Source organism: Enterovirga rhinocerotis, from assembly GCF_004363955.1.
Lineage (GTDB): Bacteria > Pseudomonadota > Alphaproteobacteria > Rhizobiales > Beijerinckiaceae > Enterovirga > Enterovirga rhinocerotis.
Map to the genome: position 1 here is coordinate 113716 of NZ_SNZR01000017.1, position 57671 is coordinate 171386.

A 57671-nucleotide genomic window follows, 5' to 3' on the forward strand; every position below is an offset into this window, starting at 1 on the left:
TGCCGGGCCGCGTGATGACGAGGACGCCGAGGAAGCCGATCACGATCGCCACCAGCCTCCGCGGCCCCACCCATTCGCCGAGCAGCGGCCCCGCCAGCAGGGCCACCAGGAGCGGCATCGCGAACTGGATCGAGATCGCCTGGGTGAGCTGCAGATATTGCAGGGCGAAGAAATTCAGGATCGTCGAGCCGAACAGCAGCAGCGAGCGGACCACTTGGAGCGTCAAGCGGTTGGTGTGCATGATGCGGGGGCGCGTCCAGCCGTTGAGGAAGACCGACAGGAAGACGACGCTGACGGCGTAGCGGAACCAGGTCGTCACCACGGGATCGACATGGCGCGTCGCCCATTTGCCGCAGGCGTCGAGGCAGGCGAAGCAGAAGACCGCCGCGCACATCAGCGCGATCGCGGAGAGCCTCCCTCCCCCGCGATCGGAGGCCTGCCCGTCGCGCGCAGGCACCGCCTCCGGTTGGTCCGGGTCTCGACCCTGCCGCGTCATTCTGTCATGAATCCCGCCACCGCTCGCAAGGCTAAAGGCTCTTGCGAAGCTCGAATAGCGTTTAGCCGCGCCAATCGGTTAACGTCGGGATAACCATTCGCGGCAACGTTCCGATGACCGCGGGAATCACCTCGCGGATACGAAAAGGGGGCTCCGGAGCGTGAGAGGACAGTCGAAGGAGGCTGACGGCGTCGCCGCGCGCGGACGGCGTGCGATCGCATGCCTCTCGGCCGCTCTCGCGTTTCTTGTCGCAGGCACGGCCGGCCTCCAGGATGCCAATGCGAATGGCGACACCCGCACGCTGCACCTGATCCACGAACATACCAAGGAAACCGCCTCGATCACGTTCCGGCGCAACGGCGCCTATTCGAGCGAGGGGCTGCGGCAGTTGAACTGGTTCCTGCGGGACTGGCGGGTCGACGAGCAGGTCCAGATGGACCCGAAGCTCTTCGACATCGTCTGGGAGGTCTATCGCGAGGTCCGCGGGCGCCAGGGCATCCATGTGGCCTCCGCCTATCGCTCGCCGCAGACGAACGCGGCCCTCCGCCGTCGCTCGCGCGGGGTGGCGCAGTTCAGCCAGCACATGCGCGGCAAGGCGATGGACTTCTTCGTGCCGGGCGCGAACATGGCCCGCGTCCGCGAGATCGGAATCCGCATGCAGCGCGGAGGCGTCGGGTTCTACCCGCATTCGCGCCACCAGTTCGTCCATCTCGATGCGGGCGGCGTCCGATCCTGGCCACGCCTGCCGGATGCGCATCTCGCCCGCCTCTTCCCGGACGGCCGGACCGTCCATATCCCGCGCAGCGGCAAACCCTTGCGCGGCTACGAGGAAGCCAAGGCGTCGATCCTGGCGCGCGGCGGCGACGTCGCCGGCTATTCCACCTATGCCGCGACCGAGGGCGGTCCACGCAAGAGTCTGTGGGCGTCGCTCTTCGGCGGGGGCGGCGACGACGACGATTCGGAGTTCTTCGCCTCCACCGCGTCCAGCCGCACAGCCCCGGCACGCGTGGCCGCCGTCAACACGTCCGCGGCCAACTCCTCCGATGGCGGGGCTCGCGGCTTCTTCTCGTCCATCTTCCAGCCCCAGCAGCAACCTCCGCCGCAGCAGGCGGTCGCCCCGCCCCCCGAACCGCTTCCCGTCGCGGGGGCGGCCGGCCCAGGCCCGGTCCCCGTGCCGCCGCCGGTCGAGGCCGCCTCCATCGCCATGCCGCTGCCGCCGCGACGGCCCAACGAACTCGTCCCGCCGACGCCGCCCGGAGAAGCCGCGCCGGCCCGCTTGGCGCAGCCCGTGCCGCAACCGACCCGCGTCGCATCGGCCTCACCGGACGTTCCCGTCCCCGTGCCGCCACGGATTCCGGAGCGGCGGAGCGAGGCGCGGTCGCCATCCCGCACGGCCGGTCCCGGGATCGGGACGGACGAACGGGCCGCCCTCAGATCGCTGTTCGACGCGGCCGCCATGAGCACGCCCTCCCGCACAGGCGCCATCGCCCGCGCGGGGGCCGGATCGGGAAGCACCGGAGCGCGCGATCGAGGCGAGAGAGGCCGCTCCGGTTTCTCCTCCGCGGCCCCGGACGGCCCGCGCGCCGGCTCCTTCAGCGGTTCGGCCGTCGCAACCCTTCCGCCGCGCCGCTGACATCCCTGTGTCATAGGACTCGACGAAGGCCCCGTCCGGCAGTCTATTGCCGCACAAAACAGCAATCGCGCTCGGCAACAGAGAGGCCGTGATGGATAACGATCCTGGCTCCAGCGGATCGGACGCGGCGAATGCCGGCACCGACGCGGCGATGGCCGACCGGTTCCGGGAGGCGCTCTTCGCTCGGGTGCCCGCCGAGGATCTCGCGGCCGTCGGCACGGCGGCCCAATCGTCCGCGGCGGCATCCGCCTTCGTCAGGCTCGAAGCGCCGCGCCGCGCGGGCCAGCCCGCCATCACGCTGTCGCATCTGACGGTCGAGGAAGACGGCAGGCCGCGCGAGCTGACGGTTCTCGATGCCGTCAACGACGACATGCCCTTCCTGCTCGATTCGACGCTCGCCGTCCTGGTCCTGCGCGGATACGAGCCGCGGCTCGTCGCGCATCCGATCCTGGCCGTCGAGCGCGACGGCGAGGGGCGCCTGACCGCCCTCAAGGGAGAGGCGACGGCCGCCACGCGCGACGAGGGGACGACGCGCGAAAGCTTCATCCACGTCCATCTCGACCGGATCGACGACGAGACGGCGCGGAGCGAGGTGATCGAGGCCCTGTCGGAAGCCTATGCCGATGTCGCCGCGGTCGCGCGGGACCGGGTCGCGATGCGCAGCCAGATCGAGGGCCTGGCGAGCGAGTACCGCACCAATTCACCCCAGCTTCCCGAAGGCGAGCGCGAGGAGGCCCTCGCCTTCCTCAACTGGCTGACCGACGAACACTTCATCCTTCTGGGCATGCGGGCCTCGCGCATCCCCGATGGCGAGGGCATCCCGCAGCCGCTCGACGGCTCGGGCCTCGGGCTCCTGAGCGATCCCTCCGTCCACGTCCTGAAGCGCGGCGGGCAGATGGTGTCGATCACGCCCGAGATCAGGGCCTTCATGGACCGCCCGCAGGCGCTGATCGTGACGAAGGCGAGCGTGCGCTCGCGCGTCCTGCGGCCCTCCTACATGGATTACATCGGGGCGAAGCTGTTCTCGCCCTCGGGCAAGCTCTGGGGCGAGCTCGCGATCGTCGGCCTGTTCACGGCCTCCGCCTATTCGAGCCCCGCGACCGCGACGCCGTATCTGCGCCGCAAGGTCGACGGCGTCGTCCGGCGGGCCGGGTTCGATCCGGCGAGCTTCGCCGGCCGGACCCTCGTCGAGACGCTGGAGGCCTTCCCGCGCGACGAGCTGTTCCAGATCGACGAGGAGACGCTCGAGACCTTCGCGATCGAGGTGCTGCGCCTGCGCGAGCATCCGCGGATCCGGGCGCTGGTGCGGGTCGACCGGTTCGACCGCTTCGTGTCCATCATGGTCTACCTGCCGAAGGACCGCGACGATGCGGGCACGCGGGCACGGATCGGCGCCTATCTCGCGAAGACCTACGAAGGCCGGGTCTCGGCCAATTATCCCGCCTTCCTGCCCGGCGTCCTGACCCGGACCCACTACATCATCGGACGCGACGGCAGCGCGACGCCGCAGATCGACCGCGAGACGCTCGAAGCGGGGATCGCGGCGATCGCGCGGACCTGGGGCGACCGTCTCGGCGAGGCCCTGGGCCGGACCATCGGCGGGGCGCGGGCACGTGAACTCGGCCCGCGCTACGGAGCCGCCTTCGGCGCGGCCTATCGCGAGGCCTTCGACCCAGAAGCCGCGCTCGGCGACATCGAGCGGATCGAGCAGCTTTCGGAGAACCGTCCGCGCGGCCTCGACCTCTATCGCCGCCCCGAGGACGAAGGCGCGAGGGTGAGCCTGAAGCTGTTCTCGCGGGGGCAGAGCCTCGCGCTGTCCGAGCGGGTGCCGTTGCTCGAGCGGATGGGCTTTCGGGTTCTCAACGAGCGGACCTATCGCGTCGCCGCACCGGGCACGCCGAAGGCGGAGACCGTCTGGCTGCACGACATGGCGCTGGAGCGCGCGACGGGTGGGCCCATCGATATCGAGGCGCTCGACCTCAGGATGGAAGCGGCTCTGCTCGCGGTCTTCCGCGGCGTCGCCGAATCCGACGCCTACAACAAGCTCGTGCTCGAGGCCGATCTCGGCTGGCGCGACACCGCGCTGCTGCGGAGCTACGGCCGCTACCTGCAGCAACTGACGATCCCCTACAGCCAGGCCTACATCGCCGACGTGCTGGCCCGGCACGGACGGCTCGCGCGCTCCCTCGTGGCGCTCGCCTATGCCCGCTTCGACCCCTCCCTCGCGGGCGAGGATTCCGAGGCGCGGGCGAGCGAGGCGCGCACGGCGATCGAGGCCTATCTCGCGGATGTGACGAGCCTTGACGAGGACCGCATCCTGCGCCGCTTCCACAACCTCGTCGAAGCGACCTTGCGGACGAACTTCTTCCAGCTCGGGCGCGACGGGCTGCCGGCGAACATCATCGCCTTCAAGTTCGATTGCGCGAAGGTCGAGGGCATGCCGAAGCCCCGGCCGCTCTTCGAGATCTTCGTCACCTCGCCGCGCGTGGAGGGCGTGCATCTGCGCTTCGGCAAGGTCGCGCGGGGCGGCCTGCGCTGGACCGACCGGCCGCAGGATTTCCGCACCGAGGTCCTCGGCCTCGTCAAGGCGCAGCAGGTCAAGAACGCCGTCATCGTCCCGGTCGGCGCGAAGGGTGGCTTCTTCCCGAAGCAGCTGCCGCCCGCGAGTGACCGCGCCGCCTGGATGGCCGAGGGCACCGAGGCCTATCGCCTCTTCATCCGCACCCTGCTGGACCTCACCGACAACATCGACGGCGACACGATCGTCGCGCCGCCCGAGACGGTGCGGCACGATGCGGACGACCCCTATCTCGTCGTCGCCGCCGACAAGGGCACCGCGACCTTCTCCGACGTCGCCAACGCCATCTCGGTCGAGCGCGGCCATTGGCTCGGCGACGCCTTCGCCTCCGGCGGCTCGAACGGCTACGACCACAAGGCCATGGGCATCACGGCGCGCGGCGCCTGGGAGGCCGTCAAGCGCCATTTCCGCGAGATCGACATCGACATCCAGGCGCAGCCCGTCACGGTCGCCGGCGTCGGCGACATGTCGGGCGACGTCTTCGGCAACGGCATGCTGCTGTCGAAGGAACTGAAGGTCGTCGCGGCCTTCGACCATCGCGACATCTTCATCGACCCGACGCCCGACCCGGCCTCCTCCTGGGCCGAGCGCAAGCGGCTCTTCGACCTGCCGCGCTCGAGCTGGCAGGATTACGACACGGCGCTCATCTCGGCCGGTGGCGGGGTGTTCCCGCGCAGCCTCAAGTCGATCGCGCTCTCGCCCGAGGCGCGGGCGGCCATCGGGCTCGACCAGGAGCACGCGACGCCGACCGAGGTCATGACCGCGATCCTGAAGGCGCCGGTCGACCTGCTCTGGTTCGGCGGCATCGGCACCTATATCCGCGCCGCGGCCGAGACCAATGCCGAGGCCGGGGACCGCGCCAACGATCCGATCCGCGTCACCGGCGCGGAGCTTCGGGCCAAGGTCGTCGGCGAGGGCGCCAATCTCGGCATGACGCAGCGCGGCCGCATCGAGGCGGCGCGGCGCGGCATCCGCCTCAACACCGACGCGATCGACAATTCGGCCGGCGTGAACACCTCGGACGTCGAGGTGAACATCAAGATCGCGCTCACGATCCCCGAGCGGGACGGGCGGCTCGACGCGGAGGCCCGCAACGCCCTCCTGCGGCAGATGACCGACGAGGTCGCCGCGCTCGTCCTGCGCAACAACTACCTGCAGACGCTCGCCCTCTCCCTCGGCCAGCGTCGCGGCGTGGGCGATCTCGGCTTCCAGGCCCGGCTGATGCAGCGGCTCGAAGCCTCCGGCAGCCTCGACCGGTCGATCGAGTTCCTGCCGGACGAGGCGGCCCTGGCGGAGCGCCGCCATGCCGGCGAGGGCCTGACGCGGCCCGAGCTCGCGGTGCTGCTCGCCTATGCCAAGCTCGCCCTGCACGACGAGCTCCTCTCCTCCTCGGTGCCGGACGATCCGTTCCTGTCGCGCGAGCTCGAACGCTACTTCCCGGCCGAGTTGCGCGAGGCCTATCCCGACGCCGTCTCCAACCACCGCCTGCGCCGGGAGATCATCGCGACCCAGCTCTCGAACGCTATCATCAACCGGGGCGGCCCCGCCGTCGTCACGCGGCTCGTCGACGATACCGGTGCGGATGCCGTCACCATCGCGGCCGCCTATGCCGCGACCCGCGACGTCTTCGGCCTGACCGACCTCTACAACGCGATCGACGCCCTCGACGGCCGGATCGGGGGCGAGCGGCAGCTCGACCTCTATTGCACCGTCCAGGACGTGATGTTCTCGCGGATCGTCTGGTTCATCCGCAACGTCGACTTCAAGAGCCGGACCCTGGACGACGTCGTCGGCCAGTATCGCGACGGCGCGGCCGGGGTCGCGGATTCGCTGGAGCAGACCCTTCCCCAGGCCTCGCTCGAGGCCTGGGCGGCGCGGCGGGAGGCGATGGAGGCCGACGGCGTGCCGGCCGATCTCGCACGCCGTCTCGCGGCCCTGCCGGAGATGATCGACGCGCCCGACATCGTGCTCGTCTCGCGCCGCTCGGAGGTTCCGGTCACGCAGGTCGCCGCGACCCATTTCGCGCTCGACGGCATCTTCGGCCTCGGCGCGCTGGTGGAAGCCGGAGCCGCGATCCCGGTCGCCGACCATTTCGACCGGCTCGCCCGGGACCGGGCCATCGACGCGGTCTCCCTCGCCCATCGGCGCCTGACCTCCGAGGTCGTCGCCCGGGGCGGGGACGTCGAGGCCTGGCACGCCTCCCGCGACGGCGAGATCGACCGCATCAGGGCGGCGGTCGCGGCCATCGTCGCCTCCGACCTCACGGTCTCGAAACTCACCGTCGCCGCGAGCCTCATCGGCGACCTCGCCAAGGAATGACCCACGGCATGCGAACGGGACCGAACCCTTGACCGATCCGCTGATCCTGACGCTCGACGAGGTCCGCGGCCTCGCCGAGCGGGTGCTTCGCCGACACGGCTTCGGCGAGGCCCATGCGGGCGCCATCGCGCGCACGCTGACGGCCGCCGAGCGCGACGAATGCCATCACCATGGCCTCTTCCGCCTGCCCTTCTACGTCGCGGCGCTGAAGAGCGGGCAGGCCTCGGGCGATGCGGAGCCGGTCGTCGACGATCTGGCGCCGGGCGCCCTGCGGATCGACGCGCGGCTCGGCTTCGCCCCGCTGGCGCTGGAGCGCGGCGAGGAGGCGCTCGCCGCCCGTGCCGCATCCCAGGGCATCGCGGCGCTGGCGATCAACAACGCGAACAATGTCGGCCCCCTCTGGCCGGAGGTCGAGGCGCTCGCCTCGCGCGGCCTCGTCGCCTTCGCCTTCACCTCCGCCATCCCCTATGTCGCGCCGGCCGGGGGCACGAAGCCCCTCTTCGGGACCAACCCGATGGCCTTCGGCTGGCCGCGTCCGGACGGCCCGCCCCTCGTCTTCGACCAGGCCTCGAGCGCGAGCGCACGCGGCGAGATCCAGATCCGCCTGCGCGACGGCAAGACGCTGCCGGAGGGCTGGGCGATCGGTCCCGACGGAGAACCGACCACCGATCCCAAAGAGGCGCTGGCCGGCGCGCAGCTTCCCTTCGGCGGGGCGAAGGGCTCCTCGATCGCGCTGATGATCGAACTCCTCGCCGGCCCCCTGATCGGCGACGTGCTGAGCTTCGAGGCCGGCGAGCGCGACAAGGCCGGGACGGGCTCCCCCTGCGGCGGCGAACTGATCCTCGCCATGGACCCCGCACGCCTCAGCGCGGGAGGCGACCGCGCGGCGCAGCTCGCCCATGGCGAGCGGCTGTTCCGCCGCATCCTCGACCAGGACGGCACCCGGCTGCCCTCGGAGCGGCGCTACGCCGCACGGCTGCGGACGGCCCGCGAAGGCGTCCGCATCGCCCCCGCCCTTCGGCAGACGCTCGCTTCGCTCGGCGAGGAGATCTGACGCGGTCCTGGCTGGAACGGGTCCAGAACATGGGGCTTGGCGCCACCCGCCCGGCCATGCGAAAAGACGCATCATGGTGCCGATCCGACTCGCCCTCGCCGCCCTCGCCTTCGCCGCCCTGTCGGGCTGCATGACCGCGCAGGACATCCGGCTCGCGGACGATCACCGCTGCCGCGGCTATGGCTTTCGGCCAGGCAGCGACGCCTTCTCGAAATGCCTCCAGGATATCGACCTCGACCGTTCGGCCGACCGGCGCGCCTTCCTGTATGGCGGCGCCGGACCGGGCTTCGGCATGGGCTTCGGCTACGGCTACGGCTTCCGCCGCTGGTGACGGGGCGGGCATGAGAGCCGCCAGGCTGATCGCCGCCTTGGGTCTTCTCGCCGCTCTCTCCGCCTGCGCCGGCATGCCCTCGGACAACGGCAAGCGCTTCACAGGGGTCTATGGCGGCTTCCAGGGCGGCACCGCCACGGGGCGCTGACATGCCTTCGCGACCCCGAGCCGCCTTGACGGCGCATCCGCGCGTTGCGACCAAGCCCTCATGACGCTTCCCAGCGCGCCGCGGCCACCCGCCTGGCGCATCCTCATCGTCGGCGGCGGCATCGCGAGCCTCGCCCTCGCCCTCGCGCTTCGGCACGGAGCCGGCGAGGCGGTCGAGGTGACGATCGCCGATCCGGCCCCCGAGACGGCGGCCGGCGGCGGGCGGGCCTATGCCCTCTCCATGGCCTCGGTCGCGATGCTGGACGTCCTCGGCATCTGGCGGACGCTCGAACCCGGCGCACAGCGTATCGCCGGGATGCGGATCACCGACAGCCGCCTCGCGGACGCGGTGCGGCCTGACTATCTCCATTTCGGCGGGCGTCTCGACGAGCCGCTGGGCTACCTCCTCGAAGCGGCGCCGATCGCGACAGCATTGTCGGATGCCTGCGCGGCTGCGGGCGTGACCTGTCTGCGAAGCCCGGCCGGCTCGATGCGGACCGAGGGCGCCGGCATCGTCGTCGAACTGGGCGGCGACGAGCATCGCGCCGCCCTCCTCGTCGCGGCCGACGGTGCCCGCTCGCGCCTCCGGGAGGCTGCGGGGCTCCGCTGGATCGGCGAGCGCTATCCGCAGATGGGCCTCGTCGCGACCATCGCCCATGAACGCGATCACGGCGGCATCGCCGTGCAGCATTTCCTGCCGGCCGGCCCCTTCGCCATCCTGCCGCTCGCTGGGCCCGGCCGGGCCCTCCCCCACCGCTCCTCCATCGTCTGGACGGAGCGGGCGGACCGCGCGCGAGAGCTCCTCGGCGCTCCGGACGAGGCGGTCGCGCAAGCGCTCGCCGAACGGTTCGGCCCGGATCTCGGGACGATCGAGCGCGAGACGCCGCTCGCCGGTTTCCCGCTCGGCGTGGGGCTCGCCCGGAGCTTCGTCGCCGAGCGCATGGCGCTCCTCGGCGACGCGGCCCATCTCGTCCATCCGCTCGCCGGACAGGGCCTCAATCTCGGCCTCGGCGATGCCGCAGCCCTCGCCGAGCGCATCGTCGACGCGGTGAGGCTCGGGCTCGATCCCGGCGGCCCCGACGTGCTCGCCGCCTACCAGCGCGATCGCCGCCTCGACGCCGTCGCGATGGCGACGCTGACAGATGGGCTGAACCGCCTGTTCTCGAACGACAGCCTCGCCCTGCGCGCGCTCCGCGATCTCGGCCTCGGCCTCGTCGACCGCTCTCCGGCGAAGCGCCTGTTCGCGGCCCATGCCGCCGGAACAACGGCCCGCGCCCCGCGTCTCATGCGGGGCGAGGCGCTGTAGCGGGGACTACGCGGTCTCCTTCGCCCGGTTCTGACGATTGGCGATGAGATCGTCGACGACCGCCGGCTCCGCGAGGGTCGAGGTGTCGCCGAGACTGCCGAACTCGTCCTCGGCGATCTTGCGCAGGATGCGGCGCATGATCTTGCCCGACCGGGTCTTCGGCAGGCCCGGAGCGAACTGGATCAGGTCCGGCGAGGCGATGGGCCCGATCTCCTTGCGCACCCAGGTGACGAGCTCCTTGCGCAGATCGTCGGTGAAGACCTCGCCCGACATCAGCGTGACATAGGCGTAGATGCCCTGGCCCTTGATGTCGTGCGGATAGCCGACGACGGCCGCCTCGGACACCTTCGGATGAGCGACGAGGGCGGATTCGACCTCGGCCGTGCCCATGCGGTGGCCCGAGACGTTGATGACGTCGTCGACGCGGCCGGTGATCCAGTAATAGCCGTCCTCGTCGCGCCGGCAGCCGTCGCCCGTGAAGTACTTGCCCGGATAGGCCGAGAAATAGGTCTCGATGAAGCGCTGATGGTCGCCGAAGACCGTCCGCATCTGGCCGGGCCAGCTCTCCGCGATGACGAGGTTCCCCTCGCAGGCTCCCTCCAGGACCTTGCCCTCGGCGTCGACCACCTGGGGCACGACGCCGAAGAACGGGCGCGTCGCCGAGCCGGGCTTCTGCGCGATGGCGCCCGGCAGTGGCGTGATCATGATGCCGCCGGTCTCGGTCTGCCACCAGGTGTCGACGATCGGGCAGCGGCCGTCGCCGACGACCCGGTGATACCATTCCCAGGCCTCGGGATTGATCGGCTCGCCGACCGAGCCGAGGAGACGCAGCGACCGGCGCGAGGTCTTCTTCACCGCCTCCTCGCCGGCCCCCATCAGCGCCCGGATGGCGGTGGGCGCGGTGTAGAAGATGTTGACCTGGTGCTTGTCGACGACCTCCCAGAAACGGGAGACGGAGGGATAGGTCGGCACGCCCTCGAACATCAGCGTCGTGGCGCCGTTCGCGAGCGGCCCATAGACGATGTAGCTGTGGCCCGTGACCCAGCCGACATCCGCCGTGCACCAGTAGACGTCCCCGTCATGGTAGTCGAAGACGTATTCGTGCGTCATCGAGGCATGGACGAGATAGCCGCCGGTCGTGTGCAGCACGCCCTTCGGCTTCCCCGTCGAGCCGGAGGTGAAGAGGATGAAGAGCGGGTCCTCCGCGTTCATCTTCTCGCAGGGGCATTCGGTCGTGACCTGCTCGGCGGCGTCATGCAGATAGACGTCCCGGGCCGGCTCCATCTCGACGGGACTGCCGGTGCGCCGCACGACGACGACGTGATCGACGCCGCCGATCTTCGCGATCGCCGCGTCCACATTGGCCTTGAGCGGGACCGTGCGCCCGCCCCGGAGGCCCTCGTCGGCGGTGATGATCATCTTCGAGCCGCAGCCCGAGATGCGGTCGGCGAGGCTGTCGGGCGAGAACCCCCCGAAGACGACCGAATGGATCGCCCCGAGCCGCGCACAGGCCAGCATGGCGTAGGCGGCCTCGGGGATCATCGGCATGTAGATCGTGACCGTGTCGCCCTTGCCGACCCCCCGGTTGCGCAGGACGTTCGCCATCCGGGCGACCTCGTCGTGCAGCTCGCGATAGGTGATCGACTTCGACTCGCTCGGATCGTCGCCTTCCCAGATGATCGCGACCTGGTCGCCGCGCGTCGCCAGATGCCGGTCGATGCAATTATAGGCGACATTGGTGACGCCATCCTCGAACCAGCGGATCGAGACCTCGCCGGGCGAACCCGGACCGCCGAAGCTCGTGTTCTTGACCTGCGAATAGGTGGTGAACCAGTCGATCCGATTGCCGTGCTCGAACCAGAACCCCTCGGGATCCTTCACCGAGCGCTCGTACATGAGCTGGTACTTGGCCTCGTCCACATGCGCGCGGCGAGCCCAATCCTGGGACACTGGGTACAACTTGGCATCCATCGCGCGCTCCCTCACACCGGCCGCAACACTCTCCGGCGGCCGATCGTTGAGCCCATTTAGCTCGCGCCCGAACCGCTCGCCAAGTCGGGGCGAATGCGACTCTCGCCGCAAGGGCGGCCATCTGGACCCTTGCCCTGTCGCGCAGGACGGCGTCATCCTGCCGGCTGAACGGAGGCGCACCCTTCCACCATGGCCACGATCGATCCGGACCGCGTCCTCGCGGACCTGCGCGAACTCGCCCGCTTCGGCGCCTACGAGACCGGCGTGCACCGCCCGACCTTCTCGCCAGACGACGTCGCCGCGCGCCACTGGTTCGTCGGCAAGCTCGAGGAAGCCGGGCTCGAAGGCGTGATCGACGGAATCGGCAGCGTCTTCGGCCTGTCGCGCGGCGATGGCCCAAAGGTGCTGACCGGCTCCCACCTCGAAAGCCAGAACCATGCGGGCTGGCTCGATGGCGCCCTCGGCATGGTCTACGGGCTCGAAGCCGCCCGGGCGATCGGGCGCGGCGTGGACGTCGCCGGCTTCTGCGACGAGGAGGGCCATTTCGGATCCTTCATCGGCAGCCGCTCCTTCACCGGGCTCCTGGAGGAGGAGGAGATCGACGGCCTCCGCAACCGCTACGACGGCAGGCCCCTGCGCGACGCCCTCGCCGCCGCCGGCCTCGCCGGGCGTCCGCGCATGCGCGTCGAGCCGGGACGCTATCGAGGGTTCGTCGAGGCGCATATCGAGCAGGGCGACACGCTCGAGAGCGAGGCCCTTGGGATCGGCGTCGTCAGCGCCATCGTCGCCATCTGGCAGTATCGCATCGTCGCCGAAGGCGAGCAGAACCATGCCGGCACGACCTCGATGGCGCGCCGGCGGGATGCGGGCCTCGCCATCACCCGCCTTCTCGGCGAGATCGACCGCCGCTTCCCCGAATTCGCCGGCCCCCGCACCGTCTGGACCTGCGGGCGCGTGACCTTCGAGCCCGGAGCCCCCTCGATCATCCCGGGCCGCGCGGAGGCCCTGTTCCAGTTCCGCGACACCGATCCCGCCGTGCTCGATAGGCTCGACGGCGAGTTGCGCCGGCTCGTCGAGGAGGCCAATCGCGGCCATTGCCCGGTGACGCTCGACATGATCGGCCAGAGCCGGCCCGCGAAGATGAACGATCGGCTGTGCGGTCTCGTCGCCGAGGCGGCGGAGGCCCACGCGCCGGGCGGCTGGACCCGGATGCCGAGCGGGGCGGGACACGATGCCCAGTATCTCGCGCGCGTCATGCCGGCGGCGATGCTGTTCGTGCCCTCCATCGGCGGCATCAGCCACCATTGGACGGAGAACACCTCGGACGAGGACATCGTCCTCGGCGCCCGGGTCTATTGCGACGCGATCGAGCGCATCCTCGACGAGGATGCGGGCGAGCCGTGACCGCCCGGCCCGGCGGGACGGACGATGCCGTGATCCTCTATGACGGGGTCTGCGTCCTGTGTTCGGGCCTCCTGCGCTTCGTGGCGCGGCGGGATGCGGCCCGGCTCTTCCGCTTCACCTCGATCCAGTCGCCCTATGGCCGCGCCCTCGCGCAGTCTCTCGGCATCGATCCCGACGAGCCCGACACCAATGCCCTCGTGCTCGGCGCCCGGGCCTACCGGAGGTCCGATGCCGCGATCGAGGTGCTGTCGCACCTGCCGCATTGGGGCTGGGTGCGGATGCTGCGGGTGGTGCCGCGCCCGATCCGGGACGCCGCCTACGGCGTCGTCGCGCGCAACCGCTACCGCCTCTTCGGCCGTCACCAGACCTGCGATCTCGGCGGCGCCGAGCTTCAGGATCGGATTCTGTCCTAGTTCAGCCCGCCGCCTGGCCGCGGAGCGCCGGCGCCGGTGCCGGCACCGCCTGCATCCGCAGGAGATCGACGAGCAGCCGCGAGGTCGGGGCGAGATCCCGATAGCTGCGCAGGCAGATGGTGAGATCGCGCACCGCCCAGGAATCGGTGAGGGTGACGACGCGGATATCGGAGGATTTCTGCGCGAGCCGGGCGGTCGTCTCGGGCACGATGCCGATCCCCACCCCGGCCTCGACCATGCGGCAGACGGCGTCGAAGCTGCGGAGCTGGACGCGCAGCCGCAGCGGGCGGCCCGCCCGCGCGGCCTTGACGGCGAGGAAGCGCTGGAGCGCGCTGGCCCGGTCGAGCCCGACGAAATCCATCCCCATCACCTCCGAGAAGGCGACCGAACGGCGCGCGGCAAGGGAATGGCCCGAGGCGACGACGACGACGAACCGGTCGGACCGGAACGGATAGGTCTCGAGCCCCGCCGTCTCGACCGTCCCCGCGACGACGCCGATCTCGGCGACTCCCTCCGCGACGAGGCCGACGATCTCGTCCGACAGCCGCTCTTCGAGATCGACCGAGATGTTGGGATGGCGCGTCAGGAAGGTCCCGAGCACGTCCGGCAGGAAGCCCGTCAGGGCGTTCGTGTTCGACAGGATCTTGATCTCGCCGGCGAGGCCGCCGGCGAAGGCGCCGAGATCCTCGCGCAGCTTCTCGGCCTGGCCGAGCATGGTCCGCGCATGGGTGAGAAGCGTGCGGCCGGCGGCCGTGGGCGTGACCCCGAGCCGGCTCCGGATCAGGAGCTTGGCTCCGATCCCGTCCTCCATCGAACGGATGCGGGTCGATGCCGCCGCCAGCGCCAGATGGGCCCGCTCGGCCCCGCGCGTGATCGATCCCGCCTCGACGACGTGACGGAACAGGCTCAAATCAACGAGATCGAAGTGCATGACGCACTCTCCGGCGCGGGATCAGCCTGCGCCCGATTGTTTTCCCAGGTGTTGCGTCGCGCGGCGGCTCCGACGGTTCATCGATTTTTTCTCCCGGCGACCGATCCTTCGCGAACGGCGAAGGCATACTAGTCGAATTCCAAATTGCGTTAGGGGAGAAGAGAGTTCATTCCCTTCGCAGATGGCGAATTGTCGAAAATACCCGTGCGGACCGGCGGCGCAACCTCGCGCGCAGGCGCGGCGGCATTTCGCCGAGATTGCGTCGGGACCCCGGCAGGAAGCGGTCCCGACATGCTGACCGCCTCGGCCATCGCTGCGATCTGCATCGTCCTGTGGGCGACGGCCCTCCTGCCGGAGATCGTCACGACGCTCGGCTTCTTCGCCGCGGCGACCCTGACGGGCGTCGCGAAGCCGGCGACGATCTTCTCCGGCTTCGCCTCCTCGGCCTTCTGGCTGGTGCTGTCGGGGATGATCGTCGGCGTCGCGATGGTCAGGACGGGGCTCGGCGCCCGTCTCGCGCGGATGCTCGCGCGGCCGCTATCGCGCTCCTATCCGCTCCTGATCGGCGGCCTCGTGACACTGTCCTTCCTCCTGGCCTTCGTGATGCCGTCCAATCTCGGCCGGATCGCGCTGCTCGTGCCGATCGTGCTGGCGCTCGCCGACGAACTGGGGCTCGAGGCGGGGCGGCCCGGCAGGATCGGGGCCGTCCTCGCCGTCGGCGTCGCGACCCCGATCCTCTCCGCCGCGATCCTGCCGGCCAACGTCCCCAATCTCGTGATGGCGGGCGCCGCGGAGACGGTGCACGGCATCCATCTCTCGTACCTGCCCTACCTCCTGCTCCACGCCCCCGTCCTCGCGCTGGTGAAGGGGCTCGTCCTGATCGCCTGCATCTGCCTCCTCTTTCCGGACCGGCTCTCCCGGACGGCTCCGGCCGCCGGCGGCGCGCCCGCAGCGATGTCGGCCGAGGAGAAGCGCCTTTCGGTCGTTCTCGCCGCGACCCTGGCGCTCTGGGTCACGGACAGTCTCCACGGCATCCAGCCGGCCTGGATCGGCCTCGGGGCGGCCGTGATCTGCATGTTGCCGCGGGTCGGCGTCCTGCCGGCGGAGGCCTTTGCCACGATCAGCCTTCGCACCTGCTTCTACATCGCGGCGATCCTCGGCGTGGTCGCGGTCCTGGTCGAAACGGGGGCCGGCGCGTCCTTGGGCCGGGCGCTCATCGCGATCGCTCCGTTCGAGCCGGGCGCGACGGCCCGCAACTTCGCGACCCTCGTCGGCATCGCCGCGGCGCTGACCCTCGCCACCACGGCGAACGGGGCACCCGCCCTCTACACGGCGCTCGCAGGCGATCTCTCCGCCGCAAGCGGCTTCGGCCTCACCGACGTCCTCATGGCGCAGGTGATCGGCTTTTCCACCGTGTTCCTGCCCTACCAGGCTCCGCCCATCTTCGTCGCCGCCGAGCTCGGCGGCGTGCGGATCGCATCCGCCGCACGGCTCACGATCCCGTTCGGCATCGCCTCGCTGCTGATCGTGGCGCCGCTCGCCTATGGCTGGTGGCGGCTTCTCGGGAGGCTGCCGTGACGGTCAGGGCACCTCTGCAACAAGGCGCGTTGCCGCAGCGCGGTCGACGAGCTAGGAACCGTTCCAAACAATCCCTCCCGCCCGCTTACCGGAGCGCCTGATGGCCGACGCCAAGGCTCAAGCCGCACGACCCCTTTCGCCGCATCTGCAGGTCTATCGCTGGACCTGGACCATGGCGATGTCGATCTTCCACCGCGCCACCGGCTGCGCGCTCTATTTCGGGACGGCTCTCGTCGCGATCTGGCTGCTGGCCCTGGCTTCGGGCCCGGCCGCCTACGACCGCGTGTCGTGGTTCTTCGGCTCGCCGATCGGGCTGCTCGTCATGTTCGGCTACACCTGGGCGCTGATGCACCACATGCTCGGCGGCATCCGGCATCTGATCTGGGACACCGGACGCGGCTTCGAATTCGAGACCCGCATGCGGATGGCCAAGATGACGCTCGTCCTGTCCCCCATCGTCACGGTCGCCCTGTGGGTGATCGCGCTCGTGATGCGCTGAGGAGGGCGTCATGGCCGATACGAAACCCCGCTCCATCCGTACCGATCGCTCCCGCGTCCGCGGCCTCGGGGCCGCTCACCACGGCGTCGAGCACTGGTGGGCCGCGCGCGTCACCGCGATCGCCAACATCCTGCTCGGATTCTGCTTCATCATCATCATGGCGAGCGCAGCCGGCCGGCCCTGGCCCGAGGCGGTGCTGATCGTCTCGCATCCCGTCGTCGCGGTGCTGCTCGCCCTGCTCGTCGTCTCCGTGACCTATCACATGCGCCTCGGCCTGCAGGTCGTCATCGAGGACTACGTCCATGACGAGGGCCTGAAGCTCGCCGCCAATCTCGCCAACACCTTCTTCGCGGTGCTGATCGCCGGCATCTGCCTCTTCGCGATCGTCAAGGTCAGCCTCCTCCGCGCGCTGCCGCTCTAAAGGACCCGCCCGATGGCCACCAACGGAACCGCGCCGAACGGCGCCAACGGGGCCGCCGCTCCGAAGATCAACGGCGACGCCTACCCGATCATCGACCATTCCTTCGACGTGATCATCGTCGGTGCCGGCGGCGCCGGGCTGCGCGCCACGGTCGGCTGCTCCGAGGCGGGGCTGCGCACCGCCTGCATCACGAAGGTCTTCCCGACCCGCTCGCACACCGTCGCCGCCCAGGGCGGCGTCGCCGCCTCGCTCGGCAATATGGGCGAGGACAAGTGGCAATGGCACATGTACGACACCGTGAAGGGGTCGGACTGGCTCGGGGACCAGGACGCGATCGAATACCTCGTCCGCAACGCGCCGGCCGCCGTCTACGAGCTCGAGCATTGGGGCGTGCCCTTCTCGCGCACCGATGACGGACGCATCTATCAGCGCCCCTTCGGCGGCATGACCACGAATTTCGGCAACGGCCCGGCGGCGCAGCGCACCTGCGCGGCCGCCGACCGGACCGGCCACGCCATGCTGCACACGCTCTACGGCCAGGCCGTGCGGCACCAGACGAACTTCTTCATCGAATACTTCGCCCTCGACCTCATCATGGACGAGGAAGGGCGCTGCCGCGGCGTCGTCGCCATGGACATGGCGACCGGCCAGATCCACCGCTTCCGCGCCGCGATGACCATCCTCGCGACGGGCGGCTACGGCCGGGCCTATTTCTCGGCGACCTCCGCCCATACCTGCACCGGCGACGGCAACGCCATGGTGCTGCGGGCCGGGCTGCCGCTCCAGGACATGGAGTTCGTGCAGTTCCACCCGACCGGCATCTACGGCGCGGGCTGCCTCATCACGGAAGGCGCGCGCGGCGAGGGCGGCTACCTCACCAACGGCGAAGGCGAGCGCTTCATGGAGCGCTACGCCCCCTCGGCGAAGGACCTCGCCTCGCGCGACGTCGTCTCACGCTCGATGACGATGGAGATCCGCGCCGGCCGCGGCGTCGGCAAGGACAAGGACCACATCTTCCTGCATCTCGACCATCTCGACCCGAAGATCCTGCACGAGCGACTGCCCGGCATCTCGGAGAGCGCGAAGATCTTCGCAGGCGTCGACGTCACCAAGGAGCCGATCCCGGTCCTGCCGACCGTCCACTACAACATGGGCGGCATCCAGACGAACTATCACGGCGAGGTCGTCACGCTGAAGGGCGGCAACCCCGACCAGATCGTGCCCGGCCTGATGGCCCTCGGCGAGGCGGCCTGCGTCTCGGTCCACGGAGCGAACCGGCTCGGCTCGAACTCGCTCATCGACCTCGTGGTCTTCGGCCGCGCCGCCGGCCTGCGCTGCGCCGAGATCGTCGAGAAGGGCGCGCGCCTGCCCGAACTGCCGAAGGACTCGGCGGATCTCGCCCTCTCGCGGCTCGACAAGGCCCGCTATGCGAATGGCGGCACGCCGACGGCGGTCCTGCGCGACCAGATGCAGCGCACGATGCAGAACAACTGCGCCGTCTTCCGTACCGGCGAGGTGCTGGAAGAAGGCAGGAAGCTCATCGGCGATGTCTGGCGCGGCAAGGAGGATATCGGCGTCACCGACCGCTCGCTGGTGTGGAACTCCGACCTGATCGAGACGCTGGAATTCGACAACCTGATCGTCCAGGCGGTCGTCACCATGAACAGCGCCGCCAACCGCACCGAGAGCCGCGGCGCCCATGCCCGCGAGGACTTCCCCGACCGCGACGACCAGGAGTGGATGAAGCACACCCTCGCCTGGGTCGACGAGGACAAGCACGAGGTGAACATCGACTACCGCCCGGTGCACACCTACACGATGTCCAACGACATCGCGTATATCGAGCCGAAGGCGCGGGTTTACTAAGCGACGGTGCCGCGTGCTGCGACGATGATTGAAACGTCGAAGTCCGTTCTAGCGGCGATCGCCCTCGTGGCGGCCGCGACATCGGCCGCCCGGGCGGCCGAATGCCCGGACCTGCTCGCGCGCGGCGCGAAGGTCGCGGACAGCTACGTCATGGATTTCGGCGCGAACGACACGTTGTACGTCTATGTCATGCGGCTGCCGGGAGGGTCCGTCGAGACCTGCACCAGCCGCAAGAAACTGTGATCGCCTCATGAGCCCGGCGACGATCCATGCGCTTCCTCCTCCTTCTCCTCCTCGCGGCCGTCACCGCTCTCGCGGTGCCGTATGTGCTGCACGAGGCGCGCTCGGAGCTGTTCCCGCCCGGCACGGACGTGATGCGGGCCTTTCAGGATGCGCGCGAGATCGCCGGCCATCTCATCGAAGCCCTGCGCACTGGGGAGGAGCCGCCGGTCTCCCAGCCTCTCTTCGAGGAGGCTCGGCTCTGGTCGACCGGTGCCGTGATGGCTGTCGCGGCGTGCTGGTTCCAGGGCTACGTCTTCGGCGGGATCGTCGGGCTGATCCTGATGAACGTCCGGCCGGTGACGCTGGGCTTGCTCGGCATCCTGTTCCTCTTCGGCGTGTTTTCCTGCACCGGCGTTCAGGTCACGCACGATTTCTCGGCCGAGACGGTCTCCGTGATCCGTCAGTTCGCCGCCCTTCAGCTCGCCGCCGCCCTCGCCGGCTTCCTGACGGCCCGCGGCTTCCGGCGCACGACGATATGATAGGATGGCGGCGGAGGGACGTGAGATGACACGCAGCTTCGTGGGCTTCCCCCGCATCACGGTCGATCCCGAGACCATGGCCGGCAAACCCTGCATCCGGGGAATGCGCGTCACGGTCGGGATGATCCTCGGCAACCTCGGCGAGGGAGTGACGATCGAGCGCCTGCTCGACCTGTATCCGTATCTCGAGCGGGAGGACATCCTGGAATCGCTGAGCTTTGCGGCGCGGCTGGCATCCCGGGACGAAACCGTCCTCGACCACGCGGCATGAGGTTCGTGGTCGACATGAATCTCTCCCCAGTCTGGACCGACGTGCTGAGATCCGACGGTCATGACGCCGTCCATTGGCAGGACCTCGGTCCACGCCATGCTCGCGACGAAGAGATCTTGACGCGCGCGGGCGAGGACAGCCGCGTCATCCTGACGGCCGACCTGGATTTCGGCGAGGCCGTCGTGAGAGGGCGATTGACCGCTCCATCGGTCGTTCAGCTGCGCTGCGGCAATGTCGACCCCGCGGAGGTTGGCCAGGCGGTTCTCGCGGCCCTCCGCGAGGCTGGCGGAGCGCTCGCCGGCGGTGCCGTCCTCACGATCGACAAGGACCGTTCCCGGATGCGGCGCGGTCAGCAATCCACTTCATCGACGGACCCATCTGATGGCTGAATTCACCCTCCCGAAGAACTCCCGCTACAGCGAGGGCAAGTCCTGGCCGAAGCCCGAGGGGGCCAAGCGCATCACGGAGTTCCGCATCTATCGCTGGAACCCAGATGACGGGAAGAACCCGCAGATCGACACCTATTTCGTCGACCGCGACGATTGCGGGCCGATGGTGCTCGACGCCCTGCTCTGGATCAAGAACAAGGTCGATCCGACGCTGACCCTGCGTCGCTCCTGCCGCGAGGGCATCTGCGGCTCCTGCGCCATGAACATCCAGGGCCAGAACACGCTCGCCTGCACGCTCGGCATCGACGAATGCAAGGGCGACGTCGTGAAGATCTATCCGCTGCCGCATATGCCGGTGGTGAAGGATCTCGTGCCGGACCTGACGACCTTCTACGCGCAGCACGCCTCGATAGAGCCCTGGCTGCACACCGACACGCCCGCGCCCGGCACCGAATGGCGGCAGACGCCGCAGGACCGCTCGAAGCTCGACGGGCTCTACGAGTGCATCCTGTGCGCCTGCTGCACGACCTCCTGCCCGAGCTATTGGTGGAACGGCGACCGCTTCCTCGGCCCGGCCGCCCTTCTCCAGGCCTATCGCTGGCTGAACGACAGCCGCGACGAGGCCACCGGCGACCGGCTCGACAACCTGCACGATCCCTTCCGGCTCTATCGCTGCCACACGATCATGAACTGCGCCAATGCCTGCCCGAAGGGCCTGAACCCCGCCAAGGCCATCGCCGAGATCAAGAAGATGATGGTGCAGCGGGCGATCTAGCCGCCAAAGCCGTTGGCGGGCTGCGGGACGGCACAGGACGGTGTCGTCGCCGCGGCGACCCGGAGACTTCAAATTCCCGCCGGAATCTGATCGAAGGCGGCTATGAGGTCCGCGAACGAGATCGATTTCTGGCGCGGGCTTGCCCTCGTCTCGATCTTCATCAACCACATTCCGGGCTTCGCCTTCGAGGGGACGACGCACCGGAATTACGGCCTGTCCGACTCGGCGGAACTCTTCGTGTTCCTGGCCGGATGGGCGCTGCGGCACGTCGCCTCGAACGCGAACGAGCCGCTCGGACTGCCCCGCCTCGTGCTGCGTCTCGGGGCGCGGGCCGTGACGATCTATGCCGCCCAGATCCTGATCACCATGCTCGCGATCGGCCTGATCGCCGCGGCGGCGATCTGGTTCGAGAATCCGCTCATTCTCGAATGGCACCATGCGGCCGCCGTCTTCCAGGACCCGGTGCCGACCCATGTCGGGCTGGTGCTCCTGACCCACCAACTCGGCTTCTTCAACATCCTGCCGCTCTACGTCGTGCTGATGGCGGGCGCTCCCCTCATGGCGATCGTGCACCGGCTGATGCCGGGCGCCCTGCTGCCGCTCTCCGTCCTCATCTACCTGATCACCCTGACGTTCCGCATCAACCTGCCCACCTGGCCGACCGAGGGGATGTGGTTCTTCAACCCCTTCGCCTGGCAACTGATCTTCGTCCTCGGCTTCGAGATGGCGGGCCGGGACCGGCTCGGAGGCGTCGTCCGCACGAACCTTCGCTGGCTGAAGCCCCTGTCCGTCGCGATCCTTGTGTTCGGGGTCTGGGCCGCCCTCACGGGCTTTCAGCCCGATCCGACGCGCGTTCCCGAGCCGAAGCTCCTCTTCATCGACGACAAGAGCTATCAATCCCCGCTCCGGCTCCTCCACTTCCTCGCCCTCGCCGCCGCGTTCGCGGGGAGCTTCCGCTGGATCCTGCGGTTCGCCGGCCCCGTGGCGCGGTACATGTCCATGCTGGGCCGCAATTCGCTCAACGTGTTCTGCGTCGGCTCCCTGCTCAGCCTCTTCGGACAACTCGTTCGTGTCGCAGCGGAAGGGAGTTTTTGGGCGGATGCCTGCGTGCTAGGAGGTGGACTTGCAATACTGGGATTTGTGGCATGGCTGTCCGAGTTGCGCGAACGGCTGAGGCGATCGGCCTCTGGCTCGCCGTCGCGCTCCTGATACTCGGGATCGCGGCGGCGACGCCGGGCTCCGCTCAGACGCGAGACGACGCACCGAAGGCCGATGGCGGCCCGGCGCCCGACCTGCCGGGGCTGCCGGAACCGCCCGAGCCTCCGCCGCCGGTCGTCGCCCTCAGCGCGGCCTGCGATGTCCCCACATCCGACATCGCCACGCCGGAGCCCCTTCCGCATCTGCAGGCCGCGCTCCGCGAGCGTCGGCCGATCCGCGTCCTTGCGATCGGATCGTCCTCGACGGCCGGGCTCGGCGCCAGCACCCCGTCCCACAACTATCCCTCCCAGCTCGAAGCGATCCTCGAGAAGACGTTCAAGGGCCTCGAGGTCGTCATCATCAACCGTGGCGTTTCGGGCGAGGCTGCGGCGGCGACCGCCGATCGGCTGAAGACCCTGGTCGGGCTCGAGAAGCCGGATCTGGTGTTGTGGCAGGTCGGCACGAACGACGCCTTGATGCACATCCCGGTCGATGACTTCCGGGCAACGGTCGGCGAAACTCTGCGCTGGCTCAAGGAACGGGAGGTGGACACCGTCCTCGTCGGCCTTCAATACACCCTGATCGTCAGCAAGGATCCCCATTACACGGCGATCCGCATCGCGCTGCGCGATCTCGCGGCATCGGAAGGGGTTCTCCTGATCCGGCGCTACGAGGCCATGGAATTCATCGAGAAGGCGAAACGAGGGGAACTGACCTCGCCGGACGGGCTTCACGCCAATGATCTCGGCTATCGCTGCATGGCCGAACACATCGCCCGGGCCATGGTGGTGAGCGCTTTCCTGAAAGGGAAGTTCGCCAAGAAGAGGGGCTAGGGACGTCGTCGCCGGAACTGGCGATCGGGGGCGACGCATGACGATCGGGAGCTTCGGGCTCCCTGGTGCCGCGAGGCGGCCGACGATGAGGTTCGAGAGGCGCAAGGTGATACAGAGGTTCGACGCCGTTCACCCGATCCGACGGAGCGTCCTGACGCTCGTCGTCCTCGGCTGCTCGCTCACGCTCGCCGGCTGCCAATCCGGTCGGTTCGGCGGATTCGGCTCGGCATCCACGCCCCGGTCGGTGCAGGCTCCGCACTACGCGCCCGATGCCGTGGCGCCGTCGGTTCCCTCGGGCTCGGTCACCGAGGAGCCGCTGGGGCCGCCGCCGGGCGGCGTCGCCACCCTCGGCGGGGGCGGAGAAGTGACGCCGATGCCCGGCTCCTCGCAACCCGTCCCGACCATGGGCGGCGGTGGCGGCTTCGCCTCCTCCCCGACGACCCGGTCCTCCGCCATCGGCAGCTGGACCGCGAAGGAGGCCTCGGGCTCCTGCCGCGTGACCCTGTCGAGCACGCCGTCGCTCGACCTTTACCGGGCATCGGCCGGCGGCTGCTCGAACAAGGAACTCGGCCGCGTGACGGCGTGGGACTTCCGCGACGGCGAGATCTATCTGTTCCAGCCCGGCGGCGCGGTCGCGGCGCGCCTGCGCCCCGGTGGCGGCGGCTTGACGGGTGTCCTCGCCAAGTCGGGCGCTCCCCTCTCCATGACGCGCGGATGAGCCGGGTCGGCCCGGACGGGCCGACGGTTGCGAGGAACACCGCCGCGCGTTGCGGGCGGTGACGAGGACGAGCCCCTTTGTCGAAGCCCCTGCAGACTGTGCGCGCGCGCTACGATGCGCTCGTCGCCTCCGGTGCCGTCGAGCGCGACGAGGCGCAGCTCGCAGCCGTCGAGCGCCTCGACGCGCTGGCGGTCGAGATCGTCAGCCGCGGCAACCTGCGTCCCCGCCGGTCCGGCCTTCTCGGGAAGCTGTTCGGCGAACCCAAGGGCGATCCGCCGCCCCGCGGCCTCTATGTCTGGGGCGAGGTCGGCCGCGGCAAGACCATGCTCATGGACCTGTTCTACGAGTCCCTGCCGGGCTCCTCGAAGCGGAGGGCCCATTTCCACGCCTACATGGCCGACGTCCACGAGCGCATCCATGCCTGGCGCGAGAAGCTGAAGGCCGGCGAGGTCTCGGGCGACGATCCGATCCGCCCCGTGGCCGCCGCGCTGGCGGACGAGGCCCGCATCCTGTGCTTCGATGAATTCGCCGTCACCGACATCGCGGATGCGATGATCCTCGGGCGTCTCTTCACGGCGCTGTTCGAGCGCGGCGTCGTCGTCGTCGCCACCTCGAACGTGCCGCCGGACGGACTCTACAAGGACGGCCTGAACCGGGCCCTGTTCCTGCCCTTCATCAAGCTTCTCTCGGAGCGGACGGAGGTTCTGAACCTGCGCTCGCGGACCGATTTCCGGATGGAGAAGGTCGGCGACAGCCCGGTCTTCTTCACGCCGATCGACGACGAGGCGCGGCGGGGCATGGACGAACTCTTCCGCCGCCTGACGGGCGGGGCGGCCACCGCCCCCGCGACGCTGACCGTCTATGGGCATCCGGTCGAGGTTCCGGCGCAGGTCGGCGGCGTCGCCCGGTTCCGCTTCGAGGACCTGTGCAGCAAGCCGCTCGCGGCCAGCGATTTCCTCGCCATCGCGCGGGCCTACCACACCATTTTCGTCGACGACATTCCGCGCCTCGCCTTCGAGCGGCGGAACGAGGCACGACGCTTCATCATGCTGATCGACGTACTCTACGAGCGCCACAGCCGGCTGGTCGCATCCGCCGCCACGCCTCCGGATGCGCTGTACGAGGGCCGGGCGGGGGCCGAGACCTTCGAATTCGCCCGGACGGCCTCGCGGCTGCACGAGATGAACTCGCGCAGCTACTGGGCGACGGCGCGCGCCGAGACAGTCACGGGCAGCACGACCGGGCTCGTCGAGACGTAGACGCTCCTCGCGCGGTCAGCGCGGCTGGCCGCGCGTCGCGCCGCCCTTGCCCGGAGGCGAAGGCGGCTGCGCTGCCGCAGGGCCCGCATCCGGCGTCTTGGCATCGGTGCCCTCGGGGCTCACCGAGCCGGTCGTGTTCGGCCGGCGGGCGTCGATCGTCGATTCCTTCCCCGGCGCGACGCTCGCACCGGGCGGCGCCTTTCCGGTATCCGGATCGATCGTCGTCTGCGCGACCACGGGAGCTGCCAGAACAGTCAGCGCCGCGGCCGCGATCACGGATCGCATCATGGTCACGTCTCTCCCTTCACAGGACCGGCCGTCGATTCGGAGGGACAATGACCTGCGGCGGGTTTTGTTCGCGCGGTCGGACCGGGCCGGCCCGCCTCCGTTCCGCCACCAGAAACGGGCCGCCGCGATCGATCCCGTTTTCGCAGATTTCAGGCGCCCCGGGCCCTCTCTGGGCGGCGATCGTCCTCGACAGCACGGACCGAGCCGAGCATCCTGACAAAAAATAGGGAGGATGCCCGTGATCGACCGCCGCGCGCTGCTTGCTGCCGGATTCCTGCCGCTCGTGCCGGTGCGGTCGCGCGCCGACAGCTGGCCGGCGCGGATGATCAAGGTGATCGTGCCCTATCCACCCGGCGGATCGACGGACATCTCGGCGCGGCTGTTCGCCGAGCACATGTCCAACACGCTCGGCCAGCGGCTGATCATCGACAACCGACCCGGCGCCGGTGCCAATCTCGGCCTCGAACAGGCGGCGGCCGCCGAGCCGGACGGCTACACGATCGGCATCGCCACCACGGCCCACGCCATCAACGCGACCCTGTTCAAGAAGCTCAACTACGACATCCGCTCGAGCTTCGTGCCGGTCGCGCTCCTGACCGAGAGCCCGCTCATCGTCGTGGTCCATCCGAGCGTGCCCGCGAAGACGATCGACGAGCTGATCGCGCTCGCCAAGAGCAAGCCGGGCGAGTTGAACTATGCGTCGACCGGCATCGGCGGCTCGCCCCATCTGGCGGCGGAGCACTTCGCCCATCGGGCCGGCATCAAGATGCGTCATGTGCCCTATCGCGGCAGCGCGCCGGGCGTCGCCGACGTCGTCGCCGGCCATGTCCAGCTCATGTTCGACACGACCCAATCGGTCCTCCAGCACGTCCGCGACGGCCGCGTCCGGGCCCTCGGGATCACATCGCGCGAGCGCCTCGGCATCGCGATGGACATCCCGACCCTGTCCGAATCCGGGATGACCGATTTCGAGGCGATCTCCTGGAACGGCATCCTCGCCCCGCGAGGGACACCGCCCGCCGTCGTGACCCGCCTCAACCGCGCTGTCGTCGCGGCGCTCGACGTGCCGCAGCTCAAGGAGCGCTTCGCGCAGCTCGGCTCCTTCATCCGCCCGTCCAGCCCGGAGGAGTTCGGCGCCTATCTCGGTTCCGAGATCGACAAATGGGGCGAGATCGTCCGCCTGTCGGGCGCCAAGGTCGAGTAGAGCCGCGCGCCTCCGGCAGGGCCGCTGCCGGCTTTCCTCGCTTGAAGGGGGCGGCGTTCTGAGTCAAAGAGGCCGCGACGCGGCGCCGTGTCTCAGCCGCTCCTTTCCCGAGGATCACCGTCCATGTCTCGCAAGAAGATCGCGCTCATCGGCGCGGGCCAGATCGGCGGCACGCTCGCCCATCTCGCCGGCCTCAAGGAACTGGGCGACATCGTCCTGTTCGACATCGCCGATGGTGTGCCGCAGGGGAAGGGCCTCGACATCGCCGAATCCGCGCCCGTGGACGGGTTCGACGCCAAGTACCAGGGCGCCAGCGACTATGCCGCGATCAAGGATGCCGACGTCATCATCGTGACGGCCGGCGTGCCGCGCAAGCCCGGCATGAGCCGCGACGACCTCGTCGGCATCAACCTCAAGGTGATGGAATCGGTCGGCCAGGGCATCAAGACCTATGCGCCGAACGCCTTCGTGATCTGCATCACCAACCCGCTCGACGCCATGGTTTGGGCGCTGCAGAAGTTCTCGGGCCTCGCCCCCGAGAAGATCGTCGGCATGGCCGGCGTGCTCGATTCCGCCCGCTTCCGCCACTTCCTCGCCGAGGCCATGGACGTCTCCGTGAAGGACGTCTCGGCCTTCGTGCTCGGCGGCCATGGCGACGACATGGTGCCGCTCGTCCGCTATTCCGGCGTCGCCGGCATCCCGCTGCCCGACCTCGTCAAGATGGGCTGGCTGAGCCAGGACAAGCTCGACGCGATGGTCGAGCGCACCCGCAAGGGCGGCGGCGAGATCGTGGCGCTCCTGAAGACCGGCTCGGCCTTCTACGCGCCCGCGGCCTCCGCCATCGCGATGGCCGAGAGCTACCTGAAGGACAAGAAGCGCCTTCTCCCCGCCGCGGCGCATCTGAGCGGCCAGTACGGCATCGACGGCCTCTTCATCGGCGTGCCGATCGTCATCGGCGCGAAGGGCGTGGAGCGTATCGTCGAGGTCGACCTCAACGCCGACGAGCAGGCGATGTTCGACAAGTCCATCGCCTCGGTCGAGGGCCTCATCGCCGCCTGCAAGCAGATCAACCCGTCGCTGGCCTGACGCGGATCTGCATCGAAGGGCCGCCGCATATGCAGCGCCTGTCCATCCTGAGCCTCGCCGCGGCCTTCTGCATCGCGGCGACGACCGTGTCCGGCGCACCCGAGCGCCGGACCGCTGCTGCCGAATACGTCACCATCGACACGCGCCAGCTCGCGACCATGGTCGCGGACACCGCGCGGCGGTGCTGGATCAATCGCGAGCCCGCCTTCGCGGGCTTCGTCGTCGACCGTGTGGAACAGGGCGCCGAAGCGACGACCTTCCGCGTGCTGTTCCGCGAGAAGGGGCGTGCAAAGTCCCAGCCGGCCCGTCATCTCAAGATCCTGACCGGAAAGTCGGGCTCTCTCGTCATGATCGCCGTCGAACAGGAGGGGGTGGACGTCCTCGGCCCCGTCCGGCGCGACGCCGCCGCACTGATCCGCGGCCGCGCCCCTGCCTGCTGATCCGAGATCGAAGGAACGACTGATGAACATCCACGAATACCAGGCCAAGGCCGTCCTCAAGGAATTCGGCGTTCCCGTTTCGCGGGGCGTCGCCATCTTCAAGCCCGAAGAAGCCGAAGCGGCAGCCAAGGAACTCGGCGGCCCGCTCTGGGTCGTGAAGAGCCAGATCCATGCCGGCGGACGCGGCAAGGGCAAGTTCAAGGAGGCCGCGGCCGGCGAGAAGGGCGGCGTCCGCCTCGCGAAGTCGATCGACGAGGTCAAGGACTTCGCCCAGCAGATGCTCGGCAACACGCTCGTCACCATCCAGACGGGCGAGGCCGGCAAGCAGGTGAACCGCCTCTATATCGAGGACGGCTCCGACATCGAGAAGGAGTTCTACCTCTCCGCCCTCGTCGATCGTGAGACGAGCCGCATCTCCTTCGTCGTCTCGACCGAGGGCGGCATGGATATCGAGGCCGTCGCGCACGACACGCCCGAGAAGATCAAGTCCTTCTCGATCGACCCCGCCACCGGCGTCATGCCGCATCACGGCCGCACGGTCGCCGAGGCCCTCGGCCTCACGGGCGACCTTGCCAAGCAGGCGGGCGACATCGTCTCGAAGCTCTACGCGGCCTTCGTCGCGAAGGACATGGAGATGCTCGAGATCAACCCGCTGATCGTCACGACCGACGGACAGCTGCGGGCCCTCGACGCCAAGATCTCCTTCGATTCGAACGCGCTCTACCGCCACAAGGACATCGTGGCCCTGCGCGACACGACCGAGGAGGACGAGAAGGAGATCGCGGCGTCGAAATACGACCTCGCCTACATCGCCCTCGACGGCACGATCGGCTGCATGGTCAACGGCGCCGGCCTCGCCATGGCGACGCTCGACATCATCAAGCTCTACGGCGAGAGCCCGGCCAACTTCCTCGACGTCGGCGGCGGCGCCACGGAGGAGAAGGTGACGGGCGCCTTCAAGATCATCACGGCCGATCCGAACGTGAAGGGCATCCTCGTCAACATCTTCGGCGGCATCATGAAGTGCGACGTCATCGCCAGCGGCGTCGTCGCGGCGGTCAAGGCCGTCGGGCTCCAGGTTCCGCTGGTCGTCCGCCTCGAAGGCACGAATGTCGAGGAAGGCAAGCGGATCATCTCCTCGTCCGGCCTCAACGTCCTGCCGGCCGACGACCTCGACGACGCCGCCCAGAAGATCGTCGCGGCGATCCGCAAGGGGTGAGGTTGGGCTCGCTCGACCGATACGGACTGCTGAACGCCGCCCTCGGGGCGGCGTTCGTGTTTGTGGCCGCCTCCGGCCCGGCCCAAGCGCAGACTGGGACTTCCGACCTCGTGGCGCTGTTCGAGACGCTCTGCATCAGCCCGCGCACCAACGAGGGCAGGCTCGAGGCCGCGGCGCGAGTGGCCGGCGAGCGCGCATGGGGACCGAAGAGGGCGGAGCCGGCGCGGGCAGGCCTCCATGGATTCCTGCCGGGGACCCTGACCGCGTGGACCGTGAAGCCCCCGCCCGAGGAGACCGTGTTCATGGTCTTTCTCGTCGATCCCGCCATGCACCCGGGCCTCGAGGTCGTCTCCTGCGGCTTCTTCATGGCGGACAATTCGCCGGGCGCGGACGACCTCGTCCCGGAGGTCGATCGCCGCCTCGGGCCGGGAATGGTGAGATCGAGGGCGCGGTCGTTCTCGGCGGAGACGAAGTACAACTGGTTTGACTCGCCGGACGGCAAGCACCTGACGAACTGTTCGAGGCGGGTGGCCGTGATGGACAATCTGGCCTCGAGACGCAGCAGCTTCCTGATGCTCACCCAGATGGATTTTCCCGACCAGCCTCCGTGGAACACGCTTCCCAAGCCGCGCTGTCCCGCACAGCCGGAGTGACGATCTCCAAGACCCGCGATCTCCAAGACCCGCGATCGGGCCCGATCCGTGATCGGACGCGGTCGATGTCGAGAGCGACTTCGTCCTGACCGAAAGCGTCGGCGGAGGCCGATCAGGCCTTCACGGAACCTGTGGACCCGTGTAAAGCGCCTTCGCGATGAAGAATCTCACGCTAGCGATCGAGGACCACGTCCTGGACGAAGCCCGCCAGATCGCGGCGCGGCGGCGGACGACGGTGAATGCGATCGTGCGCGACTTCCTCACGCGGATCGTGGCCGAGGAGAGCCGGATCGAGGAGGCACGGCGCGGACTCATCGATCTGATGGACAACTCGACCGCCCAGCTCGGTGCCGACTACGCCTGGAATCGCGAGGACGCGTATGAAGAGCGACTGCGTCCTCGACACGAACATCCTGATCTACGCGGCGGCCGGTCGCGCGGATGAGCCCCACAAATTCCAGATCGCGCAGCGCCTCGTCGCCGAGCAGAATTTCGGTCTCTCCGGCCAGATCCTGGCGGAGTTCTACACCGTCATGCTGCGCCGGACCCTCGTCCCGCCGACGCAGGGCGAGATCGACAGCTGGATCGAGCTCCTCTGTCACTACCCCGTCGCGGCCATCGACGAGAGCCTCGTCCGAGCGGCCATCGCGCTGTCGCAGCGCTGGCGGATCAGCTACTGGGATGCCGCGATCCTGGCCGCAGCCGAACGGCTCGCCGCGCCCATCCTCTACACCGAAGACCTCGGACACGGGCAGACCTACGGGTCCGTCCGCGTCGTGAACCCCTTTCGATCCAACTGACCAGAGAACCTCATGTCCATCCTGATCGACAAGAACACGAAGGTCATCTGCCAGGGCTTCACCGGCAAGAACGGCACCTTCCATTCCGAGCAGGCCATCGCCTACGGTACGAAGATGGTCGGCGGCACGAGCCCCGGTAAGGGCGGCTCGACGCATCTCGGCCTGCCCGTCTTCGACACCGTGCGCGAGGCGCGCGAGAAGACCGGCGCCGACGCCTCGGTCGTCTACGTGCCGCCGCCGGGCGCGGCCGACGCCATCTGCGAGGCGATCGACGCCGAGATCCCGCTCATCGTCTGCATCACCGAGGGCATCCCGGTGCTCGACATGGTGCGCGTGCGCCGCTCGCTGGACGCCTCGAAGTCGCGCCTCCTCGGCCCGAACTGCCCCGGCATCGTGACCGCCGGCGAATCGAAGATCGGCATCATGCCGGCCAACATCTTCAAGCCGGGCTCGGTCGGCATCGTGTCCCGCTCGGGCACGCTCACCTACGAGGCGGTCTTCCAGACCTCGCAGGAGGGCCTCGGCCAGACGACGGCGGTCGGCATCGGCGGCGATCCGGTGAAGGGCACCGAGTTCATCGCCATGCTCGAGATGTTCCTCGCCGACGACGCCACCAAGGCGATCGTCATGATCGGCGAGATCGGCGGCTCCGCCGAGGAAGATGCCGCGCAGTTCATCAAGGACGAGGCGAAGCGCGGCCGCAAGAAGCCCATGGTCGGCTTCATCGCCGGCCGCACCGCCCCTCCCGGCCGCCGCATGGGCCATGCCGGCGCCATCATCTCGGGCGGCAAGGGCGGCGCGGAAGACAAGATCGCGGCGATGGAATCGGCCGGCATCAAGGTCTCGCCCTCCCCGGCCCGCCTCGGCAAGACGCTCGCCGAGCTCCTGCGCGCCTAATTTCCAGGCTGGCATCCGGCCTGCATGCGGCCGGATGTCGTCCTCCTGTTATGGAGGAGTTCAGCGAAGTCCTGTAAGGGACTTCGCGGTTGCCCCTTCCTCGCCCGAATGCGGCGATAGGGCACCGCCATCGTGAGCCTGCCCCCGGCGGAGGGGGCGGCCGCAAGGACAGGTGGAATGTCTCGCCAGGATCAGAACGAAGCCCTTCTCCGGACAGCGTTCCTGTACGGGGCCAATGCGCCCTATATCGAAGATCTCTACGCTCGCTACGAGACCGATCCGTCGTCCGTCGAGCCTGAATGGCGCGAGTTCTTCGCCGGGCTCGGAGAGGACAAGGCGACCGTCGTCTCGAATGCCCGCGGCGCCTCGTGGGAGAAGCCGAACTGGCCTGTCCCGATGAACGGCGAGCTGGTCTCGGCGCTGGACGGCAACTGGGCCACGCTCGAGAAGACGGTCGGCGACAAGATCAAGGCCAAGGCCGAGCAGAAGGGCGCTCCGGCCTCGATCGAGGAGGTCCATCAGGCGACCCGCGATTCGATCCGCGCCATCATGATGATCCGCGCCTACCGGATGCGCGGCCACCTCCATGCCAATCTCGATCCGCTCGGCTTCGAGAAGCGCGTGCCGGACGACGAGCTCTCGCCCGCGAGCTACGGCTTCACCGAGGCCGATTGGGATCGGCCGATCTTCCTCGACTACGTGCTGGGCCTCGAGTTCGGCACGATCCGCGAGATCGTCGGCATCCTGGAGCGGACCTATTGCTCGACGCTCGGCGTCGAGTTCATGCACATCTCGAGCCCCGAGGAGAAGGCCTGGATCCAGGAGCGCATCGAGGGCAAGGACAAGGAAATCGCCTTCACCGAGACGGGCAAGAAGGCGATCCTGAACAAGCTGATCGAGGCGGAGGGCTTCGAGAAGTTCCTCGACGTCCGCTACACCGGCACGAAGCGCTTCGGTCTCGACGGCGGCGAATCGATCATCCCGGCGCTCGAGCAGATCATCAAGCGCGGCGGCTCGATGGGCGCGAAGGAGATCGTGCTCGGCATGGCCCATCGCGGCCGCCTCAACGTCCTCGTCAACGTGATGGCGAAGCCCTACCGGGCGGTGTTCCACGAGTTCAAGGGCGGCTCCTCCTCGCCGGACGACGTCGAGGGTTCGGGCGACGTCAAGTACCATCTCGGTGCCTCGTCCGACCGCTCCTTCGACGGCAACAACGTCCACCTGTCGCTGACCGCCAATCCCTCGCATCTCGAGATCGTCGACCCCGTCGTGCTCGGCAAGGTGCGCGCGAAGCAGGACCAGCACGAGGATTCGCCCGAGAGCCGCACCTCGGTGATCCCGCTCCTGATCCACGGCGACGCCGCCTTCGCGGGCCAGGGCGTCGTCGCGGAATGCCTCGGCCTTTCCGGCCTCAAGGGGCACCGGACCGGCGGCTCGATCCATTTCATCATCAACAACCAGATCGGCTTCACGACCAATCCGCGCTTCTCGCGCTCCTCGCCGTACCCGTCCGACGTCGCCAAGATGGTCGAGGCGCCGATCTTCCACGTGAACGGGGACGATCCCGAGGCGGTCGTGTTCGCGGCCAAGGTCGCGACGGAATACCGGCAGACCTTCCACAAGCCGGTCGTCATCGACATGTTCTGCTACCGGCGCTTCGGCCATAACGAGGGCGACGAGCCGGCCTTCACGCAGCCGCGGATGTATCGCATCATCCGCTCGCACCCCTCCGCGCTCGAGATCTACGGCAAGAAGCTCGTGGCGGACGGGCTGGCGACCGAGGCGGAGCTCGAGGCCCTCAAGGCCGAGTTCCGCGCCAAACTCGACAGCGAATTCGAATCCGCACAGGGCTTCAAGCCCAACAAGGCCGACTGGCTCGACGGGCGCTGGTCCGGGGTGCGGACGGCCGATGACGAGGACGACGCGCGACGCGGCCAGACCGGCGTGGCGATCGAGACCCTGCGCGAGATCGGCGCCAAGCTGACCGCCGTGCCGGAGGGCTTCAAGGCGCACCGCACGATCCTGCGCTTCCTCGACAACCGCCGGAAGATGTTCGAGACCGGCGAGGGGATCGACTGGGCCACCGCCGAGGCTCTCGCCTTCGCCACCCTCATCGAGGACGGGCACCCGGTGCGGCTGTCGGGGCAGGACGTCGAGCGCGGCACCTTCTCGCAGCGCCATGCCGTGCTGCTCGATCAGGAGACCGAGGAGCGCCACATCCCGCTCGGCCAGCTGGGCCAGGGCCGCGCCAAGTTCGAGGTCATCAACTCGATGCTGTCCGAGGAGGCCGTCCTCGGCTTCGAGTACGGCTATTCGCTCGCCGAGCCGAACGCCCTCGTGCTGTGGGAGGCCCAGTTCGGCGATTTCGCCAACGGCGCCCAGGTCGTGTTCGACCAGTTCATCTCCTCGGCCGAACGCAAGTGGCTGCGCCTCTCGGGGCTGACCTGCCTCCTGCCGCATGGCTACGAGGGCCAGGGCCCCGAGCATTCGTCCGCGCGGCTCGAGCGCTTCCTGCAGATGTGCGCCGAGGACAACATGCAGGTGGTCTATTGCTCGACCCCCGCCAACTACTTCCACGTGCTGCGCCGGCAGTTGCGCCGCGACTTCCGCAAGCCGCTCATCCTGATGACGCCGAAGTCGCTGCTGCGCCACAAGCGCTGCGTGTCGCGGCTGGACGAGCTGGCGGCGGGTCGGAGCTTCCACCGCATCCTTCGGGACGACGGCCAGAACCTCGTCGCCGACGACAAGATCCGGCGGGTCATCCTCTGCACCGGCAAGGTCTATTACGACCTCTTCGACGAGCTGGAGAAGCGCAAGGTCGACGACATCTATCTGATGCGTGTCGAGCAGCTCTATCCGTTCCCGGTGAAGTCGCTCGCCCACGAATTGTCGCGCTTCTCGAACGCCGACCTCGTCTGGTGTCAGGAAGAGCCCAAGAACATGGGTTCCTGGAGCTTCGTCGAACCCTATCTTGAATGGGTGCTGGAGCGGGCCAAGATGAAGGTGAAGCGGGCCGCCTATGCGGGCCGCCCGGCCTCCGCCGCGACCGCGACCGGCCTGATGTCCAAGCATCTCGCCCAGCTCAAGGCCTTCCTGGACGAGGCGATCGGCTCCTGACCGCTCGTCTCCGCTCATCCCGAACATAGAGGACGCCCGCAGGGGCGTAGTGACATGGCAACCGACATCCTCGTCCCGACGCTCGGCGAATCCGTCAGCGAGGCCACGATCGGCCGCTGGTTCAAGAAGCCGGGCGACCCGGTGAAGGCCGACGAGCCGCTGGTCGAGCTCGAGACCGACAAGGTCACGCTCGAGGTCAACGCGCCCGCATCCGGCACGCTCGGCGACATCCTCGCCAAGGACGGCGAGACGGTCGCTCCCGGCGCGCTGCTCGGCAGCATCGTCGAAGGCGGCGCACCGGCCAAGGCCGCGCCCGCGGCGGCGCCCGCCAAGGAAGCTGCCCCCAAGCCTGCGCCCGCTCCGGCTCCGGCGCCCGCGAAGGCGGCGGCCTCCGGCGCCAACGGCCCGGCCGTCGGCCGGATCGCCGCCGAGACCGGCCTCGATCCCGCTGGCGTCGCGGGCAGCGGCAAGGACGGCCGCGTCACCAAGGGCGACATGATCCAGGCGCTGTCGTCGGGCGCCCCCGCCCCGGCCGCCCCGGTCCAGGTCCGCGCCCCCTCGGCGCCGGCCGACGCATCGCGCGAGGAGCGCGTGCGCATGACCAAGCTGCGCCAGACGATCGCGCGCCGCCTCAAGGAGGCCCAGACCACGGCCGCCATGCTGACGACGTTCAACGACGTCGACATGAGCGCCGTCATGAAGCTGCGCGCGCAGTACAAGGACGTCTTCGAGAAGAAGCACGGCACGAAGCTCGGCTTCATGGGCTTCTTCGCCAAGGCCTGCGTGCAGGCGCTGAAGGACGTGCCGGCCGTCAATGCCGAGATCGACGGACAGGACATCGTCTACAAGAACTACTACAACGTCGCCGTCGCGGTCGGGACCGACAAGGGCCTGGTCGTTCCGGTCGTACGGGACGCCGATCAGCTCTCGATCGCGCAGATCGAGAAGACCATCGCCGATTTCGGCAAGCGCGCCCGCGAGGGCCAGCTCAAGATCGAGGAGATGCAGGGCGGCACCTTCACGATCACCAATGGCGGCATCTACGGCTCGCTGATGTCGACGCCGATCCTCAACGCGCCGCAATCGGGCATTCTCGGCATGCACCGGATCGAGGAGCGTCCGGTCGTGCGCGGCAAGGAGATCGTGGCGCGGCCGATGATGTATCTCGCCCTCTCCTACGACCACCGCATCGTGGACGGGAAGGAAGCCGTGACCTTCCTCGTGCGCATCAAGGAAGCGCTGGAGGATCCCGCGCGGCTCGTGCTGGATCTGTGATCGGTCCGATCGATTGACGGAACGCGATGGCCGGGCTTGTCCCGGCCATTGCCATTCAGGAGGCCTCGATGACGTCTTCCCTCGCCATCATCGTCGTCGCGAGCGTCGCCCTGCTCGCCTTCCACATCGCCTTGCAAGGCATCGCCGCGACGCTCGAACTCGGCTCCCGCTGGAATGCCGGGCCTCGCGACGAGAACCTGAAGCCCGAGGGCGTGATCGCCGGGCGCGCGGAGCGGGCGCTGCGCAATTACCTCGAGACCTTCCCGGCCTTCGGCCTTCTCGCGGCGACGCTGCTGGTCCTCGGCCGCGCCGACGGCTGGGGGCAACTCGGAGCCGTCGTCTGGATCGCGGCGCGGATCGTCTATGTGCCGCTCTATCTCGCCGGCATTCCGTATCTGCGCAGCCTCGCCTGGATCGCGGCCGCACTGGGCCTGACGATGATGGCATGGCGGGTGCTGGTCTAAGGCCGGCCGCTCGGTCTTGAGCCTGTCGTCCTCACCTGCTAGAGGCCCCGCCCCTCTCCGGAACCCCCTGTTTTTCTGATGTCGGCCTGCGGCCTCGATTTCGGCACCTCCAACACCACGCTCGGCGTGATCCGCGGCGGCGAGCCGCGTCTCCTGCCGCTCGAAGGCGACGAGGATACGATCCCGAGCGCGATCTTCTTCGCCCGGGGCGCTGCGCCCATCATCGGCCGCGCGGGCATCGCCGCCTATGTCGAGGGCTTGCCGGGCCGGCTCATGCGGAGCCTCAAATCCGTCCTCGGCAAGCCGCTGCTGGAGGAGACGACGCCGGTCGGCCGGGAGCGGCTCACCTTCCGCCGCGTCATCGCGGTCTATCTCGCCGAGGTGAAGCGGCGCGCCGAGGAGGAGGCGGGACGTCCGCTCGACAGCGTCGTGCACGGACGGCCCGTCCATTTCGTCGACGGCGATCCCGAAGGCGACCGCAAGGCCGAGGAGGCGCTCGCCGCCATCGCCCGCGAGATCGGCTTCCGCGACATCTCCTTCGCCTACGAACCCATCGCGGCCGCGCTCGATTACGAGCGCCGGCTCGACCGCGAGGAGATCGCGCTCATCGCCGATATCGGCGGCGGCACCTCGGATTTCTCGATCGTCCGGCTCGGCCCGGAACGCCGCGCCGCGCCCTCGCGCGCCGAGGACATCCTCGCCAATGACGGCATCCGCATCGGCGGCACCGATTTCGACCGCCTGCTCAGCCTGCGGCGCGTCATGCCGGAGCTCGGCCTCGGCAGCCCGGCGAAGCGGGCCGGGCTCGACGTGCCCTCGTCCTATTTCCACGAGCTCGCCACCTGGTCGAGCATCAACCGGCTCTACGACCCGAAGGTGCGCCGCGAGGTCGAGGAAGTGCGCCGCGACGCGGCCCGTCCCGAGCTGATCGAGCGGCTGCTCGCGGTCCTCTCCGCGGAGCGCGGCCATACGCTGGCGATGGAGGTCGAGCAGGCCAAGATCGACCTCTCCGGCCTCGACGCGACGCGGCTTCCGCTCGATTGGATCGAGGCCGGGCTCGCCGTCGACATCGACCGCGAGGGCCTGCGCGAGGCGACGGGCATCCTGGCCGAGCGTCTGCGCGAGCGGATCGGGGACTGCATCCGCCAGGCCGGCTTGCGGCCGGATGCGATCGACGCGCTGTTCCTCACCGGCGGCTCGACGCGGCTGCGCCATGCCCGGGCCGCGATCCGGGCAGCCGTTCCCGATGCGCGCGTCGTCGAGGGTAACACCTTCGGCTCGGTCGGCCTCGGCCTCACGATCGAGGCCGCGCGGCGCTACGGCACCCCGGCGAGGCTGGCCGAGACGGTGTGACCGAGCCGCTCTCGGCGAGCGGGATCGCGCACGCCGCGCAAGCCTGAACCGTGCCGACGGGGCTCCCTTTTCCGGCGATCTGCTGTAGGCATTCGCGCAACGGGACCTCGCGGTCCGTCGCTTGATTCAGGGACCTTCCATGAGCGCCTACGATCTCGTCGTCATCGGCACCGGCCCGGGCGGTTATGTCTGCGCCATCCGGGCGGCGCAGCTCGGGCTGAAGACCGCCGTCATCGAGAAGCGCGCGACGCATGGCGGCACCTGCCTGAATGTCGGCTGCATTCCGTCCAAGGCCCTGCTCCACGCCTCCGAGCTCTTCGCCGATGCCCGCGACCATTTCGGCCATCTCGGCATCGAGGTCGGCACGCCCAAGATCGACGTCGCCAAGATGATGGCCTTCAAGGACGAGGGCGTCTCCGGCAACACCAAGGGCGTCGAGTTCCTGCTCAAGAAGAACAAGATCGACGCCATCCACGGCACGGCGCGCATCGCCGCGCCCGGCCAGATCGAGGTCAAGAGCGAGGACGGCTCGAACCAGGTGATCGAAGCCAAGGCCATCGTGATCGCGACGGGTTCGGTCGTCGCGCCGCTGCGGGGCGTCGAGACGGACGGCAAGGTCGTCGTGACCTCGGACGAGGCGATCGCCCTCCCCGCAGTGCCGAAGAAGCTGGTTGTCGTCGGCGCGGGCGTGATCGGGCTCGAGCTCGGCTCGGTCTGGCGCCGCCTCGGCGCCGAGGTGACGGTGGTCGAGTTCCTCGACCGGATCCTGCCCGGCATGGACGCCGAGGTCGCCAAGCAGTTCCAGCGCATCCTCGGCAAGCAGGGCTTCGCCTTCAAGCTCGGCACCAAGGTCACGAAGGTCGAGACGGAAGGCGGCGCGGCCAAGGTGACGATCGAGCCGGCCCAGGGCGAGGGCGAGGCCCAGATTCTCGAGGCCGACACTGTCCTCGTCGCGACCGGCCGCATCCCCTATACCGAGGGCCTCGGGCTCGACCGCATCGGCGTGAAGCTGGACGAGCGCGGGCGCATCGAGACCGACGCCCATTTCGCGACCAACGTCACCGGCATCTACGCCATCGGCGACGTGATCGCGGGGCCGATGCTGGCGCACAAGGCCGAGGACGAGGGCGTCGCCGTGGCCGAGATGCTGGCCGGCAAGGCGGGCCACGTGAATTACGACGTGATCCCGAGCATCGTCTACACGAACCCCGAAGTGGCCGCGGTCGGCAAGACCGAGGAAGAACTGAAGGCGGCCGGCACCGCCTATGCGATCGGCAAGTTCCCCTTCACCGCCAACGGGCGCGCCAAGGCGAACGGCACCACCGACGGCTTCGTGAAGGTCCTCGCCGACGCGGCGACCGACCGCGTGCTGGGCGTGCATATCGTCGGCCCGCATGCCGGCGACCTCATCGCCGAGGCGGCGATCGCGATGGAGTTCGGCGCCTCCTCCGAGGATATCGCCCGCACCTGCCACGCCCACCCGACCCTGGCCGAGGCCGTCAAGGAGGCCGCCCTCGCGGTCGACAAGCGCGCCATCCACATGTGAGGCCGGCCGGCGTTTTTGCAGAGGAGGACTGCACGAATCCAGCGTGACGCGGCTCGCGGGCAGGGTTAGGCCTGATGCAACGCGTGGCTGCCGAGGCCGCCGGAGGAACGCAGCATGAGCGGCCGCCATGACTGAGGCGCAGCGTCAGATCGTCTTCATCAACGCGGCCCATTTCATCACCCATTACAGCCTCCTCATCCTGCCGACGGCGGTGCTGGTGATGGCCCGCCCCGGCGGCGAGTTCGGCAGCGAATACGGGCCGATCGTCGCGCTCGCGACGGCGATGTTCGTGCTCTACGGCGTCGGCTCGCTGCCGCAGGGATGGCTCGCCGCCCGGTTCGGGCGGAAGGCGCTTATGGTGACGTTCTGCATCGGGACGGGCCTGTCGCTGATCGCGGCCGGCTTCGCGACGACGCCGCTCCTCCTCGCCGCGACGCTCGGCTCGGCCGGCCTCTTCGCCGCCATCTACCATCCCATCGGAACGGCCATGCTGGTCGAGTCCGCGGGCGCGACGCCCGGCCGCTCGATCGGAATCAACGGCGTCTTCGGCAATATCGGCGTCGCCTCCGCGCCGATCGTGACGGCCTTCCTCGCCGGCGCCATCGGCTGGCGCGTCGCCTTCTTCGTGCCGGGGATCGTCTCGGTCCTGCTCGGCCTCCTCTGGATCCGCGTGCCGGAATACGACCACACGGCGCATGTGGCGGCGAAGCCCTTCCCGGTGATCCCGAAGCCGATCGTACGCCGGGCCGTGATCGTGCTCCTCGCGGTCGCGATCGTGTCGGGGCTCGTCTTCAACGCCTTCACGCTGCTCCTGCCGAAGCTGATGCAGGAGCGGCTGGCGAGCGACACGACGCTCCTGCCGATCGTCGGCGCCCTCGCCTTCTTCGTGACGCTGTGCGGAGCGGTGACGCAGTTCACCGTCGGGCGCCTCATCGACAGGAAGACGCTGAAGCGCGTCTTCGTGCCCCTCGCGGTCGTGCTCGCCCCGACCCTCGCCGCCCTCGCCTTCGCCGAGGGCTGGATCGCGGTGACGCTCGCCGGGATCGCAGCCGCGGTCATCTTCGGCCAGGTGACGATCAACGAGACGATGACGGCGCGCTACATCGCCCCGCCCCTGCGGGCGAAGCTCTATTCGATCCGCTTCTTCGTCGGCTTCCTCGGCAGCGCGGCGGCCGCCCCCCTCGTCGGCATCCTGCACGAGCGGACAGGCAGCCTCACGGCGGCGACGCTCGTCCTCGCCGCCTTCGCGGTGATCACGCTCCTCTGCGCGCTCTTCTTCCCCGATCGCCGCGAGGAGCTGGAACCCGAGCTCTGGCAGAAGCTCGCGCCGGCGGAGTGAGCGGGGCACCCACGCCTCCCTTCTCCCCTTGCAGGAGAAGGTGGCCTCGGGCTCGTCCCGGGGGAAGATGAGGGGTGGAGACCCGACGTCGACGAAGGTGTTTCACCCCTCATCCGACCCTGCTTCGCAGGGCCACCTTCTCCCGCAAGGGGAGAAGGGAGCGCCTCGCTGACCCTCAGGCCGTCTCGCGGCGCAGGGCGTGGCCGGCCAGCGTCTTGCCGAGCGACCAGACCGCGCCAGGCACCCGATGGGCCTCGGCGATCACCTCGTCGAAGGCGCGGATGGTCCAGTCGACATCCTCGTCCGAGACGACGAGCGGCGGCAGCAGCTTGATCGTGCGGCTGGCATGGCCCGCGACCTGGGTCAGGATCTTGTGGTCCTTGAACAGGGGCACGGCGACCATCTGGCAGAACATGCCGGTGCTCATCGATTCCAGCATCGCCCAGGCCGCCTTCAGCTTGAGCGAGCGCGGGGCGCCGAATTCGATGCCGATCATCAGCCCCTTGCCGCGTACGGCAGAGACGAGTTCGTAGCGCTCGGCCATGTCGCGGAAGGCCGTCAGGATGCGCTCGCCCTGCCGGGCCGCGTTCTGGACGAGGCCCTCCCGGTCGATCGCGTCGAGGGTCGCGAGTCCCGCCGCCATCGCGAGGTCGTTCTTGCCGAAGGTCGACCCGTGCACGACGGCGCGGTCCATCCGGTTGAAGGTCTTGTCGAGGATCCAGCCCCGCGCCAGCACCGCGCCGACCGGCACCTGCCCGCCCGAGAGCGACTTCGCGAGCAGCACCATGTCGGGCTCGACGCCCCAATGCTCGACGGCGAGGAACTTGCCGGTGCGCCCGAGCCCGGTCTGGATCTCGTCGGCGACGAAAAGCGTGCCGTGCTTGCGGCAGAGGGCGGCCGCCGCCGCGAGATAGCCGTCCGAGGGCAGGTTCACGCCCTTGCCCTGGATCGGCTCGACGATGAAGGCCGCGATCTCGCGCGAGGCGAGCGCCCGCTCGAGCGCCGGCAGGTCGTCGAAAGGCACCTCGGCGCAGCCGGGCAGGAGCGGCCCGAACCCGCTGCGGAAATTCTGGTCGGCCGTCAGCGACAGCGCGCCGAAGGTGAGGCCGTGGAAGGAATGATCGCAATGGAGGATGCGGGTCCGGCCCGTCGCCGCGCGCGCGAACTTGATCGCGGCCTCGACGCTCTCGGCACCCGAATTGGCGAAGAAGACCTTGTCGAGATACGGGACGCGCGCGATCAGCCGCTCGGCGAGGATCCCGGCGAGGGGCGAGACCTCGAGCTGGACGAGATTGGCCATCTCTCCGTCGAGGACGGAGACCAGCGCGTCGCGCACGCCGCGATGGTTGCGCCCGAGGGCGAAGACGCCCCAGCCTGACAGGAGATCGAGATAGCGCTCGTCGTTCCGGTCGAAGAGATACGGTCCCTGCGCGCGTCGGAAGCCGGCATCGTAGCCGAGCGTCTTCAGCACCTTGACCATCTGACCGTTCAGATAGCGTGTATGAAGCGCATAGCGCTCGCCCTCACGCGCCGCATAGAGCGAGCCGAGATCGAACTCCGCCGCCTCCCCCCGAGAATCCGACACCGACACCTCAATCACACGCGGCTCGACCGCAACCTTGAGGCTGTTTCGTGCGAAGGCGGGTTTGTCAACCTGAGGGCGCCGGACAAAGGACGGGACGGCGGGACAGAAGGCCTCACGGCCGAATTCGCAAAACCGCCGTCTTTGGTGGGCGTCTTGTTCAGGTTCGGCGGTTACGCTCGGGAGCCGAACCGGGGAATCGTCAGCGCCGCCGTTGCATGAGTACGCTCCTGATCAAGCTGTTCGCGACGGCGCTGACGTTCAGTCAGGTCACGACGCGTCCCGATTCGATCCGGACGTCGTTCGATCCCGTCCGCGACCAGGCCGCCGTGTCCCAGAGCCTCACGGACGGCTGCACGCATCTGCGCAAGGCGTTCGACGTCGAGGACATCAATGTCGACGAGCTGATCGCGACCGCGATGGAGGACCCGAAGGCCGTCGCGGGCGACACGACGATGCTCAAGGGCCTCGACTTCAAGGACCTCGAACTCTCCTATCGGCAGTTCTGCAAGGGCTCGCCGGTCGAGCGGCAGGTGGTCGATCTCGGCGAGGTGATCCGCGCCTATAACGAGGCGATGGCGGACCTGCCCGACGTCGCCAAGCTGAAGGGCTTCCGGATGCCCGGCGCCAGCACCGTCCTCGACGGACAGGGCGAGCGCTACACGGAAATCTTCCCGCCGGACGGTCGGCGGGCCTGGGTCCCGCTCCGCGACATCCCCGAGATCGTGCGGAAAGCCTTCGTCGCGGCCGAGGACAAGCGCTTCTTCCAGCACGGCGGCATCGACGAGCGCGGCGTGATCCGCGCCTTCATGACCAACCTCGCCTCGTCGGGTCGCCCCCAGGGCGGCTCGACCATCACGCAGCAGGTGGTCAAGAACATCCTCGTCGGCGACGACATCACCTACCAGCGCAAGATGCGCGAGATGGTGCTCGCGGCGCGGCTGGAGCGGATTCTCGGCAAGGACGAGATCCTCGAGATCTATCTCAACGCGATCTATCTCGGGCGCTCCTCCTGGGGCGTCGAGATGGCGGCCCGCAGCTTCTTCGGGAAATCCGTCGGCGCGCTCGACCTGCGCGAGGCGGCGCTCCTCGCGACGCTGCCGAAGGGACCGAACTACTACGACCCCGAACGCCACCCCGAGCGCTCGCGCCAGCGCCTCGCCTATGTCCTGACCCGCCTTCTCGACGACGGCGTGATCGACGACGCCAAGCGGGCGGCGGTCCTGGCCGAGAAGCCGACGCTGATCGCGGCCTCGCGCTCGCGGCGCGACAGCGGCTTCTACGTCCTCGACCACCTCACCCGCGAGGCGAGGACCTTCGCCGGCGTCGAAAGCCTGACGGCATCGAGCTACACCGTTCGCAGCACGATCGATCCCGCCCTGCAACGCGCGACGGAAGCCGCCCTCCAGGACGGCCTCGCGCGCTACGAGCTCGGCACCGGCCGCTTCCGCTTCGAGGAGCCCGAGGGCAATCTCGGCGCCGCGATCGAGAGGCTGAAAGCCAACCCGCCCGCGGCCGCCGCCACGGTCGCGCCGGCGCCGGCCATCGCTCCGGCTCCCGAATCCGAGACGCGCATCACCTCGATCGATCCGCCGGCCAATCCGCCCGCCCGCCGCGGCCGGCGCAAGGCCGCAGCCGTGCCGCCCAAGGCGACATCCGTGGCCCCGGGGCCGAAACCGGATTGGCTGCGGGCGCTCGAAGCCTGGCGCGCGCCGCTCTACGACGTGCATTGGCCGTCTGCCGTCGTCCTCGACGCGCGGCCGGGCTCCCTGAAGGTCGGGCTCGCCGACGGGCGCATCCTGCCGCTCCAGGCTTGGCGCGAAGGCCGCAAGCTGAAGCTCCACGACGTCGTTCTCGTCCGCGTCTCCGGCGGCAAGGGCGGCGGGCGCGCCGAATTGCGGGTCCGGCCCTCGGTGCAGGGCGCCGCAATCGTGCTGGAGAACCGCACCGGCCGCATCCTCGCCATGACCGGCGGGTTCTCCTACCCGCTGAGCCAGTTGAACCGCGCGACCCAGGCGGTGCGACAGCCCGGCTCGACGCTGAAGCCGCTGGCCTATCTCGCCGCGCTCGCCCATGGCGTGCAGCCCAATACGCTGCTCTGGGACCGCGCCGTCACGCTCCCGCCGATCGGCGGGGTCGGCGATTCCTGGACGCCGCGCAACGCGGATCGCTCGGAGAGTGGCCTCACGACCCTTCGCCGGGCGCTGGAATCCTCGAAGAACCAGGTCACGGCCGGCCTGCTCGACGGGGTGATCGAGCAGCGGCCCGAGGACAGCCTGCAGCGCGTCTGCAACCTCGCGCTCGAAGCCGAACTCTACGCCGAATGCGAGCGCTACTATCCGTTCGTGCTGGGGGCGCAGCCCGTGCGGCCGATCGACCTCGCCGTGCTCTACGCCGCCATCGCCAACGAGGGAATCCGGCCCTCCCCGCACGTGCTCGAATCCGTCGCGGAGGGCGACCGTGTCCTCTATCGCCGCGAGGCGCGGGCGCCCGTCGCGATCCGGTCGGCCGACAACGTCGCCTTCTATCAGCTCAAGACCATGCTCCAGGGCGTCGTCTCGCGCGGGACGGCGCGGTCGATGCGGGGGCTCGCCCCCTATGTGGGCGGCAAGACCGGGACCTCGGAGAACGAGAACGACGCCTGGTTCGCGGGCTTCTCGAACGACGTCTCCATCGTCGTCTGGGTCGGCAACGACAACGCCGACGGGAAGCGCCGCACGCTGGGCCGCGGCCAGACGGGCGGCAAGGTCGCGGTGCCGATCTTCGAGGCGATCATGAAGGCCTCCTGGGCGAGCCGCCCCCGCACCCCGCTCGCCCCGCCCTCGCCGGAGGCCCGGCAGCTTCTGGCCGACGTCCGGATCGACCTGCGCAGCGGCGAACGCTCGGCCGGCGGCGGTTTCGTCGAGCATCTGCGCCGGAGCGCCTCCGGCGCCATCGTCGACACGCAGCACCGCTTCGTCGGGCGCGGCGAGGTCTACGCCCAGCGGGACGGCCCGTCGGAGGACGGCGACGACAATCCCTATGGCTACGGCTATGGCCAGCCGGATCCGCTCGACACCGAGGCCCCGAGCTTCGCGCCCCGCCGCGGCACGCCGCTCGAGGCGGATTCCGACTGGTACCGGCAGGATCCCAGCCGCTATGCGTGGCCGGGCGATGCCCAGCCGAGGCGCCGTCCGCGCCGCGTCGATCCGGAATATCTGTGGGCTCCGCGGGACATCTACTGACCATGACCTTGCTCAGGGCCGCGGCTTTGGCCGCCCTCCTCCTCGGCGCTCCGGCGGCGGAGGCCGCTCCCGACGCGGCCCTCGAAGAGGCACGCTCGATCTCCGATCTCGGCCTTCCCTCCGCTCCGAACGTGATCCGGTTCTCGGACCGGGAGGGCAAGGCGGACGGCCCGAGCCTCACGCCCTTCGCCCGCTGGGCGACGGAGTATCCGGATCAGAAGCGGCTGCTTTCGCTGCATCCGGATTACGTGGAGCCGACGGTCTCGGCGACGGTGGACGGCCTGCGCCGGACACGGGACGAGAAGCTCGACATCTATGTCGCGGCCTCGCGGATGATCGTCGACCGGCCGCCGTCGCGGGTCGATCTCGCCGGGCTGGCTTCGGCGGCGGCCCTCGCCAAGATCGATCCCGCGATCCGCCACCGCCCCATCACGGCGGGCCAGGCGATCCCCAACCGCGATCCGGAGCAGCCCTATAACCGCCTTCCGGGCAGGGCCTGGTGCGAAGGAGGACAGGTCTCCTGCTTCGAATCCCGCTACGATCTCGAGGGCAAGCTTCCGCTCGGCATCAGGCTCGCCAACAAGCTGGAGGACGGCGGCAAGAAGATCGCCGACCACGTCACCTTCCAGAGCGAGATCAGGCTCCTCGCGCCCGCCGAGATCGACGCCGGCGCGATCTCGCGCCTGACGGGCATCGAGACCCAGCCGAGCGCCGTGCTCGAACAGAGCACCTTCCACGTCAACCAGATCCTGCGTTTCGGAAAGCTGCTGACGATCGTCCAGCCCGCGCCCTCGCAGCCCGACAGGTCGGTCGTCTCGGTCTATTTCGCGCTCGGGGTGAAGGCCGACGTCCTCAGCCGCAAGAAGGAGTACGAGCGCATTCCGGTGCTGCGGAATCTCGTCCCCTCGCAGGTCCTGATGGGCACGAGCTCCTTCAACACCGGCACCTCGCTGAGCGCCGGCCTGCCCGTCTATGCCCGGAGCCGCATCCGCACGCTGGCGAGCCTCCTGGCGAGCGGGCGCTGAGCGGAAACGGCGCCGACGCCAACCGAATGACACGGGAACGGCCTAGGTTCGGACCGCGTCGAGCTGATCACACCGGAGACCATCATGTCCGCACCCGTCGTCGACAACCCGGACCGGAACCGCTTCGAATTGCGCGTCGGCGAGGCGCTGGCCGTGGCCGAATACAGGCTGGACGGCGACCGCGTGGTGCTGACCCATACGGAGGTCCCGCCCGAGCTGTCAGGCCAGGGCGTCGGCTCCCGCCTCGCCCGCGGCGTCTTCGACAGCATCCGGGCGAGCGGCCGCCGCATCGTGACGGAATGCGAGTTCATGGCCGCCTTCGCAAAACGGCACCCCGAGAATGCCGATATCGTAGACGGGTAAGGGGCGGCTCCTCGGGATGAGGCCGGACGGCGCGTCCGGCCCTCAGGCCTTCGAGGCGATGCCGTTCCGCCGGTCAAGGAGGCGGTCCAGTTCGGCCTGCTGATCGGCGATCCGCTCGGAAAGAAGCTCCTCGGCCGCCGCGCCGAGCGAGCCGGATGCCTGTTCGACGAGATCGCGCAGGTTGCCGCGCAGGATCGCGATGCGATCGTCGAGTTCGGGAACGCCGAGGCCGTCATCCGCCGGTTCGCTGCTCATCTCGCCTGATCCGTCTCCGTCCTCGAGGAACGGGATCGTGCCCTGCCCTCGTCCCGACCGCAACCACTCGTCATGCGGGCGGCCCGCCCCGATCGTCAGCCCCGAGGCCGAAGAGGCTCAGGCGCCCGCCTCCCGCGCCGCGATCGTCTCGCGCATGAAGCGCTTCCAAACCGGGAAGACCTCGCGGAAGGAGGCTTCCGTCAGGTCCCGCAGCCGGGCCTTCGTCAGGCGGAAGGCGAGTTTCGGACGGGCGGCGAGATCGGTCGCGAGGGCGATGGAGGCGGACAGCACCTCCTCCCGGGGAACGACGCGGAGGAGGCCGCGACGCTCGCATTCGGCGGCATCCATCATGCGGCCGGAGAGGGCGAGGTCCTGAGCGGCGAGCGGGCCCATGAATGTCGCGATGGCCCAGGGGCCCATGCTGCTCGCGACGCCCGACTTGATCTCCGGCTGCCCCATCCGGACACCGGCATGGCCGATCCTGGCATCCGCCAGGAGGGCGAACTGGAAATGCGACCCGGCCGCGACGCCGTTCAGCGCACAGATCGTCGGCTTGCCGACGGCGCGCAGCCCGCTGAAGAGGCGATCCCATTCGTCGACCCAGGCATCGGCCTCCGCCGCGTCGCGGGGGCCTGCCTCCCGCAGATCCTGGCCGGCCCCGAAGGCGCGCTCCCCCTCCCCCGTGACGACGAGGGCGTCGACGGCGGGATCGGCATCGGCTTCCGCCATCGCCTCGACGAGCGTCAGCCGCATCGCCCGGTCCCAGGCGTTCATCGCCGCAGGGCGCCGGAACGTCACGATGCGGATCGGCCCCTCGTCATGGATCGCGATGGAAGAGGTCTCGGTCATGCGTCGTCCGCCGGCTGCCGGGGGATCCCCCGTTCGGATGCCAGCCGTAGTGCCGCGTGCACGCGGCCGCAATCGGCAGGCCCGCCGTCAGCGGGGCGCGGGCGTGCGCAGATCGAGCGTCATCGGGAAGTCGCGGCTGGTCTCCTCCGGCGGGACGGGGACAAGGCCCGGCGTGTGGCCGTGATCCTGGAACCGCGCCGCACGGCGGCCCTCCGCCTCGTAGGAATTGACCGGGAAGGTCTCGTAGTTCCGCCCGCCCGGATGGCCGACATGGTAGACGCAGCCGCCGAGCGACCGCCCGCTCCAGGTGTCGAGGATGTCGAAGGTCAGCGGCGAATGGACCGGGATGGTCGGATGCAGGCCCGACGCCGGCTTCCAGGCCTTGAAGCGGAGCCCCGCCACGGCCTGTCCGGCGACGCCCGTTGAAGTCATCGGCATGCGCCGGCCGTTGCAGGCGATGACATGCCGACCCGGCGTGAACCCCTCGACCTTCACCTGGAGGCGCTCGACCGAGCTGTCGACGTAGCGCACGGTGCCGCCGGCCGAGCCCTCCTCGCCGAGGACGTGCCATGGCTCCAGCGCCTGCCGCAGTTCCATCGTGACGCCGCCATGCCGGACGGCGCCGTAGAGCGGGAAGCGGAACTCGCGCGCGGCGGCGAACCAGGCCGGGTCCATCGGATAGCCGGCCTGCCGCAGGTCATCCAGCACGCCGAGGAAATCCTCCCACAGCACATGGGGCAGCATGAACCGGTCGTGCAGCGAGGTCCCCCAGCGCACGAAGCTTCCGGTCTGCGGCTCGCGCCAGAGCCAGGCGACGATGGCCCGCAGGAGCAGCTGCTGCGCGAGGCTCATCCGCGCATCCGGCGGCATCTCGAAGGAGCGGAACTCGAGGAGCCCGAGGCGCCCCGTCGCGCTGTCGGGCGAATAGAGCTTGTCGATGCAGATCTCGGCGCGGTGCGTGTTGCCGGTGACGTCGACCAGCACGTTCCGGAACAGGCGGTCGACCAGCCAGAGCGGGACCGGGTCGCCGCCGGGAGGCGGCACCTGCGAGAGCGCGATCTCGAGCTCGTAGAGGCCGTCGTGACGGGCCTCGTCCATGCGCGGGGCCTGGCTGGTCGGGCCGATATAGAGGCCCGAGAAGAGATACGAGAGGGAGGGATGGCGCTGCCAGTAGAGGACGAGGCTCTTGAGCAGGTCCGGCCGGCGCAGGAAGGGCGAGTCGGGAGGCGTCGCGCCGCCCAGCACCACATGGTTTCCGCCGCCGGTCCCCGTGTGGCGGCCGTCGACCATGAACTTCTCGGAGCCGAGACGCAGGTCCCTCGCCTCGTCATAGAGCGCCGTCGTGATGTCGACCGCCTCGCGCCAGCTCCCGGCGGCCTGGACGTTGACCTCGATGACGCCCGGATCGGGCGTCACCTTGATGACGTCGAGACGGGGATCGTAGGGCGGCGGGTAGCCTTCGACATGGATCGGCTGGCCGAGGGAGGCGGCGGCCTCCTCGACGATCGCGACGAGGTCGAGATAATCCTCCACCCGCTCCAGCGGCGGCATGAACACGCACAGGATGCCGTCGCGCGGCTCGACCGCGAAGGCGGTGCGGACGGCGACGATGCGCCGGGGACGGCGCGAGGGCTCTGCGCCCTCGGCCAAGGCGCCACGCTCCTCGGTCGGGTCCTGCGGCGCGTAATAGGGATAGTGCTCGGGCGGAACGTGCGGCAGCGAGGCGAGCGGCAGGCGCAATCCGGCGGGCGAGTCGCCGGGAACGAGGTAGATCGCCCCGCGACGCATCTCCCAAGTCTCCGAGACCCAGGCCCGCCCGTCATCCTCGTTCAGCGCGAAGAGCGGGATCACCCAGCCGCTCGGGGTGCCGAGCCCGCGCTGGAACACCCGCACCATCCGGGCCCGCGCCTCGGGATCGGCGAGCTTCGGGTCGTCGAAGGAGACATTGGCCGGAAGCTCCGCCTCCTTGCCGAGCCAGATGACGGGATCCTCGTAGAGCGGGCGGGGGTATTCGGCGAGGTCGAGCCGGCCGGCGACCGCGCGGATCAGCGCCTCGGCCTCCGCGATCCCGGCCTTGCGGTCCGAATCCTCGCGGGCGATCAGGGCTGCGTCGCGCCAGATCGGCTTGCCGTCGCGGCGCCAATAGATGCCGAAGGCCCAGCGCGGCAGGCTCTCGCCCGGATACCACTTGCCCTGTCCGTAATGGAGGAGGCCGCCTGGCGCGAAGCGCTCGCGCAGGCGCCGGGACAGTTTGTCGGAGAGCCCGCGCTTGGTCGGGCCGAGCGCGGCGACGTTCCATTCCGCGCTCTCGAAATCATCGATCGAGACGAAGGTCGGCTCGCCTCCCATCGTGAGCCGCACGTCCTGCGCGACGAGATCGCGGTCGACCGCCTCGCCCAGCGCGTCCATCGCCGCGAAGCTCTCATCCGAGAAGGGCTTCGTGACGCGCGGCGCCTCGGCGATCCGGCTCACATGCATCGAGAAGCCGAACTCGACCTGGGCCGGCTCGGCGGCCCCGCTGATCGGCGCGGCCGAAGCGTAATGCGGGGTCGCGGCGAGCGGGATATGCCCCTCGCCGCAGAGGAGGCCCGAGGTCGCATCGAGCCCGATCCAGCCCGCGCCGGGAAGGTAGACCTCGACCCAGGCATGAAGATCGGTGAAATCGCTCGCCGCGCCCTGCGGCCCCTCGATCGTGGTGCGGTCGGGCACGAGCTGGATCAGGTAGCCGGAGACGAAGCGGGCCGCGAAGCCGAGACGGCGCAGCACCTGGACGAGCAGCCATGCCGAGTCGCGGCACGAGCCGGTGCCGAGATCGAGCGTCTCCTCGGGCGATTGCACGCCCGCCTCCATGCGCACGCCATATCGCACGCGCTCCTTCACGAGAGCGTTGAGCTGGACGAGGAACTGGATCGTATCCCGCTCCGCGGGCAGCTCGTTCATGAAGGCGTCGAGAAGCGGGCCCGCCCCCTCCGGCGCGAGGTAGCTCGCGAGTTCGGAGGCGAGGTCGTCCGGATAGGCGAAGGGCCGCGTCTGCGCGTAATCCTCGACGAAGAAATCGAACGGGTTGATCACCGCCATCTCGGCCGTGAGATCGACCTCGATCCGGAACTCGGTCGTCTTTTCTGGGAAGACGAGGCGCGCGAGCCAGTTGCCGTTCGGATCCTGCTGCCAGTTCACGAAATGCCCGGCCGGCTCGACCTTGAGGCTGTAGCTCGGGATGCGCGTGCGCGAATGAGGCGCCGGCCGCAGCCGGATCACCTGCGGCCCGAGCGCGACCGGCCGATCGTACTTGTAGGACGTGACGTGATGGAGCGCGGCAAGGATCGGCACGGCAGACGAGGCTCTCAATGACCTCCGGCGATGCCCACGCGGACGCAGGATCGGCCGGCCCTCCGAGGAAGCACGTCCCGCGCCAGGAGGCCAGCAGCAAAAAGGACGGCACGGGATCAGGCGCGGCGCGAAACGCGGCGCGACATCCCCCCGAAATGCGACACACCCAGAATGCTGGCAGCCCGGACAGTCCGCCGCAGCAAGGCGGCTTGAAAGCACCAATGAAGTGCTTTAGATAATGCACCATGCACGACGGCGCGCCCGCCACACTTCTCTACGTTCTCGCCCCGGATGACGGGGCGCGGCGGGCGCTGGACGCGACCTTCGAGGCCTATGCCGCGATGGCGCGCATCCTGGCCGGGATGCCGGAAGCGGGCGGGCGCAACCTCGTGACCCTGCACGAGCGTGCCTATGAGCGCATCCGCGAGGAGACCGGTCTTCCGGCCCGCCTCGTGACGCTCGGCCTGCGCGACCTTCCGGCACGGGCCGCCGCCTCGGCGCCCGACAGCCTGCCGCTCGACGAGAAGCTGTTCGCCATCAAGGGCCCCGCGACGCTGACGGTCTCGACCGTCTTCGGCCGGGTCGCGGTGCCCTACGACGTCGCGGGCTACGCCGCAGGGCGGGAGACGGTCTTTCCGGCCCGCCTCGTCCTGCGCGAGGGCCGCTACGAGATCCATGTCGCGGTCGTCCGTCGGGCGGCCCAGCTGAGGGAGGAGACCATGCAGGAAGGTGTGTTGTCGCGCATGGGCCGGCTGATCGCCGGCATCGCCAACGCGACCATCGACAAGGTCGAGGACGTCAACAAGGTCGCCGTCGTCGAACAGGCCATCCGCGAGATCGACCAGGCCGCCGATCAGGCCCGGACCGAACTCGGCAAGGCCAAGGCCGAGGAATACCGCGTCAAGAGCCGGAAGGCCGAGATCGGCGCCGACCTCGCCTCGCTCGGCGAGAAGCTGAAGCTCGCCATCGCGGAGAGCCGGGACGACCTCGCCAAGGCCGCCATCGCACGCCAGATCGACCTCGAGGCCCAGGTCACGGCGCTCGACCGGACCCTCGCCGACGTCAGGAGCGAGATCGACGAAGGCCAGCAGGCGCTGCAGGCCGTGCTGGCGACGCGGCGCGAGGCCGAGACGCGGCTCGCCGACCTCAAGCGCAGCCTCGCCCAGCACGCGCCGTCCGAGCCCGGCTCGGGGCGCGGACGGCGGGGCGCGGCCGACGGCAGCGCCAAGGCAGCCGCCGCCATCGCCCGGGTCACGGGCGTGCCGGCGGGCGCCTCCGGCGCGAATGCCGAACTCGACGAGTTGGACCGTCTCCACCGCGAGCGCGTGATCGCCGAGCGCCTCGCTCTCGCCAAGGGCAGCGGCTGACCGCCGCGCCGGGAGGCCTGACGTGATGGACCTGCTGCTCGCCCCCGAGGTGAGGCCCTTCGCGATCGCGGCGATGCTGCTGGTCGCCCTGGTGGGAATCGAGATCCTGATGCTGCTGATCGGCGTCTCGATCAGCGACCTCGTCGAGCATTCCTTCGACCATCACGCCCATGACGGCGGCGGCCTGAGCTGGCTCAATGTCGGCGGCGTGCCGCTGCTCGTCCTTCTCATGATCGCGCTCGGTGCCTTCGCGGCGATCGGCTTCGCGATCCAGGGGCTGTCGCATGCGGCGGGCTTCGCGCTGCCGGCACTGATCGCGGGCCCGGCGGCGGCCGCTCTCGCGATCCCGGTCATCCGCAGCGGCAGCCGCGTCGTCGCGCGGATCGTGCCGCGCGACGAGACCTATGCCGTCGAACTCGCGGATCTCGTCGGCCGATCCGGCATCGTCTCGCGCGGTCCGCTGGACCAGGGATTGCCCGGCTCCGTCCGCCTCAAGGACGCCCACGGCAACTGGCACAATGTGCGAGCCCGCGCCGCCGGCGATGCCGAATCCATGCCGACCGGCTCGGCCGTCCTCCTTGTCGACCTCGCGGCCGGCATCTTCACCGCCATACCCGCCCCGCCCGACCTTCAGGGCTAACCGCCACCATGCAGGAAGGCGAAACCCATGAGCCCAGGCATGTATGAAATCCTCTTCCCGGCCGTGATCGGGCTGATCGCGATCATCGGCATCGGCGTCGTCCTCGCGACGCTCTACACCCGCTCGACCCGCGACCAGGCCTATGTCCGCACGGGTCTCGGCGGGCAGAAGGTCGTGCTCGACGGCGGCTCCGTCGTCCTGCCCATCTTCCACTCGATCGCCCGGGTGAACCTCAAGACGCTGCGCCTCGAGGTCCGGCGCGGCGAGAACGACGCCCTGATCACCAAGGACCGCATGCGCGTCGATATCGGCGCGGAATTCTATGTCCGCGTGAAGCCGGACGCCTCCTCCATCGCCCTCGCGGCCCAGACGCTCGGCGACCGCACCAACAATGCCGAGGAGCTGCGGCTCCTGATCGAGGCGAAATTCGTCGACGGCCTGCGCTCGGTCGCCGCCACCATGAACCTCGACGGCCTCCAGGAGCAGCGGGCCGATTTCGTGAAGGCGGTGCAGGAGGCCGTCGGCGCGGACCTCCAGTCGAACGGCCTCGAGCTCGAATCCGTCTCGCTGACCCGGCTCGACCAGACCGACATCAAGCACTTCAACGCCAACAACTTCTTCGACGCCCAGGGCCTCGCGACCCTCACCCGCATCACCGAAGCGCGCAAGAAGGAGCGCAACGAGATCGTCCGCGATACAGAGGTCGCCATTGCCCAGAAGGACCTCGACGCCAAGAAGCAGACGCTGACCATCGACCGCACCCAGCGCGAATCCGAGCTGAACCAGGAACGCGACATCGCCAATATCGCGGCCGCCACCCGCGCCGAGACCGCGCGCCAGGAACAGACCGCGCAGCTCGCCGAGGCGGAAGCGCGGATCGACCGCGAGCGTGCCGTGGCGGAGCGAGAGGCCTCGGCCAAGCAGGCACGGGAATCGGCGAACATCGCGGCCACCCTCAACGTGCAGCAGCGCGAGACGGAGGCGAAGCGCGACCTTCAGCTCATCGCCCAGGATTCGGCGATCGCCGTCGCAGACCGCTCGCGCCAGGAATCGGAGGCCCGCGCCGCGGCCGAGGATGCCCGCGCCATCGCCATCGCCGCGACCGAGAAGGTCGAGACCGCGAAATCGGTCGAGATCGCCGAGCGCGAGCGCCAGATCGCCATCATCGCCGCCAAGCGTCAGGCCGAGACCGAGGCGACCTCCGTCACCGTCGCGGCCGAAGCCGAGAAGCAGGCGGCGATCGATCAGGCCGAGGCGAAGCTCACGCTCGCCCGCGCCGATGCCGATTCCGCGACCATCGCCGCCAAGGGCATCATCGATACCGGCAAGGCGAAGGCCGAAGCCGAGGCCCTGCTGATCGAGGCGAAGAACCGCATCTCGCGCGAGATCATCGAATACGAGATCCTGCGCGAGCGCATCCGGATCATCCCCCAGGCGCTGGCGGAGATCGTCAAGCCGGCCGAGAAGATCTCGGACATCCGCATCTTCGACACCGGCGGCATGCTGGGGCGCGGCGCGAACGGCGCCGGCGGGGCGAATGGCGGCTCGGTCGGGATGGGCGAAGGCCTCGCCGGCCAGCTCCTCGCCTACAACGCCCAGAGCCCGGTCCTGGCCGAACTGCTCAAGGCAGCCGGCTTCAGCGGCCCCGACGCCGTCGCGGCGATGCTCGACGAGGCGACCGGCAAGGCCGCCGCCTCCGCACCGAAGGCCGATGGCGGCCTCAGCGGCGCGCCAGGCGCGAGCTTCGCGCCGACCGCGTCCTTCGCGCCGGGCATCGGCCAGGACGGCAAGGGCTGAGCGAAGCGGCGCGACCTTCTCACGCGAAGCGTTTCGCGCCGGCCACGCACAGGACCACGATCCCGGTCGCGGCGACCATCGACCAGGCGACCGGCTCGTGGAGGAGCAGCGCGGCGAGGGCCAGCCCGAAGAAGGGCTGGAGCAGCTGCAACTGCCCGACCGCCGCGATGCCCCCGAGCGCGAGGCCGCGATACCAGAAGACGAAGCCGATCAGCATGCTGAAGACGGACACATAGGCGAGGCCGAGCCAGGCCGGGACGCCGATCCCCTCCCAGCTGGCGGGCAGCGTCGCGAGGGCGAGGACGGCCATGACCGGAAGCGAGAGCATGAGCGCCCAGGTGATGACCTGCCAGCCGCCGAGGCGGCGCGAAAGGACGGCCCCCTCCGCGTAGCCGAGGCCGCAGACGAGGATCGCCGCCACCATCAGGAGGTCGCCCGTGACCGAGGCGCTTCCGCCCTGCGAAAAGGCGAATCCCGCCACCGTCAGGCCGCCGAGGACGGAGAACAGCCAGAAGGCGGCTTTCGGCCTCTCCCCGCCCCGCATCACGCCGAACAGGGCCGTCGCGAGCGGGAGGAGACCGATGAAGACGATCGAATGCGCGGCGGTGACGTGCTGAAGCGCGAGCGCCGTCAGGAGCGGGAAACCGATCACGACGCCGAAAGCGACGACGGCGAGCGAGGCGAGGTCGCGCGCGGCGGGAGGCTTCTGCCGGAAGGCCGCGAGCAGGACCGCGCCGAGGAGGGCGGCGATCACCGCGCGGGCGGATGTCAGGAACAGCGGCGTGAACCCGCCGACCGCGACGCGCGTCGCCGGCAGCGAGGCGCTGAAGATGACGACGCCGAGCAGCCCGCTTCCCCATCCCCGCATCGATCGCTGCATCGCCTGATCCTCTTCTTGAGCCGGCAGGCTTCCGACGCGTGCGAGGCGATTGAGGCTACGCACCCTGATGCGGCCGGGCCAATGCCATCTCAGCCCGCTTCATTCCGATCCCGCATAGTTTCGTCGGCGAGCGCGCCGGCCGCCTCCCAGAGCGCGGAGGTCGCGCCGCGGCGATGCGCGGCGTTGCGGTAGAGCCGGATCTCGAGCGGCGTTTCCGCTCCGACCGCGACGAGACGTCCCTCGGCGAGGTCCCGCGCGACGATGCTGCCGGGCAACCAGGCGAGACCGTGCCCTTCCAGCGCCATGGCCTTCAGCGCGTCGGCCATGGCGTTCTCGTTGACATGGGCGATCGGCAAGGCTCGCCCCGCCTGCGCCCGGACGAGGCTCGACAGCCGGCCGAGAAACGAATTCGGCGCATAGGCGAGGACAGGCAGCGACGACGCCTCGCCCGGCACGGACGTGGCGCGGACCGCGACGAGGCTGTCGCCGCCGACGACCCGGTGCGGGAAGAGGTCCGGATCGAGCAGGATCGGCACGCCCGGATGATGGAAGGTCAGGAAGAAGTCGTAGCCGCCCTCGGCCAGCGCCTGGATGCAGGTATGGAAATCATCCGACAGCAGGCGGCTTCCGAGCGGGCCGGTGCGGGCCTCGATCTGCCGGAACCAGCGGGGAAAGAAGGTCAGCGCGAGCGTGTGGAGCGCGGCCACCGAGACCGAGCCCTGGCTCGGCCGGGCTTCCGCCTGAAGCGAGTCGCGGCTGCCCTGGAGCATCCGCACGCTCTCCTCGGCCGTCTCGCGGAAGGCCCGCCCGGCCGCCGTCAGCGTAGTGGGATAGGTGCTGCGGTCGACGAGCGCGACGCCGAGCCAGGCTTCGAGCGCCCGGATGCGGCGGCTGAAGGCCGATTGCGTGACGTGACGCTCCTCGGCCGACCGGGAGAAGCTACCCGTCCTGGCGAGGACGACGAAATCCTCCAGCCATTTCAGCTCCATGGCAGGTCGCCGTCGGGCCGCCCCGGCTCACGCCGCCCATTCGCCCGCCCGCATCACCGGCGTGGCGGAGCCGTCCGCGGCGAGGCCGTCGATGTCGATCTCGCCCGAGCCGATCATCCAGTCGATATGGATGAGCGAGCGGTTGCAGCCGCGGGCGACGAGCTCCGCCTCGCTCAGCGACAGGCCGTCCCGGATGCATTTCGAGTAGGCTTGGCCGAGGGCGATGTGGCAGGCGGCGTTCTCGTCGTAGAGCGTGTTGTAGAACAGGAGCCCCGAGGCCGAGATCGGCGAGGAATGCGGCACGAGCGCCACCTCGCCGAGGCGGCGGGCGCCCTCGTCGGTCTCGAGCACCTTCTGCAGCACCGCCTCGCCCGTCCGCGCCTTGGCCTCGACGATGCGGCCCTCCTCGAAGCGGACCCGGATCTCCTCGATCAGCGTGCCCTGATAGGAGAGCGGCTTGGTCGAGGTGACGTGGCCCGAGACGCGCGCCTTGTGCGGGGTGGTGAAGACCTCCTCGGTCGGGATGTTGGCGTTGCAGA

The 57671-nt window shown here is 69.4% G+C and carries 52 protein-coding genes (2 of these 52 only partly in view); 41 read left to right on the top strand and 11 right to left on the bottom strand.

The genetic code is table 11. The features are described from left to right. Window positions 1-457: the 5' portion of a DMT family transporter gene (locus EV668_RS22495; RefSeq protein WP_245513370.1), read on the bottom strand. 449 nt of this gene lie to the left of the window's left edge; 457 of the gene's 906 nt are visible here — the first part of the coding sequence; its start codon is at window positions 455-457; the stop codon falls past the left edge of the window. A gap of 199 nt (window positions 458-656) precedes the next feature. On the opposite strand from EV668_RS22495, the gene EV668_RS22500 reads away from it, so the two are divergent. The 6 genes from EV668_RS22500 to EV668_RS22520 all read left to right on the top strand — a co-directional run bounded on the left by EV668_RS22500 (window position 657) and on the right by EV668_RS22520 (window position 9864). Beyond that, window positions 657-2129 (top strand): peptidoglycan L,D-endopeptidase MepK, encoded by a 1473-nt coding sequence (locus EV668_RS22500; protein ID WP_245513371.1) that lies wholly within the window; start codon window positions 657-659, stop codon window positions 2127-2129. A 91-nt stretch (window positions 2130-2220) separates the two neighbouring features. After that, a complete protein-coding gene (locus EV668_RS22505; RefSeq protein WP_133774415.1) occupies window positions 2221-7026 on the top strand; it encodes an NAD-glutamate dehydrogenase in 4806 nt (1601 codons plus the stop codon). 28 nt (window positions 7027-7054) lie between these two features. Then, window positions 7055-8080: an Ldh family oxidoreductase gene (locus EV668_RS22510; protein WP_208111610.1), complete on the top strand. Its 1026-nt coding sequence runs from the start codon at window positions 7055-7057 to the stop codon at window positions 8078-8080. Window positions 8081-8153: 73 nt separating this feature from the next. Beyond that, window positions 8154-8411 carry a hypothetical protein gene (locus EV668_RS22515; RefSeq protein WP_245513372.1) on the top strand — a complete coding sequence of 86 codons (258 nt, stop codon included), beginning with the start codon at window positions 8154-8156 and terminating at the stop codon, window positions 8409-8411. 10 nt (window positions 8412-8421) lie between these two features. After that, window positions 8422-8559: a hypothetical protein gene (locus EV668_RS24965; RefSeq protein ID WP_166652602.1), complete on the top strand. Its 138-nt coding sequence runs from the start codon at window positions 8422-8424 to the stop codon at window positions 8557-8559. 60 nt (window positions 8560-8619) lie between these two features. Further along, on the top strand, window positions 8620-9864 hold the full coding sequence (locus tag EV668_RS22520) for an FAD-dependent monooxygenase (RefSeq protein ID WP_133774417.1): 1245 nt from the start codon (window positions 8620-8622) through the stop codon (window positions 9862-9864). Window positions 9865-9870: 6 nt separating this feature from the next. On the opposite strand, the gene acs is transcribed toward EV668_RS22520, so the two are convergent. Continuing rightward, entirely contained in the window at window positions 9871-11835 is a 1965-nt protein-coding gene (gene acs, locus EV668_RS22525) for an acetate--CoA ligase (protein ID WP_133774419.1), read from the bottom strand. A gap of 189 nt (window positions 11836-12024) precedes the next feature. Between acs and EV668_RS22530 the strand changes: the two genes are divergently transcribed. Together EV668_RS22530 and EV668_RS22535 are read left to right on the top strand one after the other, a co-directional pair. Next, window positions 12025-13239, top strand: coding sequence for a Zn-dependent hydrolase (locus EV668_RS22530; protein WP_133774421.1), 1215 nt, complete (start codon window positions 12025-12027; stop codon window positions 13237-13239). Next, the gene (locus EV668_RS22535) at window positions 13236-13652 is read left to right on the top strand and encodes a thiol-disulfide oxidoreductase DCC family protein (RefSeq protein WP_133774423.1); all 417 of its coding nucleotides are present in this window, start codon (window positions 13236-13238) and stop codon (window positions 13650-13652) included. The genes EV668_RS22530 and EV668_RS22535 overlap by 4 nt, the downstream gene beginning before the upstream one ends. Window position 13653: 1 nt before the next feature. Here the strand turns inward: EV668_RS22535 and EV668_RS22540 are convergent, their stop codons facing one another. Continuing rightward, window positions 13654-14583: a LysR family transcriptional regulator gene (locus EV668_RS22540; RefSeq protein WP_133774425.1), complete on the bottom strand. Its 930-nt coding sequence runs from the start codon at window positions 14581-14583 to the stop codon at window positions 13654-13656. Window positions 14584-14874: 291 nt separating this feature from the next. On the opposite strand from EV668_RS22540, the gene EV668_RS22545 reads away from it, so the two are divergent. From EV668_RS22545 to zapE, 13 genes are all read left to right on the top strand, one after another. Then, window positions 14875-16161, top strand: a complete 1287-nt coding sequence (locus EV668_RS22545; protein WP_133774427.1) for an SLC13 family permease — start codon at window positions 14875-14877, stop codon at window positions 16159-16161. 100 nt (window positions 16162-16261) lie between these two features. Further along, on the top strand, window positions 16262-16660 hold the full coding sequence (sdhC, locus tag EV668_RS22550; RefSeq protein WP_133774429.1) for a succinate dehydrogenase, cytochrome b556 subunit: 399 nt from the start codon (window positions 16262-16264) through the stop codon (window positions 16658-16660). Between the two features lie 10 nt (window positions 16661-16670). After that, window positions 16671-17081, top strand: coding sequence for a succinate dehydrogenase, hydrophobic membrane anchor protein (sdhD, locus tag EV668_RS22555; RefSeq protein ID WP_133774431.1), 411 nt, complete (start codon window positions 16671-16673; stop codon window positions 17079-17081). A gap of 12 nt (window positions 17082-17093) precedes the next feature. Then, window positions 17094-18947, top strand: coding sequence for a succinate dehydrogenase flavoprotein subunit (sdhA, locus tag EV668_RS22560; protein ID WP_133774433.1), 1854 nt, complete (start codon window positions 17094-17096; stop codon window positions 18945-18947). Window positions 18948-18971: 24 nt separating this feature from the next. Then, entirely contained in the window at window positions 18972-19190 is a 219-nt protein-coding gene (locus tag EV668_RS22565; RefSeq protein WP_133774435.1) for a hypothetical protein, read from the top strand. 26 nt (window positions 19191-19216) lie between these two features. Continuing rightward, the gene (locus EV668_RS22570) at window positions 19217-19708 is read left to right on the top strand and encodes a hypothetical protein (protein ID WP_133774437.1); all 492 of its coding nucleotides are present in this window, start codon (window positions 19217-19219) and stop codon (window positions 19706-19708) included. 25 nt (window positions 19709-19733) lie between these two features. Further along, window positions 19734-19979 (top strand): DUF433 domain-containing protein, encoded by a 246-nt coding sequence (locus tag EV668_RS22575; protein ID WP_133774439.1) that lies wholly within the window; start codon window positions 19734-19736, stop codon window positions 19977-19979. Further along, entirely contained in the window at window positions 19976-20368 is a 393-nt protein-coding gene (locus EV668_RS22580) for a DUF5615 family PIN-like protein (protein WP_133774441.1), read from the top strand. Before EV668_RS22575 ends, EV668_RS22580 begins: the two co-directional genes overlap by 4 nt. Further along, the gene (locus EV668_RS22585; protein ID WP_133774443.1) at window positions 20361-21143 is read left to right on the top strand and encodes a succinate dehydrogenase iron-sulfur subunit; all 783 of its coding nucleotides are present in this window, start codon (window positions 20361-20363) and stop codon (window positions 21141-21143) included. The genes EV668_RS22580 and EV668_RS22585 overlap by 8 nt, the downstream gene beginning before the upstream one ends. A 102-nt stretch (window positions 21144-21245) precedes the next feature. Next, complete coding sequence (locus EV668_RS22590; protein ID WP_133774446.1) at window positions 21246-22352, top strand: OpgC family protein; 1107 nt, start codon at window positions 21246-21248, stop codon at window positions 22350-22352. Continuing rightward, window positions 22289-23173 (top strand): SGNH/GDSL hydrolase family protein, encoded by an 885-nt coding sequence (locus EV668_RS22595; protein WP_133774448.1) that lies wholly within the window; start codon window positions 22289-22291, stop codon window positions 23171-23173. Before EV668_RS22590 ends, EV668_RS22595 begins: the two co-directional genes overlap by 64 nt. 85 nt (window positions 23174-23258) lie before the next feature. Next, window positions 23259-23891: an AprI/Inh family metalloprotease inhibitor gene (locus EV668_RS22600; protein ID WP_133774450.1), complete on the top strand. Its 633-nt coding sequence runs from the start codon at window positions 23259-23261 to the stop codon at window positions 23889-23891. Window positions 23892-23968: 77 nt separating this feature from the next. Continuing rightward, the gene (zapE, locus tag EV668_RS22605) at window positions 23969-25150 is read left to right on the top strand and encodes a cell division protein ZapE (RefSeq protein WP_133774452.1); all 1182 of its coding nucleotides are present in this window, start codon (window positions 23969-23971) and stop codon (window positions 25148-25150) included. A 15-nt stretch (window positions 25151-25165) separates the two neighbouring features. On the opposite strand, the gene EV668_RS22610 is transcribed toward zapE, so the two are convergent. Next, a complete protein-coding gene (locus tag EV668_RS22610; RefSeq protein ID WP_133774454.1) occupies window positions 25166-25438 on the bottom strand; it encodes a hypothetical protein in 273 nt (90 codons plus the stop codon). Between the two features lie 238 nt (window positions 25439-25676). On the opposite strand from EV668_RS22610, the gene EV668_RS22615 reads away from it, so the two are divergent. The 14 genes from EV668_RS22615 to EV668_RS22680 all read left to right on the top strand — a co-directional run bounded on the left by EV668_RS22615 (window position 25677) and on the right by EV668_RS22680 (window position 40831). Next, the gene (locus EV668_RS22615; protein ID WP_208111611.1) at window positions 25677-26642 is read left to right on the top strand and encodes a Bug family tripartite tricarboxylate transporter substrate binding protein; all 966 of its coding nucleotides are present in this window, start codon (window positions 25677-25679) and stop codon (window positions 26640-26642) included. A 123-nt stretch (window positions 26643-26765) separates the two neighbouring features. Next, on the top strand, window positions 26766-27728 hold the full coding sequence (gene mdh / locus EV668_RS22620) for a malate dehydrogenase (protein WP_133774459.1): 963 nt from the start codon (window positions 26766-26768) through the stop codon (window positions 27726-27728). Window positions 27729-27757: 29 nt separating this feature from the next. Continuing rightward, a complete protein-coding gene (locus tag EV668_RS22625) occupies window positions 27758-28168 on the top strand; it encodes a hypothetical protein (RefSeq protein WP_133774461.1) in 411 nt (136 codons plus the stop codon). A gap of 22 nt (window positions 28169-28190) precedes the next feature. Beyond that, window positions 28191-29387 (top strand): ADP-forming succinate--CoA ligase subunit beta, encoded by a 1197-nt coding sequence (gene sucC / locus EV668_RS22630; protein WP_133774463.1) that lies wholly within the window; start codon window positions 28191-28193, stop codon window positions 29385-29387. Next, window positions 29384-30040, top strand: coding sequence for a hypothetical protein (locus EV668_RS22635; RefSeq protein WP_133774465.1), 657 nt, complete (start codon window positions 29384-29386; stop codon window positions 30038-30040). The genes sucC and EV668_RS22635 overlap by 4 nt, the downstream gene beginning before the upstream one ends. Window positions 30041-30197: 157 nt before the next feature. After that, window positions 30198-30485 (top strand): hypothetical protein, encoded by a 288-nt coding sequence (locus EV668_RS22640; RefSeq protein WP_133774467.1) that lies wholly within the window; start codon window positions 30198-30200, stop codon window positions 30483-30485. After that, the gene (locus EV668_RS22645) at window positions 30421-30840 is read left to right on the top strand and encodes a PIN domain-containing protein (RefSeq protein WP_133774469.1); all 420 of its coding nucleotides are present in this window, start codon (window positions 30421-30423) and stop codon (window positions 30838-30840) included. The genes EV668_RS22640 and EV668_RS22645 overlap by 65 nt, the downstream gene beginning before the upstream one ends. Window positions 30841-30852: 12 nt before the next feature. After that, complete coding sequence (gene sucD / locus EV668_RS22650; RefSeq protein ID WP_133774471.1) at window positions 30853-31737, top strand: succinate--CoA ligase subunit alpha; 885 nt, start codon at window positions 30853-30855, stop codon at window positions 31735-31737. A gap of 177 nt (window positions 31738-31914) precedes the next feature. Further along, window positions 31915-34854: a 2-oxoglutarate dehydrogenase E1 component gene (locus EV668_RS22655; protein ID WP_133774473.1), complete on the top strand. Its 2940-nt coding sequence runs from the start codon at window positions 31915-31917 to the stop codon at window positions 34852-34854. A 54-nt stretch (window positions 34855-34908) separates the two neighbouring features. After that, window positions 34909-36129, top strand: coding sequence for a 2-oxoglutarate dehydrogenase complex dihydrolipoyllysine-residue succinyltransferase (gene odhB, locus EV668_RS22660; RefSeq protein ID WP_133774475.1), 1221 nt, complete (start codon window positions 34909-34911; stop codon window positions 36127-36129). A gap of 68 nt (window positions 36130-36197) precedes the next feature. Further along, complete coding sequence (locus EV668_RS22665; RefSeq protein ID WP_425359649.1) at window positions 36198-36593, top strand: MAPEG family protein; 396 nt, start codon at window positions 36198-36200, stop codon at window positions 36591-36593. 78 nt (window positions 36594-36671) lie between these two features. Then, window positions 36672-37946 (top strand): Hsp70 family protein, encoded by a 1275-nt coding sequence (locus EV668_RS22670; protein WP_133774477.1) that lies wholly within the window; start codon window positions 36672-36674, stop codon window positions 37944-37946. A 139-nt stretch (window positions 37947-38085) separates the two neighbouring features. Next, a complete protein-coding gene (lpdA, locus tag EV668_RS22675; RefSeq protein ID WP_133774479.1) occupies window positions 38086-39492 on the top strand; it encodes a dihydrolipoyl dehydrogenase in 1407 nt (468 codons plus the stop codon). Between the two features lie 127 nt (window positions 39493-39619). Further along, window positions 39620-40831, top strand: a complete 1212-nt coding sequence (locus tag EV668_RS22680) for an MFS transporter (protein ID WP_133774481.1) — start codon at window positions 39620-39622, stop codon at window positions 40829-40831. Window positions 40832-41006: 175 nt separating this feature from the next. On the opposite strand, the gene EV668_RS22685 is transcribed toward EV668_RS22680, so the two are convergent. Beyond that, a complete protein-coding gene (locus tag EV668_RS22685) occupies window positions 41007-42416 on the bottom strand; it encodes an aspartate aminotransferase family protein (RefSeq protein ID WP_245513373.1) in 1410 nt (469 codons plus the stop codon). 215 nt (window positions 42417-42631) lie between these two features. Between EV668_RS22685 and EV668_RS22690 the strand changes: the two genes are divergently transcribed. From EV668_RS22690 to EV668_RS22700, 3 genes are all read left to right on the top strand, one after another. Next, window positions 42632-45637, top strand: coding sequence for a penicillin-binding protein 1A (locus EV668_RS22690; protein ID WP_133774483.1), 3006 nt, complete (start codon window positions 42632-42634; stop codon window positions 45635-45637). Window positions 45638-45639: 2 nt separating this feature from the next. Next, window positions 45640-46662, top strand: a complete 1023-nt coding sequence (locus EV668_RS22695; protein ID WP_133774485.1) for a hypothetical protein — start codon at window positions 45640-45642, stop codon at window positions 46660-46662. A gap of 84 nt (window positions 46663-46746) precedes the next feature. Beyond that, window positions 46747-47025: a GNAT family N-acetyltransferase gene (locus EV668_RS22700; RefSeq protein ID WP_133774487.1), complete on the top strand. Its 279-nt coding sequence runs from the start codon at window positions 46747-46749 to the stop codon at window positions 47023-47025. A 42-nt stretch (window positions 47026-47067) separates the two neighbouring features. Here the strand turns inward: EV668_RS22700 and EV668_RS22705 are convergent, their stop codons facing one another. The 3 genes from EV668_RS22705 to EV668_RS22715 form a co-directional block, all read right to left on the bottom strand. Continuing rightward, window positions 47068-47280 carry a hypothetical protein gene (locus EV668_RS22705; RefSeq protein ID WP_133774489.1) on the bottom strand — a complete coding sequence of 71 codons (213 nt, stop codon included), beginning with the start codon at window positions 47278-47280 and terminating at the stop codon, window positions 47068-47070. Window positions 47281-47397: 117 nt separating this feature from the next. Then, the gene (locus EV668_RS22710; RefSeq protein ID WP_133774491.1) at window positions 47398-48129 is read right to left on the bottom strand and encodes an enoyl-CoA hydratase/isomerase family protein; all 732 of its coding nucleotides are present in this window, start codon (window positions 48127-48129) and stop codon (window positions 47398-47400) included. Between the two features lie 87 nt (window positions 48130-48216). Then, a complete protein-coding gene (locus EV668_RS22715; protein ID WP_133774649.1) occupies window positions 48217-51459 on the bottom strand; it encodes a transglutaminase family protein in 3243 nt (1080 codons plus the stop codon). A gap of 245 nt (window positions 51460-51704) precedes the next feature. Between EV668_RS22715 and EV668_RS22720 the strand changes: the two genes are divergently transcribed. Genes EV668_RS22720 through EV668_RS22730 form a run of 3 tightly spaced genes read left to right on the top strand, consistent with a single transcriptional unit; the run spans window position 51705 to window position 55263 of the window. Beyond that, window positions 51705-52826: a PspA/IM30 family protein gene (locus EV668_RS22720; protein ID WP_133774493.1), complete on the top strand. Its 1122-nt coding sequence runs from the start codon at window positions 51705-51707 to the stop codon at window positions 52824-52826. Between the two features lie 25 nt (window positions 52827-52851). Continuing rightward, the gene (locus tag EV668_RS22725) at window positions 52852-53466 is read left to right on the top strand and encodes an OB-fold-containig protein (protein ID WP_133774495.1); all 615 of its coding nucleotides are present in this window, start codon (window positions 52852-52854) and stop codon (window positions 53464-53466) included. Window positions 53467-53493: 27 nt separating this feature from the next. Then, complete coding sequence (locus EV668_RS22730) at window positions 53494-55263, top strand: flotillin family protein (RefSeq protein ID WP_425359650.1); 1770 nt, start codon at window positions 53494-53496, stop codon at window positions 55261-55263. 19 nt (window positions 55264-55282) lie between these two features. Here the strand turns inward: EV668_RS22730 and EV668_RS22735 are convergent, their stop codons facing one another. The 3 genes from EV668_RS22735 to EV668_RS22745 all read right to left on the bottom strand — a co-directional run. Further along, entirely contained in the window at window positions 55283-56143 is an 861-nt protein-coding gene (locus tag EV668_RS22735) for a DMT family transporter (RefSeq protein WP_133774497.1), read from the bottom strand. Window positions 56144-56232: 89 nt separating this feature from the next. Continuing rightward, window positions 56233-57132, bottom strand: coding sequence for a LysR family transcriptional regulator (locus tag EV668_RS22740; protein ID WP_133774499.1), 900 nt, complete (start codon window positions 57130-57132; stop codon window positions 56233-56235). A gap of 27 nt (window positions 57133-57159) precedes the next feature. Then, on the bottom strand, window positions 57160-57671 hold the 3' end of the coding sequence (locus EV668_RS22745) for an aminopeptidase (RefSeq protein WP_133774502.1). 751 nt of this gene lie beyond the right edge of the window; only the last 512 of its 1263 coding nucleotides appear in the window; its start codon lies beyond the right edge, outside the window; the stop codon is at window positions 57160-57162.

Bases quoted from the DNA above. Each gene is read 5' to 3' on its own strand.
- EV668_RS22740 (WP_133774499.1), bottom strand. From the start codon at position 57,132: ATGGAGCTGAAATGGCTGGAGGATTTCGTCGTCCTCGCCAGGACGGGT.
- EV668_RS22680 (WP_133774481.1), top strand. From the start codon at position 39,620: ATGACTGAGGCGCAGCGTCAGATCGTCTTCATCAACGCGGCCCATTTC.
- EV668_RS22595 (WP_133774448.1), top strand. From the start codon at position 22,289: ATGGCTGTCCGAGTTGCGCGAACGGCTGAGGCGATCGGCCTCTGGCTC.
- EV668_RS22640 (WP_133774467.1), top strand. From the start codon at position 30,198: ATGAAGAATCTCACGCTAGCGATCGAGGACCACGTCCTGGACGAAGCC.
- EV668_RS22655 (WP_133774473.1), top strand. From the start codon at position 31,915: ATGTCTCGCCAGGATCAGAACGAAGCCCTTCTCCGGACAGCGTTCCTG.
- EV668_RS22690 (WP_133774483.1), top strand. From the start codon at position 42,632: ATGAGTACGCTCCTGATCAAGCTGTTCGCGACGGCGCTGACGTTCAGT.
- EV668_RS22735 (WP_133774497.1), bottom strand. From the start codon at position 56,143: ATGCAGCGATCGATGCGGGGATGGGGAAGCGGGCTGCTCGGCGTCGTC.
- EV668_RS22695 (WP_133774485.1), top strand. From the start codon at position 45,640: ATGACCTTGCTCAGGGCCGCGGCTTTGGCCGCCCTCCTCCTCGGCGCT.
- EV668_RS22665 (WP_425359649.1), top strand. From the start codon at position 36,198: ATGACGTCTTCCCTCGCCATCATCGTCGTCGCGAGCGTCGCCCTGCTC.
- EV668_RS22570 (WP_133774437.1), top strand. From the start codon at position 19,217: ATGCGCTTCCTCCTCCTTCTCCTCCTCGCGGCCGTCACCGCTCTCGCG.
- EV668_RS22625 (WP_133774461.1), top strand. From the start codon at position 27,758: ATGCAGCGCCTGTCCATCCTGAGCCTCGCCGCGGCCTTCTGCATCGCG.
- EV668_RS22730 (WP_425359650.1), top strand. From the start codon at position 53,494: ATGAGCCCAGGCATGTATGAAATCCTCTTCCCGGCCGTGATCGGGCTG.
- EV668_RS22505 (WP_133774415.1), top strand. From the start codon at position 2,221: ATGGATAACGATCCTGGCTCCAGCGGATCGGACGCGGCGAATGCCGGC.
- EV668_RS22645 (WP_133774469.1), top strand. From the start codon at position 30,421: ATGAAGAGCGACTGCGTCCTCGACACGAACATCCTGATCTACGCGGCG.
- EV668_RS24965 (WP_166652602.1), top strand. From the start codon at position 8,422: ATGAGAGCCGCCAGGCTGATCGCCGCCTTGGGTCTTCTCGCCGCTCTC.
- EV668_RS22590 (WP_133774446.1), top strand. From the start codon at position 21,246: ATGAGGTCCGCGAACGAGATCGATTTCTGGCGCGGGCTTGCCCTCGTC.
- EV668_RS22600 (WP_133774450.1), top strand. From the start codon at position 23,259: ATGAGGTTCGAGAGGCGCAAGGTGATACAGAGGTTCGACGCCGTTCAC.
- EV668_RS22710 (WP_133774491.1), bottom strand. From the start codon at position 48,129: ATGACCGAGACCTCTTCCATCGCGATCCATGACGAGGGGCCGATCCGC.
- EV668_RS22575 (WP_133774439.1), top strand. From the start codon at position 19,734: ATGACACGCAGCTTCGTGGGCTTCCCCCGCATCACGGTCGATCCCGAG.
- EV668_RS22610 (WP_133774454.1), bottom strand. From the start codon at position 25,438: ATGATGCGATCCGTGATCGCGGCCGCGGCGCTGACTGTTCTGGCAGCT.
- EV668_RS22540 (WP_133774425.1), bottom strand. From the start codon at position 14,583: ATGCACTTCGATCTCGTTGATTTGAGCCTGTTCCGTCACGTCGTCGAG.
- sucD (WP_133774471.1), top strand. From the start codon at position 30,853: ATGTCCATCCTGATCGACAAGAACACGAAGGTCATCTGCCAGGGCTTC.
- EV668_RS22520 (WP_133774417.1), top strand. From the start codon at position 8,620: ATGACGCTTCCCAGCGCGCCGCGGCCACCCGCCTGGCGCATCCTCATC.
- sdhC (WP_133774429.1), top strand. From the start codon at position 16,262: ATGGCCGACGCCAAGGCTCAAGCCGCACGACCCCTTTCGCCGCATCTG.
- EV668_RS22720 (WP_133774493.1), top strand. From the start codon at position 51,705: ATGCACGACGGCGCGCCCGCCACACTTCTCTACGTTCTCGCCCCGGAT.
- sdhD (WP_133774431.1), top strand. From the start codon at position 16,671: ATGGCCGATACGAAACCCCGCTCCATCCGTACCGATCGCTCCCGCGTC.
- EV668_RS22705 (WP_133774489.1), bottom strand. From the start codon at position 47,280: ATGAGCAGCGAACCGGCGGATGACGGCCTCGGCGTTCCCGAACTCGAC.
- sdhA (WP_133774433.1), top strand. From the start codon at position 17,094: ATGGCCACCAACGGAACCGCGCCGAACGGCGCCAACGGGGCCGCCGCT.
- EV668_RS22530 (WP_133774421.1), top strand. From the start codon at position 12,025: ATGGCCACGATCGATCCGGACCGCGTCCTCGCGGACCTGCGCGAACTC.
- EV668_RS22700 (WP_133774487.1), top strand. From the start codon at position 46,747: ATGTCCGCACCCGTCGTCGACAACCCGGACCGGAACCGCTTCGAATTG.
- EV668_RS22515 (WP_245513372.1), top strand. From the start codon at position 8,154: ATGGTGCCGATCCGACTCGCCCTCGCCGCCCTCGCCTTCGCCGCCCTG.
- EV668_RS22585 (WP_133774443.1), top strand. From the start codon at position 20,361: ATGGCTGAATTCACCCTCCCGAAGAACTCCCGCTACAGCGAGGGCAAG.
- odhB (WP_133774475.1), top strand. From the start codon at position 34,909: ATGGCAACCGACATCCTCGTCCCGACGCTCGGCGAATCCGTCAGCGAG.
- EV668_RS22565 (WP_133774435.1), top strand. From the start codon at position 18,972: ATGATTGAAACGTCGAAGTCCGTTCTAGCGGCGATCGCCCTCGTGGCG.
- EV668_RS22580 (WP_133774441.1), top strand. From the start codon at position 19,976: ATGAGGTTCGTGGTCGACATGAATCTCTCCCCAGTCTGGACCGACGTG.
- EV668_RS22725 (WP_133774495.1), top strand. From the start codon at position 52,852: ATGGACCTGCTGCTCGCCCCCGAGGTGAGGCCCTTCGCGATCGCGGCG.
- EV668_RS22545 (WP_133774427.1), top strand. From the start codon at position 14,875: ATGCTGACCGCCTCGGCCATCGCTGCGATCTGCATCGTCCTGTGGGCG.
- lpdA (WP_133774479.1), top strand. From the start codon at position 38,086: ATGAGCGCCTACGATCTCGTCGTCATCGGCACCGGCCCGGGCGGTTAT.
- mdh (WP_133774459.1), top strand. From the start codon at position 26,766: ATGTCTCGCAAGAAGATCGCGCTCATCGGCGCGGGCCAGATCGGCGGC.
- EV668_RS22670 (WP_133774477.1), top strand. From the start codon at position 36,672: ATGTCGGCCTGCGGCCTCGATTTCGGCACCTCCAACACCACGCTCGGC.
- sucC (WP_133774463.1), top strand. From the start codon at position 28,191: ATGAACATCCACGAATACCAGGCCAAGGCCGTCCTCAAGGAATTCGGC.
- acs (WP_133774419.1), bottom strand. From the start codon at position 11,835: ATGGATGCCAAGTTGTACCCAGTGTCCCAGGATTGGGCTCGCCGCGCG.